The 57,671-nt window shown below is 48.7% G+C and carries 39 protein-coding genes, 1 rRNA gene and 1 pseudogene (1 of these 41 running past the window's edge); 29 read left to right on the top strand and 12 right to left on the bottom strand.

Going from position 1 to position 57,671, the window contains the following annotated elements:
- Nucleotides 1-51: 51 nt before the first annotated feature.
- Together rrf and ACU52_RS09960 are read left to right on the top strand one after the other, a co-directional pair.
- Nucleotides 52-164, top strand: a 5S ribosomal RNA gene (rrf, locus tag ACU52_RS09955).
- A gap of 532 nt (nt 165-696) precedes the next feature.
- On the top strand, nt 697-894 hold the full coding sequence (locus ACU52_RS09960) for a hypothetical protein (protein ID WP_053398680.1): 198 nt from the start codon (nt 697-699) through the stop codon (nt 892-894).
- A 170-nt stretch (nt 895-1,064) separates the two neighbouring features.
- Here the strand turns inward: ACU52_RS09960 and ACU52_RS09965 are convergent, their stop codons facing one another.
- From ACU52_RS09965 to ACU52_RS09975, 3 genes are all read right to left on the bottom strand, one after another.
- Nucleotides 1,065-1,916, bottom strand: a complete 852-nt coding sequence (locus ACU52_RS09965; protein ID WP_053398681.1) for an MBL fold metallo-hydrolase — start codon at nt 1,914-1,916, stop codon at nt 1,065-1,067.
- Between the two features lie 21 nt (nt 1,917-1,937).
- Nucleotides 1,938-3,152 carry an L-serine ammonia-lyase gene (locus tag ACU52_RS09970; protein WP_021853597.1) on the bottom strand — a complete coding sequence of 405 codons (1,215 nt, stop codon included), beginning with the start codon at nt 3,150-3,152 and terminating at the stop codon, nt 1,938-1,940.
- A gap of 512 nt (nt 3,153-3,664) precedes the next feature.
- Nucleotides 3,665-5,782, bottom strand: a complete 2,118-nt coding sequence (locus ACU52_RS09975; protein ID WP_147630834.1) for a TonB-dependent receptor — start codon at nt 5,780-5,782, stop codon at nt 3,665-3,667.
- A 1,000-nt stretch (nt 5,783-6,782) separates the two neighbouring features.
- Here ACU52_RS09975 and ACU52_RS09980 point away from each other — a divergent pair.
- From ACU52_RS09980 to priA, 10 genes and pseudogenes are all read left to right on the top strand, one after another.
- A complete protein-coding gene (locus ACU52_RS09980; RefSeq protein WP_147630835.1) occupies nt 6,783-7,430 on the top strand; it encodes a hypothetical protein in 648 nt (215 codons plus the stop codon).
- Between the two features lie 13 nt (nt 7,431-7,443).
- A complete protein-coding gene (locus ACU52_RS09985) occupies nt 7,444-8,007 on the top strand; it encodes a cob(I)yrinic acid a,c-diamide adenosyltransferase (RefSeq protein WP_021853594.1) in 564 nt (187 codons plus the stop codon).
- 51 nt (nt 8,008-8,058) lie between these two features.
- Complete coding sequence (locus ACU52_RS09990; protein WP_021853593.1) at nt 8,059-8,280, top strand: DUF2795 domain-containing protein; 222 nt, start codon at nt 8,059-8,061, stop codon at nt 8,278-8,280.
- Between the two features lie 85 nt (nt 8,281-8,365).
- Complete coding sequence (locus ACU52_RS09995) at nt 8,366-9,304, top strand: PorP/SprF family type IX secretion system membrane protein (RefSeq protein ID WP_125105622.1); 939 nt, start codon at nt 8,366-8,368, stop codon at nt 9,302-9,304.
- 3 nt (nt 9,305-9,307) lie between these two features.
- Nucleotides 9,308-10,750 (top strand): T9SS ring complex lipoprotein PorK/GldK, encoded by a 1,443-nt coding sequence (gene porK / locus ACU52_RS10000; RefSeq protein WP_021853591.1) that lies wholly within the window; start codon nt 9,308-9,310, stop codon nt 10,748-10,750.
- 3 nt (nt 10,751-10,753) lie between these two features.
- Nucleotides 10,754-11,677 carry a type IX secretion system motor protein PorL/GldL gene (gene porL / locus ACU52_RS10005; protein WP_053398684.1) on the top strand — a complete coding sequence of 308 codons (924 nt, stop codon included), beginning with the start codon at nt 10,754-10,756 and terminating at the stop codon, nt 11,675-11,677.
- 12 nt (nt 11,678-11,689) lie between these two features.
- The gene (gene porM, locus ACU52_RS10010) at nt 11,690-13,240 is read left to right on the top strand and encodes a type IX secretion system motor protein PorM/GldM (RefSeq protein WP_053398685.1); all 1,551 of its coding nucleotides are present in this window, start codon (nt 11,690-11,692) and stop codon (nt 13,238-13,240) included.
- A 124-nt stretch (nt 13,241-13,364) separates the two neighbouring features.
- Nucleotides 13,365-14,390 carry a type IX secretion system ring subunit PorN/GldN gene (gene porN / locus ACU52_RS10015; protein WP_053398704.1) on the top strand — a complete coding sequence of 342 codons (1,026 nt, stop codon included), beginning with the start codon at nt 13,365-13,367 and terminating at the stop codon, nt 14,388-14,390.
- Between the two features lie 68 nt (nt 14,391-14,458).
- Nucleotides 14,459-15,082 carry a porin family protein gene (locus ACU52_RS10020; protein ID WP_021853587.1) on the top strand — a complete coding sequence of 208 codons (624 nt, stop codon included), beginning with the start codon at nt 14,459-14,461 and terminating at the stop codon, nt 15,080-15,082.
- 171 nt (nt 15,083-15,253) lie between these two features.
- Nucleotides 15,254-17,525 (top strand): annotated as a pseudogene (priA, locus tag ACU52_RS10025) (replication restart helicase PriA).
- 414 nt (nt 17,526-17,939) lie between these two features.
- On the opposite strand, the gene ACU52_RS10030 reads toward priA, so the two are convergent.
- The gene (locus tag ACU52_RS10030; protein WP_053398686.1) at nt 17,940-19,610 is read right to left on the bottom strand and encodes a transporter; all 1,671 of its coding nucleotides are present in this window, start codon (nt 19,608-19,610) and stop codon (nt 17,940-17,942) included.
- A 222-nt stretch (nt 19,611-19,832) separates the two neighbouring features.
- Nucleotides 19,833-21,923, bottom strand: coding sequence for an HD family phosphohydrolase (locus ACU52_RS10035; protein WP_021853583.1), 2,091 nt, complete (start codon nt 21,921-21,923; stop codon nt 19,833-19,835).
- A gap of 106 nt (nt 21,924-22,029) precedes the next feature.
- On the opposite strand from ACU52_RS10035, the gene gltX reads away from it, so the two are divergent.
- Together gltX and ACU52_RS10045 are read left to right on the top strand one after the other, a co-directional pair.
- Complete coding sequence (gene gltX / locus ACU52_RS10040) at nt 22,030-23,547, top strand: glutamate--tRNA ligase (protein ID WP_021853582.1); 1,518 nt, start codon at nt 22,030-22,032, stop codon at nt 23,545-23,547.
- Between the two features lie 22 nt (nt 23,548-23,569).
- Nucleotides 23,570-24,787 (top strand): 3-deoxy-D-manno-octulosonic acid transferase, encoded by a 1,218-nt coding sequence (locus ACU52_RS10045; RefSeq protein ID WP_053398687.1) that lies wholly within the window; start codon nt 23,570-23,572, stop codon nt 24,785-24,787.
- A gap of 191 nt (nt 24,788-24,978) precedes the next feature.
- Here ACU52_RS10045 and ACU52_RS10050 read toward each other — a convergent pair whose 3' ends face one another.
- Nucleotides 24,979-25,887, bottom strand: coding sequence for a helix-turn-helix domain-containing protein (locus ACU52_RS10050; protein WP_053398688.1), 909 nt, complete (start codon nt 25,885-25,887; stop codon nt 24,979-24,981).
- A 207-nt stretch (nt 25,888-26,094) separates the two neighbouring features.
- Here ACU52_RS10050 and ACU52_RS10055 point away from each other — a divergent pair, with 207 nt between their 5' ends.
- The 10 genes from ACU52_RS10055 to ACU52_RS10095 all read left to right on the top strand — a co-directional run bounded on the left by ACU52_RS10055 (nt 26,095) and on the right by ACU52_RS10095 (nt 40,529).
- A complete protein-coding gene (locus ACU52_RS10055) occupies nt 26,095-27,120 on the top strand; it encodes an efflux RND transporter periplasmic adaptor subunit (RefSeq protein WP_021853579.1) in 1,026 nt (341 codons plus the stop codon).
- Nucleotides 27,117-30,224 (top strand): efflux RND transporter permease subunit, encoded by a 3,108-nt coding sequence (locus tag ACU52_RS10060; RefSeq protein ID WP_053398689.1) that lies wholly within the window; start codon nt 27,117-27,119, stop codon nt 30,222-30,224. Before ACU52_RS10055 ends, ACU52_RS10060 begins: the two co-directional genes overlap by 4 nt.
- Nucleotides 30,225-30,248: 24 nt before the next feature.
- Nucleotides 30,249-31,544, top strand: a complete 1,296-nt coding sequence (locus tag ACU52_RS10065; protein ID WP_021853577.1) for a TolC family protein — start codon at nt 30,249-30,251, stop codon at nt 31,542-31,544.
- Between the two features lie 161 nt (nt 31,545-31,705).
- Nucleotides 31,706-32,803, top strand: a complete 1,098-nt coding sequence (locus tag ACU52_RS10070; protein WP_193391581.1) for a metallophosphoesterase — start codon at nt 31,706-31,708, stop codon at nt 32,801-32,803.
- Between the two features lie 810 nt (nt 32,804-33,613).
- Nucleotides 33,614-35,116 carry a DNA methyltransferase gene (locus ACU52_RS10075; RefSeq protein WP_162207765.1) on the top strand — a complete coding sequence of 501 codons (1,503 nt, stop codon included), beginning with the start codon at nt 33,614-33,616 and terminating at the stop codon, nt 35,114-35,116.
- A 62-nt stretch (nt 35,117-35,178) separates the two neighbouring features.
- On the top strand, nt 35,179-36,033 hold the full coding sequence (locus tag ACU52_RS14805) for a type IIL restriction-modification enzyme MmeI (protein WP_316936654.1): 855 nt from the start codon (nt 35,179-35,181) through the stop codon (nt 36,031-36,033).
- A 67-nt stretch (nt 36,034-36,100) separates the two neighbouring features.
- A complete protein-coding gene (locus tag ACU52_RS10080) occupies nt 36,101-37,039 on the top strand; it encodes a hypothetical protein (protein ID WP_053398690.1) in 939 nt (312 codons plus the stop codon).
- Between the two features lie 85 nt (nt 37,040-37,124).
- Nucleotides 37,125-37,373, top strand: coding sequence for a hypothetical protein (locus ACU52_RS10085; RefSeq protein WP_053398691.1), 249 nt, complete (start codon nt 37,125-37,127; stop codon nt 37,371-37,373).
- The gene (locus ACU52_RS10090; RefSeq protein ID WP_204374660.1) at nt 37,360-39,339 is read left to right on the top strand and encodes a DEAD/DEAH box helicase; all 1,980 of its coding nucleotides are present in this window, start codon (nt 37,360-37,362) and stop codon (nt 39,337-39,339) included. The genes ACU52_RS10085 and ACU52_RS10090 overlap by 14 nt, the downstream gene beginning before the upstream one ends.
- Nucleotides 39,336-40,529, top strand: a complete 1,194-nt coding sequence (locus ACU52_RS10095) for a GIY-YIG nuclease family protein (RefSeq protein ID WP_053398692.1) — start codon at nt 39,336-39,338, stop codon at nt 40,527-40,529. The genes ACU52_RS10090 and ACU52_RS10095 overlap by 4 nt, the downstream gene beginning before the upstream one ends.
- 154 nt (nt 40,530-40,683) lie before the next feature.
- Here ACU52_RS10095 and ACU52_RS10100 read toward each other — a convergent pair whose 3' ends face one another.
- On the bottom strand, nt 40,684-41,055 hold the full coding sequence (locus ACU52_RS10100; RefSeq protein WP_053398707.1) for a thioesterase family protein: 372 nt from the start codon (nt 41,053-41,055) through the stop codon (nt 40,684-40,686).
- A 142-nt stretch (nt 41,056-41,197) separates the two neighbouring features.
- On the opposite strand from ACU52_RS10100, the gene ACU52_RS10105 reads away from it, so the two are divergent.
- On the top strand, nt 41,198-41,707 hold the full coding sequence (locus ACU52_RS10105; protein WP_053398693.1) for a gamma carbonic anhydrase family protein: 510 nt from the start codon (nt 41,198-41,200) through the stop codon (nt 41,705-41,707).
- Between the two features lie 173 nt (nt 41,708-41,880).
- Here the strand turns inward: ACU52_RS10105 and ACU52_RS10110 are convergent, their stop codons facing one another.
- Together ACU52_RS10110 and ACU52_RS10115 are read right to left on the bottom strand one after the other, a co-directional pair.
- The gene (locus tag ACU52_RS10110) at nt 41,881-43,398 is read right to left on the bottom strand and encodes a hypothetical protein (RefSeq protein ID WP_147630836.1); all 1,518 of its coding nucleotides are present in this window, start codon (nt 43,396-43,398) and stop codon (nt 41,881-41,883) included.
- A gap of 109 nt (nt 43,399-43,507) precedes the next feature.
- Nucleotides 43,508-46,306, bottom strand: a complete 2,799-nt coding sequence (locus tag ACU52_RS10115) for a TonB-dependent receptor (RefSeq protein WP_053398694.1) — start codon at nt 46,304-46,306, stop codon at nt 43,508-43,510.
- 202 nt (nt 46,307-46,508) lie between these two features.
- Here ACU52_RS10115 and ACU52_RS10120 point away from each other — a divergent pair, with 202 nt between their 5' ends.
- Complete coding sequence (locus ACU52_RS10120) at nt 46,509-47,540, top strand: DUF4421 family protein (protein ID WP_053398695.1); 1,032 nt, start codon at nt 46,509-46,511, stop codon at nt 47,538-47,540.
- A 679-nt stretch (nt 47,541-48,219) separates the two neighbouring features.
- Here ACU52_RS10120 and ACU52_RS15130 read toward each other — a convergent pair.
- Nucleotides 48,220-48,393, bottom strand: a complete 174-nt coding sequence (locus ACU52_RS15130; RefSeq protein WP_156316891.1) for a hypothetical protein — start codon at nt 48,391-48,393, stop codon at nt 48,220-48,222.
- 40 nt (nt 48,394-48,433) lie between these two features.
- Nucleotides 48,434-50,245 (bottom strand): chitobiase/beta-hexosaminidase C-terminal domain-containing protein, encoded by a 1,812-nt coding sequence (locus tag ACU52_RS10125; RefSeq protein ID WP_082335244.1) that lies wholly within the window; start codon nt 50,243-50,245, stop codon nt 48,434-48,436.
- 449 nt (nt 50,246-50,694) lie between these two features.
- Here ACU52_RS10125 and ACU52_RS10130 point away from each other — a divergent pair, with 449 nt between their 5' ends.
- Entirely contained in the window at nt 50,695-53,595 is a 2,901-nt protein-coding gene (locus ACU52_RS10130) for a M16 family metallopeptidase (RefSeq protein WP_053398697.1), read from the top strand.
- Nucleotides 53,596-53,798: 203 nt separating this feature from the next.
- On the opposite strand, the gene ACU52_RS10135 is transcribed toward ACU52_RS10130, so the two are convergent.
- Nucleotides 53,799-54,791 carry a malate dehydrogenase gene (locus tag ACU52_RS10135; RefSeq protein ID WP_021853564.1) on the bottom strand — a complete coding sequence of 331 codons (993 nt, stop codon included), beginning with the start codon at nt 54,789-54,791 and terminating at the stop codon, nt 53,799-53,801.
- Between the two features lie 477 nt (nt 54,792-55,268).
- Here ACU52_RS10135 and ACU52_RS10140 point away from each other — a divergent pair, with 477 nt between their 5' ends.
- Together ACU52_RS10140 and ACU52_RS10145 are read left to right on the top strand one after the other, a co-directional pair.
- Entirely contained in the window at nt 55,269-56,891 is a 1,623-nt protein-coding gene (locus ACU52_RS10140; RefSeq protein WP_125105481.1) for a transcriptional regulator, read from the top strand.
- 135 nt (nt 56,892-57,026) lie between these two features.
- Nucleotides 57,027-57,671 carry the 5' end (the start) of a hypothetical protein gene (locus ACU52_RS10145; RefSeq protein WP_147630837.1) on the top strand. It continues 3,021 nt past the right edge of the window, so the window shows 645 of its 3,666 coding nt (coding positions 1-645); the start codon lies at nt 57,027-57,029; the stop codon falls past the right edge of the window.

A 57,671-nucleotide genomic window follows, 5' to 3' on the forward strand; every position in this document is an offset into this window, starting at 1 on the left:
CTAGGTTCACTAATGTTTTGTTCTTGTGCCGAGACCGTCAAAAAGCCATATTTAGGTGGTTATTGCGGCGGGGTTCCACCTCTTCCCATTCCGAACAGAGAAGTTAAGCCCGCCTGCGCCGATGGTACTGCAATGCAATGCGGGAGAGTAGGAGGCCGCCTTTTTTTTCAGAGTTGAGTCCCTGACGTCAGTTATGATGTCAGGGACTCTTTTTTTGTTTGATTCCCACTGAGGATGAGATTAATGAGACTTATGAGACTAATAAGACTAATGTGACGGATGGGAATGATAAGTAATGGGAATTATTATTTTAACCAAAATCGCTTTCTATGTTCAAATCCAAATATTTTAACCGTCATTTTTATAATTATGCAGATATCCGATATTTAGAAATGGAAGGTTTTCTGTAGTGATATCCAATGCATGAAGTGCTGCACTTTCAGGCCATGGCAATAGGATATGCGTGAGTGCAGGTGAAATGGTGAGTCCAATGAGGTTTTATTAATGTTTCTGCCTTAGGCGGCAGATGGCTTGTTGGAATGAAATAGAAATGAGAATTGTTCAAAGATAGTTAGTTCTTGCGCTGTTTGGCGCTGATTTCGCATATAGCAAGACAACATTTGATAATTCCTTATACGAGCAAATAATTAGGCGGAAGGACGTTTGAGGTTGCATTGGCTGTGCATAAAGGAATGTATGAGTGATAAAACAACTGAAGCCGGACGAACAACTCAATATAAAGCTACAATTATCGAGGATGCTTATTGGCAGATTTTCATAAATGATTCCGCCCGCCTGACCTTATGCAGAAATGCTTTATTAGTCAGGCGGGCGGAAGCGTATTTCTTTTCTGTATTATATCTCTTGGCTTATGCTCCGAAGATTATATTTTGATATATTGCTTATTGTGGTTAGATTTATGCCTTTCCTTGGGCCTTAATCATATTTTGTTTACGGCGGATTTACTTTATTGTTTTCTCTCCGTTCTGTTATTCTGTCCGAATATTGCTGTTTGATATCCTCAATACGATAGTTTTGTTTCTTTCTGAGGCATTTTAAACGCATTACAACGGGATTATGCCAGGCAGGGGGATATGCATACCGGCAATATCTATTTTATGCTCTCTGGCGTAATTCAGAATGCGCTTGCGTGTCCTTATTGCCTTTTCTTTGTCCATATCGTATGAGGCGCAATATTCGGGATGGCTTAGCTGGAGTGCCATTCCGTGAATTATGTCGCCTGCAACCAATACTTCATTGTCTACATTGTAGATGGTGTGGCCGGGAGTGTGACCGCTGCCATCAAGCGCAATTACGTTGCCGGGAAGAGTGTCGCCAAACTCGAAAAGGTGCAAATGCTTTTCGTATGCCTTCATTGTCTTCACGACCTGAGCCTTTGCTTCATCCGGCATTTTCATCCAACTTTCATATTCTTCACGTGAAGCATAGACTTCTGCATTGGTGAACACAGGCTTGTCGCCTTTCATCATGCCGCCGATATGATCGCCGTGAAAGTGTGTGAGATAGATGAACTTGATGTCTTCAGGCTTATTGCTCAGGGCCGTAAGCAACTGGCTGTCCGACTTTCCGAGTCCGGTGTCGAACAGTATTGTTGCTTCTTCTGTCTTGACCAATATGGCATTAACAGACGACTTGATGCCGTTGCGTATGCCAAGGCTGTCAATAAGGCTTTCTGGTATGTCGCCAAAAAGACTCAGCTGCATTGTGCGCTCTGCCTTGTTGTCCCTGATACAGGTAACCGTAACTTCGTTTACCTTGACGGTTTCAGATATATTTGCTTGGTCTGCCATTTTAGGTTGACTGATAACGACATTCTCTTCTACGTTGCCACCATTTGCCACATGCGGCACAATGGCCGCCAGCAGCATGACACATAAAGCTAATGGCTTGTTCATCTCTCCGCAGTCTTTATGTTGTCACTTAACGATATTAAAGCCCTTAGCCAGTCCGCCTTCGCTTGTCTCCTTGTAAAGAGAAGGAATGTCGTGGCCGGTGTGCTTCATCACGTCTACTACTTTGTCGAACGAAACGCGGTGGATGCCGTCTGAGAATGCTGCATACAGGTTAGAGTCGAGGGCTCTTGCTGCAGCGTAGGCATTACGCTCGATGCACGGAATCTGCACAAGTCCGCACACAGGGTCGCACGTCATGCCGAGGTGATGCTCAAGACCCATCTCTGCTGCATACTCAATCTGCGACGGACTGCCGCCGAACAGCTGGCATGCTGCTCCTGATGCCATGGCGCAAGCAACGCCTACCTCTCCCTGGCAACCTACGTCGGCTCCTGAGATTGAGGCATTCTTCTTTACTATGTTGCCGATAAGTCCGGCTGTGGCAAGGGCATGAAGTATGCGGGTGTCATTGAAGTTGTGACCTCTCGAAAGATGATACAACACGGCTGGGAGCACACCGCTGGCGCCGCAGGTGGGAGCTGTTACGATGGTGCCGCCCGAAGCGTTCTCCTCGCTTACAGCCAGCGCGTAGGCATAGACCAGACCTCTCGACTGCAGCGACTGCTTGTAGCCTGAAGCCTTGACATAATAAGTGGGAGCCTTGCGGGTGAGATTGAGCGGACCGGGCAAACGTCCTTCGTGGTTAAGACCACGCTCTACTGCCTGCTGCATCATATGCCATACCTCGAGAAGATAGTCCCAGAAGCCTGAATCCTCACACTGGTCGACATATTCCCAATAGTTGCGTCCCGTCTCGTAACACCAGTTCATGATGTCGCTCATGGTGTTCATGTCGTACACCTCGGGCGTATTGAACATGTCGTCGCGGCCCTTGCCTTCAGACAGGGCGCCTCCGCCGATGCTGTAGACTGTCCACTCGTCTGCCACTTTATCTTCATCGGCATAAGCAACAAATTTCATTCCGTTGGGATGATAGGGCAGAAACACCGACGGCTGCCAGTCGATTTCTACCGGAGCCGCTGCCGACAGCACTTCTATGATGGCCGTGTCTGTCATGTGGCCTTTGCCTGTGGCTGCCAGACTGCCGTATAGAGTAACCTTAAACTGCTTGGCTGAAGGGTTCTTCTCCAAAAAAATCTTAGCTGCTTTCTGCGGCCCCATTGTATGACTGCTCGACGGGCCTTTACCTATCCTGTATAATTCCCTTAATGATTTCATATCTTTGTTTTCTTAATGTCTTTGCAAATATAATAAGAAAACACGTTAACGGCAAAGCCCTGCGGCGTTTTTATGCAACGGTCTTGACATGAATCATGACAGAGGTTAGGGCCAACCGCTATTCATGCGGTACGAAAATGTGCCCCTGCACGGCGCTTTATGCAGGTGAAAACCCGAAAACGCTGACATGCAGGGGCACTATACCTAATCCCAAATCTGTCATTCGGCCGCACATGACTTTATCTGTTTTGTGCATTCATGCTTTCAGTCAGCCTTTCTGTTTCTATTGAGCGGATTTTCGTCAGACTCTTCTTGACTTGGCCCTTTGTGCCTGCAAAATGACTGACGAAAATCCGCTCGATATAAGGCAAAAATACGGACGGAATACTAATAACGCTTCGTGCTGAACTATTTGTCCGGCAGCCGTACCGCCTTAGCTTGCCATGAACGGCATAAGCGAAATGGCGTGGCGGCGAGGGAGGCTAAAGGGTGTAAGGACACCTTGCCGGACATTATCTGATACCATTGTCGTTGTCGCTGTTGCTCAGCTTGCGCTGGTCGGCCTTATACTTGCGTCCGTGGCTGAAGTTGTACGACAGAGTGAAATAGATCATGTTGCCGTTGTCCTTTATCTGCGTAACTCCCGTGTTCTTATAATAGCGGCTTGTGGTGCTGCTCTCGTATATGTTGCCCTGCGCATAGCCTACGAGGATGCCGCCGACGCCCACCTGAAGGTTCTTGTATTTGTAGCTTACGTTAAGGTTGAAGTTGCGCTCGCCTCCCGTCATGCTCTCGCCGAAGAAACTTTTCGGAGCATTGTATATGTCGGCCGACGCGCTCCAGTTGCCCAGCATCAGATAAGCCGAAGCCCTCCAGCGCCATGCGTTGAAGTTATGCGAGTAGCTAAGTCCGCGGCTTTCGTATCTGTTATAGCTGCCATACAGCGCTATGTTGAGCACGTTCTTTATCGGGCGCAGTATCAGGTTGGCCGCAACGGTTTTCTGTGTGAAGCTCTCCTGGTTTTCAGGTCTTGCTGTTATGACGTATGTTCCGTCTTCCTGCATCACCGGGCTGTAGGTGTTCATGATGATGTCGGGCGCATAATACCAGCTGCCGGTAAGGCGGAAGTCGAAGAGGGGCATCGACCAGCTTACCATAAGGCTGTTGTTGTAAGAGTTGTATGGCGCCAGATCCCTGTTGCCGTCGTAGGCCACAGCCTCGTTCATATACTGCTTTACCTCCGTGAGCTGCGACAGCGACGGCATGTTCTGTCCCATGCTTCCGCTGTATCTGATGAATACATTCTTTATCGCACTTGTCGAGAGGCTAAGCTGCGGCCTTGCCGTCCATTTGTTGAATCCTGTCTCGCCCTGATGTATCGATGTGTAGCTGGCACCTATGCCCGCCTGATAGTTTATCACGCTGAGGTTGCCCTGCAGCTGCGCAAACATATACAGGTTGTCCGAGTTGAGGTGTGCGTCGGTCTCATTGGTGCCCGAGTAGTCGTTTTCGGTCCTGCTCACAGAGTATCTCGCCCCAGCCGTGAAGGCTGTCTTCTTCATGGTCTTGGTATACATTGCCTCGCCTATCAACGAGTATTTGCGTCCGTCGGCAATGTAGCTGTAGTCGCTCAGCGGCTCTGACTTGACCGACTGCTCAGGCGACTCGTTGAAGAGATAGTTGCTCATCAGGTATTTGTAGTCGGTGCCGATGTACGTGCCCACAAGGTTTGCCATGATGTTCTGGTTGTGCGGCAGGTTGACCGAGTAGTAGATGTCGAGCGACGGCGTGCGGTCTTTGTTCACCACCTTGTTGTAGAGATACCTGTCGGGCTGCCCCGTCTCCTGCACCAGCTGGCGCATGTCTCTGTTGGGACTGTTGTAGTTGTTGTAGAATAAGCGCACGTCGAACACATACTTGCCGGGGTCGGCCAGGCTGTAGCCCAGCTGCAGATTGTTCATCGTGTACATGAAATCAGAGTTGTAGCCTATATAGTTTACGCTCTTCTGCGTTCCGTCGGGCAGATAGTAAGTGCTGTTGTTGCTGATGCTGCGCTCGTCGTAGCCGCGGTAGCTGAATCCGTAGTTAATGCTGAACTCTGACTTCTTGTAGTTATATTTAAAGTAAGCGCTGCTGTTGTTGAATCCTGTGGCAAAGGCCTGCATCGTGCTTGCCCCGCCCACGTAGCCCGCGCTGCGCCGCTTCACCACATAGTTGATCACGGCCTTCAGTCCGCTGTCAGAGTATCTTATTCCTGGGTTGTCGATATATTCTACGCGCACCACCTCGTCGGGCCTGAGCGCCATGATGTCCTGCGTGCTGGCCACGATGTCGTTGATGCGCACCTGCACCGAGCCGCCCTCCATGCTCGACACGGTCTGCATCACGGGGTCTACCCTTATGCCGTCGAGCGTCATGAGGTTGAGCAGTTCAAATCCGTTCGACGACGCCTTCACCATCTCCTTCGTAGGTATTATCAGCTGCCGGTCAACCTTCTTTATCACTCTCATGCCCTTCACCGTTATTTCGCCCAGTGTCAGCGTTGTGTCCACCTCGAGCGAGTCGGTCTGAGCCGCGGCTGTTCCGGCCGTGCATGCCATAAGGGACAGTATTAATATTATGTTTCTCATGTTATTACGATTTTGTGGGGTTGCTTGATGTGTTGTCTGCTACGGTAAACATGTGTTGCCGCTGCCGCTTTAGTGCGGCGTCAGCTTTTGGCTGCAAGCTGAGTTTGTGTTGTCTTGCTTTCAGTCAGAGCCTTTCGCTGTTGCCATGTGTCAGCCGCCTTCATGTGGGCGTATGCCTGTGTTGCCGTCGTTCATAGTCTGCCGTTTTTTAGTTAAACCTAAATAAAATATGTCTGTATCTTTATGCCGGTAAAATACTTACATACCGCAAATATATGCAATTATTCTGAATTTGGCAAGTGATATTGCCGTTATTGTCGACATAATGTCGGATATGGTGCATTATAGGTGTCATACAGATACTTAATATCTTCAGCCTGTGTAAAAATGAAATGCTGTACGGATGCAAACAGAAAGGCCGTCACCATGCCCGGAGAGGCGCTTTTACCGGCTATGAAAACATCGTAAGCGATGCAACCGGCACGCCCTGACGGCCGTTTGGGATGACGGAAAATACTGCCGCTGTAACGCCTTGATATTCAACGCGTTGCAAAAGGTCGCCTTTTAGCGTGCAAAAGACGCCCTTTTAGAGGCTGAAAGCATACCTTTTAGGAGCCGAAAGGTGCCCTTTTGGCTGTGCCGCGCACGGCCTGATGTGCGGCATGGGCAGCCTGCGCCATGTCAGTGGCGTTACGTCGCGCAGCCGGCGGCCTTGCAGATGCTTTCAGTGACTTATGGTGAGGTCAGACGGCTGCAAAGTGATGTATTATCACAGAATGTCGCATTTTTTTGAATAAAAATGCTTTTTTCGAATAAAAATATATATATTTGCATATTACAACACGGCAATGGCGCAATATGAAAAACAACTTTGCTGTTGGGTGGCTTATGCTTTGTCAGTGTATGGCACCGGTGTCTCCGGGCATTATTGCCGGCGGAGGTTAGCGCCAATGCATGCTGTATATTATATAATGTGTCCGACTTTGGCAAAGGCGATAACATGATGACTACAGATAAGACGACATACAGTGCGGCAAGTTCATGCGGCAAGCTGCGGCGCATGCTTGTGTGGCTGAGCCGCATGCGCCATAGCCGCGGCTTTGGCGTGCAGTCGCCGTGGGCCTACCGCATGGTGCGCTATGTCATCAACGAGCATTATCCCTATTACGCCTACGACGACCTGGCGCTGAGCTATCCCGGCCTGGGCGTGGTGGAGCGCAAGATGTGCGAACTGTGCCTCAGGCTTGCCAACAGCGTGCAGCCCTCGCTCGTTGTCAACTTCGACGATGCCGGCGGCGCTTACGGCGCATATTTCGGTGCCGGATGCCGCAAGGCGCGCATCGAGAGCGTCAGTTCGGCCTTGTCGCCCGTGCGCCTTTCCGACATGATTGGCGGCTGCAGCGGCCGCTTCGTGGCAAGGCTCGTTCCGTGCAGCGGGCTTGCCGACCAGCTGGCCTCCATATGCAGTGCGGCCCGTGCCGGTTCGGCGGTGGTGGTTCACGGCATACATTCCGACAGCAATGCGCGCGGCATATGGCGGCGCATAGTGAGCGATGAGCCCGGCGTGGTTACGTTCGACCTGTATTACTGCGGACTTATGTTTTTCGACGAGAAACGTTATAAACAAAATTACATAATTAACTTTTAAATCCATTATGGCTATGAAGATGACGAAGGTATATACAAAGACCGGCGATAAAGGCACCACAAGCTTGGTGGGAGGTGTCAGAGTAGAGAAAACAAACGCACGCATTGAGGCCTACGGCACAGTCGACGAGCTCAGCGCCCATCTCGGCATGCTGGCTTCTTTCTTGAAGGATGGCGAGGACAAGGAATTTATCTACAGAATACAGCGCAACCTCTTTACCGTATGCTCGTATCTGGCCACCGACAAGACACAGACAGCCCTTGCGCCGTCGTACACGCTTAATCCGGAAGAAGTTACAGCCGTCGAGGAGGAGATTGACATCATCACGGCCAACATACCTCCGCAGACAACGTTCATCCTGCCCGGAGGATCACACGGAGCAGCCCTTGCCCACGTGTGCCGCACGGTGTGCCGCAGGGCAGAGCGCCGCATATTCAAGCTCAACGAGATGACCGAGCTCGACCCCGAGGTGCTGCAGTATGTGAACCGTTTGTCGGATTATCTTTTCGTATTGGCGAGAAAATTAAACTTTATTTACGGAGTGAGAGAAAAAATCTGGAAGAAACCTTGCAAATAAGAAAAAATATAGTACTTTTGTGGGTGATTAAAAACGTAAATTTTAAAGGTTATGTATTGGACACTTGAATTAGCTTCAAAACTCGAAGATGCACCGTGGCCCGCAACAAAAGACGAGTTAATCGACTATGCAGTCCGCTCGGGTGCTCCTCTGGAAGTGCTGGAAAATCTGCAGGAAATAGAAGACGAGGGCGATGTTTACGAGAGCATCGAGGATATATGGCCAGACTATCCTACCAAGGAGGATTTCTTGTTTAATGAAGACGAATATTGATTTAATTTGATAAAAAAGGGCAGCTCAGAGAAAAAGAGCCGCCCTTTTGCATACAATAAAATTGCATGACTTGCGTTATATTGTCGTGCGAATACGTCTTTTAACCATATTAACAGTGATGATGCTGGCCTCGGCAAGGGTCAGCGCGCAGTATGATGCGTCTTTCAGTCACTACTGGGACCTTGAGCCTTACTATAACCCGGGCTCGGTGGGCAAGGCCTCAAAGCTAAACATTGCGGCGGTGTATGCCCTAAGCTTTGCAGGATTCGAGAACAATCCGCGCTCAATGTACGTGGGCGCCGACATGCCGCTGTATTTCCTTAAGAACTATCACGGCGTGGGCCTCTCGCTCTTCAACGACCAGATAGGTCTGTTCACACACCAGCGCCTGGCGCTGCAGTATGCCTACAAGCACAAGCTCTTCGGCGGAATGATAAGTGCGGGCGTACAGCTGGGGCTGCTCAGCGAGGGCTTCGACGGCTCGAAGCTCGACATTGAAGACTCGAGCGACCCGGCCTTCACCACATCAGACGTCAACGGAAGCGCCTTCGACGTGGGCTTCGGACTTTATTACACGCACGGCCCCTGGTATGTGGGCGTGTCGGCCCAGCACCTCACCGCTCCGCTGGTTGAACTGGGCGAAACAAACGAATTGCAGATAGATCCTACATTTTATTTGACCGGCGGATACAATATTAAACTAAGAAATCCGTTTCTTACAATACATCCGTCTGTGCTGCTGCGCACCGACGGGGTGGCCTGGAGAGGCGACGTGTCGGGCCGGCTGGTCTATACAAACGACAAGAAAATGCTCTACGGGGGCGTGTCTTACAGCCCCACAAACTCGGTTACGGTGCTGGTGGGCGGCAGCTTCCACGGCATCAACATAGGCTACAGCTATGAGGTGTACACCTCGGCCATCAACATGGGCAACGGCAGCCACGAGCTTTTCATCGGATATCAGACTACACTCAACCTTTATAAAAAAGGAAAGAATAAACATAAAAGCGTGAGAATATTATAAGATATGAAAAAGATAAATACAATAATTGCCCTTGGCGTGATAGTGCTCACCACGCTCTCTGCATGCTTCGGCGGACGCTCCGCATCGGTAGGACGCGGAGGCGAGGTGGTAGGAGTAGGCGGGCGTGCCTTCACCGAGCCTACGCCTTACGGAATGACACTTATAAAGCGAGGCTTCCTCAAGATGGGTATGGAGAAAGAAGACAGCCTGTGGGGAAAGCAGACTCCGGTAAAGGAAATATCGGTTGACGGTTTCTGGATGGACGAAACCGAGGTTACAAACTCTGAGTACAAGCAGTTTGTGTTCTGGGTGCGCGACTCTATCCTCCGCACTCGTCTTGCCGACCCGTCTTATGGCGGCGACGAGAGCTACATGATAACCGAAGACAAGAACGGCGACCCCGTAACCCCGCACCTCAACTGGAAGAAACCGTTGCCGCGCAAGCCTAACGAGGACGAGCTGAGAGCCATCGAGAGTCTCTACGTTACAAATCCCGTTACAGGAGAGAAGATGCTCGACGCCAGCCAGATGAACTACCGTTATGAGGTCTACGACTATACAGCCGCTGCGCTGCGCCGCAACAGACTTAACCCTGCTGAGCGCAACCTCAACACCGACATACCGGTTAATCCCGACGAAGTGGTGATGATTTCAAAGGACACTGCTTACATCGACGACGAAGGACGCATCGTAAGACAGACCATCGACCGCCCTCTCAGCGGCCCGTGGGACTTCCTCAATACATACATCGTCAACGTATATCCTGACACAACATGCTGGGTCAACGACTTTGTCAACTCTGACAACGAGACCTATATGCGCCTTTATTTCAGCAGTCCTACATATAACGACTATCCCGTTGTGGGCGTAACATGGGAGCAGGCCAACGCGTTCTGCGCATGGCGCACCGACTATCTGCTCAAGGGTCTTGGCGGAGAGGCACGCTACATACAGCGCTATCGCCTGCCCACAGAGGCCGAGTGGGAGTATGCCGCACGTGGTAAGGAAGGCACAGAGTTCCCATGGGAGACTGTCGACGTTAAGAACGATAAGGGCTGTTTCTTTGCCAACTTCAAGCCCGACCGCGGCAACTACACCGAAGACGGCAACCTTATAACCAGCCGTGTGGGCATCTTCTCGTCTAATTCAAACGGACTGTTCGACATGGCGGGCAACGTGGCGGAGTGGACCAGCACCACATATACCGAGGCAGGTATCGACGCCATGAACGACCTTAACCCCGAACTGCGCTACAACGCGGCCAAGGAAGACCCCTACAAGCTCAAGAAGAAGAGCGTGCGCGGAGGTTCATGGAAAGATCCCGAGTCGTACATCCGTTCGGCATGGCGTACATGGGAGTATCAGAATCAGCCCCGTTGCTACATCGGTTTCCGCTGTGTCAGAAGTCTGGCAAGCACAACAAGTTCAAAACAGAAAAAGAAGTAAGACATGACAGAATACAGCAAATATAATATCATCTACCGCCTGCAGAGGTGGCTCGACAGCGTACCGGGACAAACGTTCCTGAACTACGCTTACAGTTGGGGTGCGTCTATCGTTATCCTTGGTACATTGTTCAAGCTCACTCACCTTCCCGGAGCCAACATCATGTTGTACTTCGGTATGGGCACTGAGGTTATAGTGTTCTTCATTTCGGCCTTCGACCGTCCTTTCGACAAGACAGCCATAGGCAAGGAAATACCCACTCATATTGCTGAGGAAGAGTATGGCGACGAAGAACTTGACATGGCTGATGCCGACGGATTTGACTCTCCGGCGGCTGCTCCGCGTGTTGCCGGTGGTGGCGTTCAGGGCGGAAATGTGGTTTATATCAATGGTGGCGGTGCTCAGCCGCAGCCTGCTTCGGCAGCTGTTGCTTCTTCTGACGACAGCGTTCAGCCGTCAGCCGGAGACCAGTCGTCTGCCGGTGGCGAGTTCGTTGCAGGCCAGCCATATGCCGCTGCAGCAGGAACTGCTCCGCAGGGAATGCCCGCTCAGCAGCCTTCTACAGGCTGGATAACAGCCCAGCAGCAGGTATCGCCTGAGATGGAAGAAGCCACAAGCAACTATGTTGAAGAACTCAAGAAACTTACAGACATGCTGGCCAAGGTGTCGGAGCAGAGCGCACGTCTTACACGCGACTCAGAGGAGATGGAAAATCTCAACCGCACTCTCACCGGTATATGCAAGGTTTACGAGATGCAGCTTAAGGGCGCAAGCTCTCAGATCGGCACTATCGACCAGATAAACGAGCAGTCGCGCAAGATGGCTTCACAGATAGAACAGCTTAACAAGATTTATGCCCGCATGATAGAGGCCATGACCGTAAACATGCGCGCAGCAACAAACAACGGAAACAACGCAGAAGTATAAAAACGCAAGGCAATGGCAATAAAGAAAAGACCGGTATCTCCACGCCAGAAGATGATAAACCTTATGTATGTCGTCCTCATGGCCATGCTTGCGCTTAACGTCTCGACCGAAGTGCTCGAGGGCTTCTCTATTGTGGAGGAGAGCCTTCACCGCACCACCTCAAACGTTTCGTCAGAGAACGAATCGCTTTATGGCGACTTCGAGACTCAGATGAAATCAAACCCTCAGAAAGTGAAGGCATGGTTTGAGAAGGCCACTGCCGTCAAGCAGATGAGCGACTCGCTGTTCAACTTTGCACAGCAGCTGAAGGAGGCTATTGTGAAAGAGGCTGACGGAGAAAAAGGCGACGTGCTTAATATAAAGAACAAAGAAAACCTCGAAGCTGCCAACCAGATAATGCTTTCGCCTGCTTCGGGCAAGGGCGAACAGCTCTTCAACGCCATCAACTCATTCCGTGAGCGCATCTTGAAGATGGTTACCGACGAGCGTCAGAAAGCAATCATAGCCAGCAATCTTACCACGATATTGCCCAAAAACGCGCGGACAATGGGTAAAAACTGGCAGGAATACATGTTCGAGGATATGCCTGTGGCAGCGGCTGTTACGCTTCTGACCAAGCTGCAGAGCGATGTCCGCTATGCTGAAGGCGAGGTGTTGCACACTCTTGTGGCCAATATCGACATGAAAGACATACGCGTCAACAAGCTAAGTGCTTTCGTGATACCCAATGCACAGACGATAGTGCGCGGCGACAAGTTCTCGGCTCAGATCGTTATGGCAGCGGTAGACACTACGCAGCAGCCACAGATATACATCGGCGGAAGGCAGATGAACCTGCGCAACAATACCTATGAGATTGTAACCGGACGCACCGGCGACTTTAATCTCACGGGTTATATCACAATGCGCAACGGCAGCGGCGATGTGATTCGCCGTGATTTCTCACAGAAGTACACCGTGGTAGACCCCAGCGCAACGGTTTCTGCCGACCTCATGAATGTGCTTTATGCAGGCTACAGCAATCCTATCAGCATAAGCATCCCGGGCGTTCCGCTCAACAAAGTATCGGCATCGATGAGCGGCGGCACGCTTCAGCCAGTGGGTCCGGGCAAGTATATAGCCCGTCCGACAGCCGTAGGAAAGGATGTAACGATAAACGTAATGTCGCTGCAGACAGGCAGCGCCAAGCCGGTAGGCCAGTTTACGTTCCATGTGCGCAAGCTTCCTGATCCTACACCATACATCGCCATCGGCGACAACCGTTTCCGTACGGGCGGCTTGGCGAAGGCTTCGCTCATGTCGGTAGGAGGCATCAAGGCCGCCATTGACGACGGACTGCTCGACATTCCGTTCAAGGTGCTGAGCTTTGAGACCGTGTTCTACGACAACATGGGTAACGCTGTGCCAATGGTTTCTAATGGCGATTCGTTCACGCAACGCCAGCGGGAGACCTTCCGCGGACTGTCGCGCAACAAGCGGTTCTATATCACCCGTATCACAGCCGTAGGTCCCGACGGAATTAAGCGCACGCTGCCGTCGACAATGGAAGTTATTGTGAAATAGTTCTCTTGCCCGAGGCCGGACAGCAGACCCGGGCTGAGATAAAAATAAAAACATAAATATGACAAGATTCATGTTCTTTAAGAAGATAGCAAATGGCCACAAGACGGTGGCTGGCGGACCCACCTTGCGTGTGTGCGCAGTGCTGCTTTTGCTGGCAGCATGCATGGCAGAGGCGTCTGCACAGCCGGCGGCGCGCCGCAGACAACAGCAGCAGAAAAACGAGTCGAACGCACAGACGCTTACCACCCGTGCCCGCATCTCTTATCCGACGGCAGCCCGCATGTCTGAGGATGTGGTGTGGCGCCGCGACATTTATCGTGAGATTAATCTCGAGGAGGACGCCAATGCCGGCCTTTATTATCCGGTAGAGCCTGTAGGTTCGCAGATGAACCTGTTCACATACATCTTCAAGCTGATGATGCGTGGCGACATAAAGGCATATGAGTACCGTCTGGACGGCAACGAGGTGTTCACCGATTCTGCCCGTGTAAAGCCCCTGGCCTTTCTCGACAACTATCACATATACTACGAACGCAACGGAGGCCGAGTGCGTCTGGACAACAGCGACATTCCGTCGCGCGAGGTTAAGTCGTTCTATGTAAAGGAGAGCGCATATTACGACCAGGCTTCTGCCACCTTCCATACAAAGGTCTTGGCGCTGTGTCCTATCATGTCGCGTGAGGACGACTTCGGCGACGGAGCGCAGAAGTATCCTCTTTTCTGGGTGAAATACGACGACCTGGCTCCTTATCTGAGCAAGCAGATAATAATGACGAGCAACCTCAACAATGCCGCCACGATGAGCATGGACGACTATTTTACGCGCAACATGTATAAGGGCAAGATATACAAGACCACGAACATGCTTGGCAAGACGCTCAGCCAGTATTGCCACACTGACTCTGCCATGATCAAGGAGCAGAAGCGCATTGAGGGCGAGCTTGCCGCCTTTGAGAAAAACATCTGGGGCGACCAGGCACGCAAGGACTCGCTCGACAGCATTGCAAAGGCCGAAGTGAAGGTGAAGGGCAAGAAGGTGAAGAAGAACCGCCGCTCGTCTACAACGGTGAAGAAGAGCCGTTCGTCAAGCAAGAGCTCTTCAGGCTCATCATCGGCAGCACGCGTTACGGTGCGCAGACAGAGACACTGATATAATACAAGATAACGACTGCCCCACGACGGGGCAGCCAAATTTATAAACACTTAAAATGAAAGCTTATGAAAAAGTTATTTACACTGATTGTTCTTGTAGCGGCAACCTATTTCGCCGTGCCGGCAAACGCACAGCTGAAGTTTGGTATCAAGGGTGGTCTTAACATCACAGACATGTCGCTCAGTAATGATGTATTCGAGACATCAAACCGCACCGGATTCTTCATCGGTCCGACTATCAAGTTCACACTCCCCATCGTAGGCCTTGGCATCGATGCTTCTGCGCTCTACGACCAGCGTGAAGGCGAGGTCAATGTTGAGGCTGACGACAACACTCTGGTGTCAACAAGACTGAAGCAGAAGTCAATCAATATTCCTATCAACCTCCGTTATGACATCGGTCTGGGAAGCCTTGCTGCCGTTTATCTCGCAGCCGGACCTCAGTTTGGATTCAACGTTGGCGACAAGAACCAGAGCCTGTATAAGGACGTGGCAGAATGGAGACTCAACACCTCTAACTTCAGTGTAAACGTTGGTGCAGGTGTAATGCTGTTAGGCCATCTGCAGGTTGGTGCCAACTATAACATCGTTTGCGGCAAGACAGGCGAGATAACCGTTCTCGACGGTGCTGAGAGCGTGCTGCGCGGCCGTTCAAACACATGGCAGATTTCTGCTGCCTACTATTTCTGATCCGGGCAAATTCTTTAAAAGCATAGAATAATTCCATTGGAGACATTTCTGCGTCGGCATGAAATGTCTCCTTTTTTTGTACCTCTTTATTCCGCCATTTATGGTTTTTGTGCAAACAAGCACTTTCTTCTTTTGTGCATTTGGGCATAATTCTGTATTTTTGCACAACAGATGACTTACGCAGATATCATACTTCCGCTGCCGCTTGACAGCCTGTTCACCTACTCCGTGCCCGACAGTCTTGCCGGACGCGTGGGGCAGGGCATAAGGGTGCTCGTGCCGTTTGGCAAGAGCAAGACATACGTGGGGCTGGTGGTGAGGACACACAACAACAAGCCCGACTTCAATGTTAAGGACATATCTACCGTGATGGACGACGCTCCTGTGGTAAATGCCGTGCAGCTTGAGCTGTGGCGATGGATGGCCGACTACTATCTGTCGTCTGTTGGCGACGTGATGAACGCTGCCCTGCCGTCGGGACTCAAGAGCGAGGACGGATACACGGCAAAGACCGAGACCTATGTGTCGCTTGCGCCCGAATATCACAGCGAGCGCGCCATACGTGTGGCTCTCGACGTGCTGAAGCGTGCTACGGCCCAGCTTAAGGTGTTTGAGACATTCCTCACGCTCTCTCACTGGGACACCATAAGCGGCGACACATGTGCCGAACCCGTGGCCGAGGTGAGCCGCGACGAGCTTATGAACGAGACACACTGCACTTCGGCAGTGTTCAGAAATCTTGTCGTAAGAAAATTCCTGAACACCTACGAGCGCGAGATAGGCCGGCTGAACAATGCCGGAGAGCCGCATCCCGAGCTGATAAAGCCGCTCAACGAGGCTCAGCAGACGGCCTACAACAATATAGTTTTCAGCTTTCTGAAAAAAAACCGTGGTGCTGCTTCACGGCGTAACGTCGAGCGGCAAGACCGAAATCTACATACATCTCATACGCCAGGCCATCGAGCGCGGGCAGCAGGTGCTCTATCTGCTGCCTGAGATAGCGCTCACCGTGCAGATACGCCAGCGCCTTCAGCGCGTGTTCGGCAACCGCCTCGGCATATACCATTCAAAGTATTCCGACGCCGAACGCGTGGAGATATGGAAGAAGCAGCTGTCTGCCGCGCCCTACGACGTGATACTCGGTGCGCGCTCGGCCGTGCTCCTGCCGTTCACCAATCTCGGCCTTGTCATCATCGACGAGGAGCACGAGACATCGTTCAAGCAGCAAGACCCCGCCCCGCGCTATCATGCCCGCAGCGTGGCCATAATGCTTGCGCGCAAGTTTGGCGCAAAGGTGCTGCTCGGCTCTGCCACGCCTTCGCTCGAGAGCTGGAACAACGCCCATACGGGCAAGTTTGGCCTGGTGAGCCTTATGCAGCGTTATAACGACATACGCCTGCCCGAGATTGAGGTGGTGGACATTAAAGACCTGCAGCGCCGCAAGATGATGAGTGGTCCGTTCTCGCCCCGCCTGATGGCAGCCGTGCGCAAGGCCTTGGACAACGGCGAGCAGGCCATACTGTTTCAGAACCGCCGCGGCTTCGCGCCGATGATAGAGTGTCGCGAGTGTGGATGGGTGCCACACTGCGACAAGTGCGACGTGTCGCTCACATACCATAAGAGCCTCGGACAGCTTACGTGCCACTATTGCGGCACGACATACACCGTGCCCGAGGTGTGCCCCTGCTGCGGAAGCCGCAACCTGCGTGGGCGAGGATATGGCACGGAGAAGGTGGAAGACTACGTGATGGAGCTGTTTCCCGATGCCCGCGTGGCACGCATGGACCTCGACACCACCCGCACGCGCAACGCCTATGAGAGGCTGATAAGCGACTTCTCGGCTCATAAGACCGACATTCTGATAGGTACGCAGATGGTGAGCAAGGGCCTCGACTTCGACAAGGTGAGCGTGGTAGGCATATTGAATGCCGACAGCATGCTCAACTATCCCGACTTCCGTGCCTACGAGCATGCCTTCATGATGATGGCGCAGGTGGCCGGACGCGCCGGGCGCAAGGGCAAGCAGGGTCTCGTGATACTGCAGACCAAGAGCCCGCAGCTGCCTGTCATAACGCAGGTGGTGCGCAACGACTGCGAAGGACTGTTTGCCGACCAGCTCGAGGAGCGCCAGGCGTTCTGCTATCCGCCGTTCTGCCATCTGATATATGTCTTTCTGAAGCATCGCGACGACGCCGTGGTGGCCTCCGCTTCCATGCGTCTCGGCGACATACTGCGCGGCTGGTTCGGCAGCCGTGTGCTCGGTCCCGACAAGCCTTCGGTGTCGAAGGTGAAGACGCTCAACATACGCAAGATTATGCTGAAGCTCGAAAACGGCATCGATCTTGCCAAGGTGCGCCTCTATCTGCGCAAGGCACAGGCCATGATGGGGCAGGACGCCAAGTATCGTTCTGTTCAGATTTACTTCGATGTCGACCCCCTTTAATCCCAATCAGGACATCAGACCGCACGTCGTGTTGTCTGTTTCGTGTATTCCGGCTCTCTGCCATCTTTCCGTTTTCTGTTGCCGTTTTTCCGTCCGCTTTTCTTGACATGGCGTACTATGCCTGCTAAATAACAGACGGAAATACGCTCAGAATAAAGCAAAACAACAGGCAGAATACTGATGCCGGTTTAGGTTTAACCACGTCATTCTTAACCGGCTGCAGAGCCTGCTGTTGCCGCTGAAAAAATGGTTGATTATATATGTATTTCCAATATGTGGTCTTTTGCCTTCCAAAAGGCCACATATTGCAACGTAAAAGGCCACCTTTTAGACGATAAAAGGCGGCCTTTTGCAAAAGTAAGATTATGATGCTCGTAACGCACTGATAATCAGCGGCATTACATTGCGTAGGAATTAAAAGTCGATGTCAAGTCCGATACCGAACACACGGTTAGTGCGTGTGAACGTGTCGGCGCCGTACAGCATGCTCTTTCCTGTCGACGGGTCAGGCGTGGTCAGCAGTGCCGTGGTCTTGTCTACGGCCACCTGTGCAGCCTCCGGGCCCAGCAGCTCGTTGGCCACGTTGCCGATAACCTTTCCTGCCAGTCCGGAGATGTTGTAGTAGTCGTTGGTCTCGCGCTTGTAGTCCTTGTAGAATGTCTGGAAGTAAGCCAGGTTGAGCTTCATCTTCTCGGTCAGCTTAATGCCCACGCCCAGGCCCACAGAGCAAGAGCTTACGTTGAAGCTGATGTCCTCCATGTAGCTGTCGGTGAAGTCATACTCCGTAAACTGCGCTCCGGCGCTCACCTGCACTCTCTTGTTGATGTCATACTCTGCACCGAAGAGATACTCGTTGGTGTTGCCTCCGAGCTTGTCCTGGTGGTTGTCAAACTGCTTTGCGTCTGTGTCAAAGTAGTGGTGCCATCCGGCAGAGATGCGCAACTGCTGCAGCGGCGACCACTGTGCTCCCAGCGTCAGCAGAGCCGGCGAGTCTTCAGCCACCTCAATTCCGTCGGTATAGCGGTTGAGTTGCTCCAGGTTCTTGGCGCTCTCGCTGTTGGCAGAGCGGTTCTTCAGGCGCATGCGCGTCTTGAATTCATACTTTGCTGCAAAGTTAAAGTCTCCCGTCTTATAGTCAACACCGATTATCGGCGCGATGCCCCATCCGGTCTGGTCGCAGTTTAGCGTTACGTCCTCTGTGGCAGAGCCGAGCGCACCCAGCATCACGGCCTTCACCTTATAGTCCTTTGCCAGCTGTGCATATTTGGCTGCGTTGGCCATGTCGCCTGCCTGCTGATACATGTTGGCCATCTCTGTGTATGTGCCCACAGCCACGGCAGTCTGTGCCGAAAGGTTCTTGAACGTCTCGGGCGCGCTTACCATCTCGCCGTTTATGTTGGCCTTGATGTTCTTCACGTAGCCGTAATAGTTAGAGTTGCCGTATAGCACACGTGCGCCCAGATATACCGACCAGTGGTCGTTCAGCTTGCGTGCCGCTCCGAGCGTAAAACCGTAATAGTATTGGCGTCCGCGCATGTATGTGTCCATGTCATACTGCGACACCGTGGGTAGGCCCAGCGAGCCCAGTCCGAGTTCGTTTGTCAGCACGTCGAGGTTCTGCGACAGCAGCGGCAGCAGGGCTATGTTGCCCTCAAACGACGACAGGCCGTCGTCGAACACACACTTGCCGCCTCCGCCCGTGATGGCGAAGTTAAACTGGAAGCTCCAGTTGTTTTTGTTGTATGCCGCCTGTATCGACGGTATGATTGGGGCGTTGGCCTCGCCCTTGAAAGTCTTGGTGGTGTTGCCGAAGTTCTTGGCTCCATAGGCAAACGGAGCGAACGTTGAGGTTATCTCACGCGTCTGGTGAGCGTTCTGGATGTTGAGCGACAGATGGAATCCGTTGTTCATAAATGCCACTCCGGCAGGGTTGCTGTACACACCGGCAATGCCGATCACGGCATCCTGAGCCGGATTTCGCAGGAAAGCAATGTTCTGATTGGTGTTAGTAAGAATACCGCCTGCGCTGGCCGTTGCGGCTGCTGACAGTGCAAGAGCTGCGCAGATTAATTTTGTTTTATTCATCTTTAATAACCTTAAATAAATTGGCTGCAAAGGTATCATTCTTGTTCTTTATTTCCTAAAATGCAGTCTTTTGTTTAATTTTTATTAACAAGATAGCGGCGTGTTAATGCACAAATATATAGATGTGTGCAAGTTTTTGTGTCATACACGTGCATAAATAAAAGGTCGCCTGCGCTGCATCTACAACAGCGTTGGCGACCTTTTCAGCTGTGCCGTCGGCCCTTATTGCTTTGCGGGCGGCGTGTTTTCGGTCTTGTTGTTTTTCTTTGCCAGTTCCGGATAGCTTGTGCGCGTGTGGTATATCGACTTCAGTCGCTCCGTCAGCACCTGCTTTGCCACGGCTATGTCGTGGAAGGTTATCGGGCAGTAGACAAAGTATCCCTCGCTCACCTGCTGGTCTATGAGCCTGTTCACCAGGTTGGATATGCTCTCCTCGGTGTATTCAGGCAGCGACCTCGATGCCGCCTCCACCGTGTCGGCCATCATCAGTATGGCCTGTTCGCGCGTGAACGGGTCGGGGCCCGGATATGTGAAGAGCGAGTCGTCCACGGGTTCGTCGGGGTGTTCGTTCTTGTACGATATGTAGAAATACTTTGTCTTGCCGCTTCCGTGGTGAGTGTTTATAAAGTCCTTTATTATGCTCGGCAGATTAAACTTCTCAGCCATTTTCAGTCCTTCGGTTACGTGGCTTATCACGATCTGTGCCGCCTCTATGCGCGGCATCTTGTCGAGCGGGTTGGTGCCCACCTGGTTTTCGGTGAAGAAGGCCGGGTTCTTCATCTTCCCTATGTCGTGATACATGGCTCCAGTTCTCACGAGCTGCGCCTTAGCTCCGATCTTGTTGGCTATCTCGGCGGCAAGGTTGCTCACCATGACAGAGTGCTGGAATGTGCCCGGAGCCACCTCGCTGAGCTGGCGCAGCAGGTCCTTGCTGGTGTTTGACAACTCAATGAGCGTAACGTTTGATATGAACCCGAACGCCTTCTCGATGATGAGCATCATCGGGTAGGCAAAGAGCAGCAGCACGCCGTTCACGATAAAGTATTTATACATGCTGTGGTCCATCGACGTGATGTTGTTGTCCTGCATCAGCTGCAGCGCGAAATACATGGCGCTGCTGCCTATCGTCACGAGCACGGCCGTCTTGAACAGCTGCGCCCTCTGCGACAGTTCGCGCAGCGAATAGATGGCCACGAGGCCCGCCACAAGCTGCACGATGATGAACTCATACTGATATTTCACGGCGGCGGCACATATCAGAATCATCGTTACGTGCGATATGAAGGCCGTTCGCGAGTCCATGAACACTCGTATGAATATCGGTGCTATGGTGAACGGCAGCACGTAGACGTTCAGTATGCTGTGGCTCATCATCACCGACACGAGTATCGGGAACAGCGTTATCATCGTGTAGAGCATGGTGATGCTGCGCGGCTTTTCAAAGTAGTCCTTGCGGAACAGGCCGAGATACGTGGTGAACAGCATTATGAGCGTGGCCACGAAGAGTATCTGTCCGGCTATTGTCGACGGTATGGCGCTCACCGTTGCGCTGCGCCTCTGCGTCTCCTTCTCAAACGAGTTGAGCACCCTGTACGTGTGGTCGTCCACAATTTCGCCGCGGTCTATTATCTTCTGTCCGCTGAGCACCATTCCGCTTGCCAGCGGTATCGTGCTGAGCAGGTCGGCCTTCTCGGTCTCGCTGCGCTCCTCGTCATAGTTGAGGTTAGGCTGTATATATTCGTTCAGGTTGCATTTCTGCAGTATCTGCCTCTGTTCGGCCAGCTTCTGGTCGGTGAACAGCTGTTCATAGGCCGTCATCGTCGAGTAGATGCACATTATTTCGGCGTTGGTGGCCTTCTTGCCGCTCACAATCCTTATGGTGCTTGTGGTGTCCTTGCTTATCTCTGAGTATTCGGGCGTGTCCATTATTCCTGCCTGATACAGGCGGTGAAGCCTGTCGGCAATGGTCGTAACATAGTTGTAGGGCAGTCCGGGTATGCCCTCCTTGTATTTGCTCAGAAACTTGCCGATCTGCTCCTTCTCTACAGCCGTGTTATAGTTGTAGTAAGGCTCAAATGCCTTTATTATGCTGTCTTGCTCTCCTTTAATGGCCTCGTCGGTCTTGTAGATAGGAAAGTCGAACTTGGCTATCAGCGAACTGTACATCCACGGCTTGCCTATGTCGTATCTGAACTGCGGTCCGCTGTTGCGCGGAAGGAAGCCCACGATGATGATCACGGCCGTAACCACCAGCGACACTCGTGTCAGGATGTTTCTGAAATAATGTTTGTCAGTTTTGTTGAATTTGCCCATTTCTATTCGTATTAAATGCTTTACACTGCGAAAATAATAAAAAAATACGCCACTTTGCTAAAAAAGTTGTAATTTTGCACAAAATTTATCTTATCTTCATTAATAAATGGCAGAAAGAAAAGTAAGGGTGCGCTTTGCACCAAGTCCTACCGGGGCGTTGCATATAGGCGGCGTACGTACCGCATTGTATAATTATCTTTTCGCCCGTCAGCATGGCGGCGATTTCGTTTTCAGAATAGAAGATACAGACTCAAACCGTTTTGTTCCGGGCGCAGAGGAGTATATCATAGAGTCGTTCAGATGGCTTGGCATCAAGTTTGACGAGGGTGTCAGCTTCGGCGGCGAACATGGTCCTTACCGTCAGAGCGAGCGTCGTGCGATATACAGAAAATATGTCGACCAGCTGCTCGATGCCGGCAAGGCATACATTGCCTTCGACACGCCCGAGGAGCTTGAGGCAAAACGCCAGGAGATAAAGAACTTCCAGTATGATGCCCATACGCGAATGATGATGCGCAACTCGCTCACATTGCCGGCCGAAGAGGTTGAAAGGCTGATAGCCGACGGCAACCAGTATGTGGTGCGCTTCAAGATTGAGCCGGGCGAGGACGTTCACGTTAACGACATGATACGCGGCGACGTTGTTATAAAGAGCGATATTCTTGACGACAAGGTTCTTTATAAGAGCGCCGACGAACTTCCTACATATCACCTTGCAAACATTGTTGACGACCACCTGATGGAGATTAGCCACGTTATCCGTGGCGAGGAGTGGCTGCCGAGCGCACCGCTGCACGTGCTTCTTTACAGAGCCTTTGGCTGGGAAGACACTATGCCGCGCTTTGCGCATCTGCCTCTGCTGCTCAAACCGGACGGAAAGGGCAAGCTGAGCAAGCGCGACGGCGACCGCCTGGGCTTCCCCGTGTTCCCGCTGGAGTGGCACGATCCTAAGACCGGCGAGGTTTCTAACGGCTTCCGCGAGCAGGGATATTTCCCCGAGGCTGTCATCAACTTCCTTGCACTGCTGGGCTGGAATCCGGGCACAGAGCAGGAGATGTTCACTCTCGATGAGCTTGTTGAGCAGTTCGACATAACGAAGTGCAGCAAGGCCGGAGCGCGTTTCGACTATCAGAAGGGCATCTGGTTCAATCACGAATACATCCTGCGCAAGAGCAATGAGGAAATTTCTAAGCTGTTTGCGCCTATCGTTGCAGGCAACGGCATCGACGAGTCTATGGAGCGCATAACCAAGGTTGTTTCTATGATGAAAGACCGTGTAAGCTTCGTCAAGGAGCTTTGGCCGCTCTGCTCGTTCTTCTTCATTCCTCCTACAGAGTATGACGAGAAGACCGTGCGTAAACGCTGGAAGGAAAATTCGGCTCAGGTTATGGGCGAGCTTGCCGAGGTGCTTGAGGGCATTGACGACTTCTCGCTCGAGAATCAGGAGCACATCGTCATGGCTTGGGTTGAGAGCAAGGGCTACAAGCTGGGCGACGTGATGAATGCTTTCCGTCTTACTCTTGTGGGCGAAGGCAAGGGTCCGGGCATGTTCGACATTTCTGCTTTCCTCGGCAAGGAAGAGACGCTGCGCCGTCTGCGCCGTGCAATCGAGGTGCTTAAATAGACCTAACAAACAAGCATAAGCCGTGTACGAAATTGTTATCAGCCTTTACACGCTGGGCGTGGCCGTGATGAGCCTGTTCAACGATAAGGTAAAGAAGATGTGGCGGGGCGAGCGCGAGGCCTTCAGAGTGCTAAGGAACAGCGTTGACCCCGGCTCACGCTATGTGTGGTTCCATGCGGCGTCGCTCGGAGAGTTTGAGCAGGGTCGTCCCATCATGGAGCGCCTGCGCCGCGAGCATCCCGAGCTTAAGATTCTTCTTACGTTCTTCTCGCCCTCAGGATATGAGGTCAGAAAGAACTATGAGGGAGCCGACATAATATGCTACCTGCCGCTCGACACGTATTTCAATGCGCGCAGATTCCTTAATCTGGTGCATCCCGAAGTAGCTTTTTTCATCAAGTATGAGTTCTGGTGGAACTATCTGCACATACTGAAGCGCCGCAATGTGCCTGTCTACAGCGTGAGCAGCATATTCAGGCCCAATCAGGTGTTCTTCCGCTGGTATGGCCGCACCTACAGCAATGTGCTTAAGTGCTTCACACGTTTCTTCGTTCAGAACGAAGTCAGCAGACAGCTGTTAGCCAAGCTCGGCATCACTGAGGTTGAGATTACGGGCGACACGCGTTTCGACCGTGTGCTGCAGATAAAGAGCCAGGCCAAGAGTCTGCCTATAGTTGAGGCTTTCAGACAAGACTATAAAGTGTTTGTGGCCGGAAGCAGCTGGCCTCCCGATGAGGACATCTTCATCAAATATTTCAACGTCCGCGACGACTGGAAGCTGATTATTGCCCCGCACGTTATCGGCGAGGACCATCTTCAGCAGATATTGTCTAAGCTGAAGGGCAAGGCCGTGAGGTATACCGAGGCCACTCCTGAGAGCGTTGCCGATGCAAAGATTCTCATTATCGACTGTTTCGGTCTGCTCTCCAGCATCTATGGCTACGGCCATGTGTCGTATGTTGGCGGCGGTTTCGGTGTCGGCATACACAATGTGCTCGAGGCGGCGGTATGGAATATACCGGTGATATTCGGTCCTAACAACGAGCGTTTCCAGGAAGCGCAAGACTTGCTTGCATCGGGCGGCGGCCGTCAGATTGACGGCTATCAGCAGTTTGAGAGCCTGATAAACAGCTATATAGCCGACGACAGCCTCCGCAAGGCAGACGGCGACAAGGCTGCGCAATATGTAAGCAGCAAGGCCGGAGCAACGGGAAAGATACTCTCGGCAGTTAAATTCTGATTTTTTTGTTGGCTAATGAATATAAGGACACAGCGCGCCTGCCGTTCACACGGCGACGCGCTGTTGTCTTTTTGTGTTTTTCTTTGTATGTGATGTAAGGTCTTTTATATTTTAGCCGCAGTCTTTCTGCTGCTTTGACCTGCACATTCTCCCGAGATATATGATGAAGTCAGGCGTGCAGAATCCGTTTTTCATCTTATAGGCCTTCTGTCAAACGAGTACATGTTTCTTCTGTATTCGCTTGGCGACATGCCTGTCTGCGACTTTACAAACTTGCCGAAGAATGATATGTTAGGAAAGTTCATCGTGTCCGAAATTTCCTTTATTGTCATGTTTGAGTATCTCAGTCTCTTTATTATCGCGTCAATGGTAAACTGGTGAATCCAGCTCAGCGCAGTTCTTCCGCTGACCTTTTTCGACAGCGACGAAAGATATTTGGGCGTTATGCACAGTTTTTCGGCATACGCACTCACCGATCGCTCCATGCCTCCGTTCTCGGCCAGCAGCTCCATGAAGCGCCTGAACAGCAGGTCGCCCTGTCTTATCACCCCGTTGTATATAGTATTGTCTGTGCATGATGCTATAAGTTCGGCCAGTTCATAGAACGCAAACTGAAAGAGCGAGCGCATTATTTCCCTGTGAAACAGCCCGTCCATGCTTTCCAGCTTAAACTGCAACAGACTGTAGAATCTGTTCATCAGTATCTGTTTTTCGCTGTTGAGGCTTATCACGGGGTGATGAGATGCGTATAATACGATGTTCCAAAAGTTTTTGCTGAGGTCAAGACTTCTGAAAAGAGCCTTGCTCGAGAGTCCGAGAATCTTCAGGTCGATGTCGTCTGATGTATTTATGTCGGTTACGAGCGAGTTAGGCAGACATATCATTATATTGCCTTTTTCAAGTCTGTGGTAAGAGTCGTTGATGCAGCACTCAACTCTTCCTCTGGCACAATATATAACTATCAGCAACTCAAGCTTACAGGGGTTGTCCGTGGGGATGTTCTTCAGGCTTTCCATTACCACGATGTCTCCGTCGTAATAGTCGGTCTGGGCTTCGTTGATTATTGATTCGATGTCTACTTTAAGTTCGTTATCTGTCATAAGTTGCGTCAAAATTTGTTCTTCGGGTGCAAAGATAGGTATTAACTGAAACAGTGCAACTATCTAAAAGTAGATAATAGTGTTCCTAAATTCTTTGCAGTGTTCATATTCTCCACTTTTGGATTTTTTGTTTAGGAAATAAGAACACAAGAGTAAAAGCCTTTATCCGTAATTTTGCAAAAAAATTTTTGAACAAATACAAAGGAAATGAACAAAGCAAGTTATTTAGCAATCCTTGCGCTGTCGGTGGTGCTTCTTGCATCATGCTCCGGCAAGGAAAAGGCGAGAGAGGTGATGCCGGTTAAGGTGAAGACAGAGAAGGCAGAGCCGGTACCCGTAAGTGGAAGTCAGGAATTTTCGGGCACGGTAGAGGCCTCAGACGATGCCGCTCTAAGTTTTGCTTCGGGCGGAACCGTAACAAAGGTATATGTGTCTGTGGGCGATATGGTAAAGAAAGGTGCCCTCATAGCCGAGGTTGATCCTGTCAGCGTGCGCAATGCCTACAATGCAGCCAAGGCCGTGAGAGAGCAGGCTGAGGATGCCTTCAGGCGCATGAAGCAGCTGCACGACGAAGGAAGCCTCACCGAGATGCAGTGGATAGAAGTGCAGAGCAAGCTGCGCCAGGCTGTGTCAACCGAGAACATTGCCCGCAAGAGTCTGACCGACTGCCGTCTTTATGCCCCATACAGCGGATACGTGGCCGAAAAACTTGTCGAGGCAGGGCAGAACGCCGCCCCCGGTATGCCCGTGATAAAGCTGGTAAGTATTAATAAGGTGAAGATAAAGATTGCCGTGCCCGAAGACGAGATGTCTGGCATAAAGGTTGGTCAGAGCGCCCTCGTGCGCGTGCCGGCACTGCAGAACATGAGCTGCAGCGGACGCGTGGCCGAGAAGGGTGTGGCTGCCGACCCGCTGTCGCGCTCTTATGAGGTGAAGATAGAAGTGTCTAACTCTGGCCATAAACTGCTGCCGGGCATGGTGTGCGAGGCCTATGTGGGCGACAATCTTTCAGCCACGGCCGTGGCCCTGCCTGCCAATGTGATACTGATAGACACCGACAACCGCACCTTTGTGTGGACTGCCGTAGGCGGAAAGGCTCACAAGACTTATGTGGAGGTGGGCGAGAGCGTAGGCAGCCGCGTGGTGATTAACAGCGGAATAAGCGCCGGCGACAAGGTTATTGTCGGCGGACAGCAGAAGGTCAGCGAGGGAACTAAAATAGCAGAACTATGACAAAGAAGAAAAGAAACATCGTAGAGTGGGCCATGCACTATCGCCAGATAGTGATAATGGTGGCATGCTGTCTCGTGGCCTTCGGCGTCTACGGTCTGGCTGACATGAACAAGAACGAGTTTCCCGACTTCACGGTGCGCCAGGGTGTGGTTGTAGCCGTCTATCCGGGTGTGTCGGCACAGGACGTTGAAGAACAGCTCACAAAGCCGCTCGAAAACTACATATTCTCATATAAGGAAGTAAAGAAAGAGAAGACCAAGTCGTACAGCCGCAACGGCATGGCCATAATACAGATTGAGCTTAACGACGATGTGTCGGGCACCGACAAGGACAACTTCTGGAGCAAGTTCAAGCACGGCATCAACACGTTCAAGGCTCAGCTGCCTTCAGGTGTGCTTGCGCTCATGGTTCAGGACGACTTCGGCGACACGTCGGCCCTGCTCATAACCATGGAGAGCAAGGACAAGACCTACCGCGAGCTCAACGACTATATGGACGACCTGAAAGACAGGCTGCGCCGCATTGAGAGCATCGGCCGCATGAACGTATTGGGAATGCAGAAGGAGCAAATATCAATATATCTCGACAGCGACAAGATGTCCCACTACGGCATAGGCACCAACACCATTGCCGCCAGCCTCTTTGCCAAGGGCTTCGTTACCACTGCCGGCACGCAGAAGGGCAACGGCTACGACAGTCCGATACAGGTGGAGCGCTCGCTCAACGTGGTGGGCGATGTTGAGCAACTCGTTGTCTACTCCGATCCGTCAGGCAACGTGGTACGTCTGAAGGACGTTGCCAAGATAAGGCGCGAGTATCCCCAGCCGTCGTCGTATGTAACCAACAACGGACAGAAGTGTCTTGTGCTGAGTGTGGAGATGAAGAAGGGCCGCAGCATAACGGCCATGGGAGCTGACATAGAAAAGGTGATGGACGAGTTTAAGTCGACATTGCCGTCAGACGTAACCATCTTCACCATAACGGACCAGACCAAAGTGGTAAACGACAGCGTCGTAAACTTTCTCCGTGAACTTCTCATTGCCATAGCAGCCGTCGTAATAGTGATAATGCTGTTCTTGCCGATGCGCGTCGCTCTTGTGGCGGCGTCCACCATCCCTATCTCTATTTTCATCTCATTAGGTTTGTTCTATGCGTTCGGCATAGAGCTCAACACGGTTACGCTGGCTGCTCTTATTGTTACGCTTGGCATGATTGTCGACAACTCCATCGTGATAATCGACAGCTACATGGAGATGCTTGCCGAGGGCAAGTCGCGCTGGACGGCATCTATCAGCAGTGCCACCCATTTCTTCAAGTCGATATTTTCGGCCACGCTTGCCATAAGCATCACGTTCTTCCCGTTCCTGCTTACTATGAACGGTATGTATCACGACTTTCTGCTTTATTTCCCGTGGTCCATCACCATCGTGCTGCTCATATCGCTTCTGGTGGCAGAGCTTATAGTGCCGTTCCTTCAGTTCTACTTCATACGCAAGCCTGTTGGCACAGGGGGTAAGAAGAAGTTCTCGTTCCTCGACCTCGTTCAGCGCTATTACGACTGGCTCATAGGCCGCTGCTTTGCCCATCCTTACATCACCGTTTCTGTCGGCGTGGCAAGCATAGTGATTGGTTCAGTCATGGTGTCACAGCTGCCGCAGAAGATGATGCCTACGGCCGAGCGCAACCAGTTTGCCGTTGAGATTTACCTTCCCGACGGCACGTCGCTCAAGCGCACCGCTGCCGTTGCCGACAGTCTGGAGCATATTCTGCGCAAAGACAGCCGCGTGGTGTCGGTGGCATCGTTCAAGGGCACTTCGTCGCCGCGTTTCCATGCAGCCTATGCGCCGCAGTTTGGCGGATCTAACTATACACAGTTTATCGTCAATACGAAGAGTAACCACGATACTGAGACCCTGCTGAAAGACTACCGCATGAAGTATGCCACACACTTCCCCGACGCTTATGTGAGGTTTAAGCAGCTGTCTTATTCGCAGGATGCCAATCCTGTTGAGCTAAGGCTTACGGGCGATGACTGGCAGCAGCTTAAGTCGGTTGCCGACTCCGTAACGCGCCTGTGGCGCAACAATCCTTACCTTATGCTTGTGCGCAACGACGTCAATGAGCCTCTGCTGACCACCGACGTAGTGCTCGACGAGACCAAGGCCGGCCGCATGGGCGTAACCAACGCCATGGTTGAGGCCACGCTCGCCACGCGCTATAACAGCAGCGGCATAAGTCTCGGCACGATATGGGACGGCGACTATAACTACGGAGTATGCCTTAAAGGCACTAATGCCGACTCGTCTGCTATGAAAGACGTTGCCGACGAGCTTATACCCGTCAGCGGCGGACTCTCCGTGGTGCCCTTGCGTCAGATAGCCGATATTAAGCCTGTATGGGCTGACGGACAGATAGCTCACCGCAACGGTCTGCGCACCATCACCGTGATGGCAGATGTTGTCAACGATAAGAATGTAATGGAGCTGACCACCGAACTGCAGAAAAACTTCGACACGTCGCGCCTTCCTTCTGGCGTTACGGCCGAGTGGGGCGGCGAGTATGCCGAGTCGCAGGAGTCGCTGCCGCAGATTCTGTCGGCTCTTGCCGTGGCTGTGGTCATCATCTTCTTCATTCTTGTATGGCACTTCCATCGCATCAACACCGCCGTCCTGCTGCTCGTGTCGCTTGCCATGACAATATTTGGTACGAGCTTGGGTGTTGTTATTTCAGGCGTAACGTTCAGTCTTACGTGCTTCCTCGGCATAATCAGCCTGATGGGTATATTGGTGCGCAACGCCATAATAATGTATGACTATGCCGAAGAGCTGCGCGAAAAGGAGAAACTGACCGCCCACGAGGCCATCTTCCTTTCGGCCAAGCGTCGTATGCGTCCCATCTTCCTTACCTCGGCGGCTGCCTCAATGGGTGTCATCCCGATGATTCTCGGCGGCAGCGGTCTGTGGATGCCCATGGGTTCTGTTATATGTTACGGCACGCTGGTTACGATGCTGCTCATACTCACCGTGCTGCCTGTGGCCTACTGGCTGCTGATGAGCGGATCGACAAAGCGTCGTGAGGCAGGACTGAAACTTGAAAATGAATGATAAAAGTAAAAATAAGAAAGCGTTATGAACAATGATATAAAACTAATCGGGCGCGCCCTCTGCGGTCTGCTTGCCGTTCTTAGTCCGGCAGCTGTGCAGGCTCAGACGGGCCTCACGCCCGAGATGTGCCGCAGCATGGCCGTGAGCCATAATGCCAAGATGGTCAACGCCAAGAATGCAGTGGCTGAGGCAGAGCAGACAAAGAAAGAGGCCTTCACCAACTATTTTCCCATTGTCAGTGCCACCGGCATGGGCTTCAATGCCGACAAGGGCATGGCCAAGATGCAGCTTCAGCCCGACATGGCCATGGAGATGTGCAAAAACGGACTCATGGGAGGCGTTACGGCAGTTCAGCCCCTGTTTGCCGGCGGACAGATTGTCAACGGCAACAAGCTTGCCGGACTGGGCGTTGACGTGAGCAAGCTGCAGCTCGAAAAGTCGGAAAACGACGTGGAACTTACAGCCGAACAGTATTTCTGGCAGCTCGTGGCTCTTAACGAGAAACTCAACACGCTGCACGTGGCTGACACTATGCTTACGCGCATTTATCGTGATGTGAACAACTCTGTCAACGCCGGCGTGGCGCTGAAGAACGACCTGCTGCAGGTGCAGCTCGAGAAGAACGACAACATGAGCAACCGCGTAAGCCTTGAGGGCAACATCGCGGTGGCAAGAATGCTGCTCGCACAATATCTCGGACTCGAGGACAGCAGCTTTGTCCTCGTGTCAGACATCAGGGTGGGAGAGATGCCCGAGTCGCCCGCCTCGCTGAAGAGCGACCACCGGTCGGCACTGCAGCTTACGCCCGAATACCGCCTGCTCGAAAAGAACGTTGAGGCTACGAGGCTGAAGCAGAAGCTCGACGTGGGCAAGAACATGCCTACGGTGAGCGTAGGCGCCGGATATATGTATCACGACCTGCTCGACTGCAGCCGCTCGTTTGGCGTGGTGTTTGCCACGGTCAACGTGCCGCTGTCGGCATGGTGGGGCGGAAGCCACGCCATAAAGCGCCGCAAGATGGAGGTTGCCGACGCGCAGACCGAGCTTACGGACAAGTCGCAGTTGCTCGTCATCGGCATGCAGAAGGCATGGAACGACCTCAACACGGCATACACTCAGCTGGGCATAGCCTGCAAGTCGATAGAGCAGGCTGCCGAAAACCTGAGGCTCAACAACAGCTACTATCGCGCCGGAACCGCCACCATGACCGACCTGCTGAAGGCTCAGACGCAATACACGCAGAGCCGCGACCGCTTCGTTGAAACTTATTGCAATTATAAAATACTGACTCTTCAATATCTTCAGTTAACAGGTAGATAGTATTGTTTTGACTTGCGCCCGGAGAGAATTCTTCGGGCGTGTTTTTTTTGTCTGTCTGTTGTGCATGTTTTACCGAAAATATTACCATTATCCCGTTTTTCGTGCTGCTGCCGTGCCGTAAGTGCGGCGAAAGATGTAACTTTGCAGCCATACTTAAAACAATGAAAACAATGTGGTTTGTTCTTTTCTTCGTGCTGCCGTTCGTCGGCCTTGCCTATGTTCTGTGGCATGTGTGGTACCTCCTGCCGCTGTCGGCGGGCTGGCGCTGGGCCGTGGTGAGCGTTGGTCTGGCGGCTTTTCTCACCCTGTTTCTTAACTTTTCGCGTGCCATCGACGGCCTTCCCCTCAATCTGGCTTCGGCATGTTACGAGGTGGGCAACTCCTCCATATTCATCCTTCTTTATCTCGTTATCGCCTTTCTGCTGCTCGACCTCGGGCGGCTTCTTCACATAGTGCCGCGCTCATGGCTCTATTCCAACTGCATCGTGTCCACGGTGCTGTTTGCCGTCGTAGCGCTTGTGTTCATTGCCGGCAACATTCATTATAACAACAAGGTGCGTCATACCATACAACTCACCACCGACAAGCATCTCGGACGCCCCGTCAAGGTGGTCATGATGAGCGACCTTCATCTCGGCTATCACAATCGCCGCAAGGAGCTGGCGCGCTGGGTGGACATGATTAACGCCGAGCATGCCGACCTTATTCTTATTGCCGGCGACATGATAGACATCAGCATGCGTCCGCTCATCGAGGAGAACATGGCGTCAGAGCTGCGCCGTCTCAACGCTCCGGTGTATGCCTGTCTTGGCAATCATGAGTATTACAGCGGCGAGCCGCAGGCGCAGAAGTTCTTTGCCGACGCCGGCATAACGCTGCTGCGCGACAGCATGGCATGCGTGGGGCAGCTGTGCATCATAGGCCGCGACGACCGCACCAATCCGCGCCGCCGCAGCGTGGCGGAGCTTATGCGCCGTGCCGACAAGAGCAGATACACCATTCTGCTCGACCATCAGCCCTATCATCTCGACCGCTCCGAGCGTGCCGGCGTTGACTTTCAGCTTAGCGGCCACACCCATCGCGGGCAGCTATGGCCCATATCGTGGATAACCGACCGCATCTACGAGTGCTCTTACGGACCGTGGCAGCGCGGCAACACGCAATATTATGTAAGTTCGGGCCTTGGCATCTGGGGCGGCAAGTTCCGCATAGGCACCTGTTCAGAGTATGTTGTGGCTACGATAACGGGGCGCAAATAGCCGTCGTCAGAAAAAGTCCCTGAAAATCGTAACATTTTACATAATTTTCCCTTTCAGATTAGATATTTAAGTCCTAAAATAAGCCTATCCATTAAGGAATATTTATCGATTTACTTTCGAATTGTTAGTGGCCGAGTTACGCATTGTAACTCGGCCACTTTTTATGCAAAAGTGGCCCACTTTTCAAGCCTAACTCATAGCCTTTTTTCGTGGATTCTGATGGAATAGGAGAGACGGACCATGATATTAAGAGTAAAGGAACGGTTTTTTTGTGTTATTGAATGGGAAAGCAACATGGTAAATCATTAGAAGCTATACTCATGTTGGCATATATCCGTCAATACAGAGAATATTTTTCTTGTAATACATCACGCTTATTAGTCAATAATTATTTATCTTTGCATACGTAACGGAATATGAACATTGCATTGTAAATAATCTAAGCAATAAACATTTGGACAACTTGAAATTGCTATGAAGTAAACATCTTTTTATACAAATTTCTGACAGAATGCAATTGTTTATTATTGTAGCATTATAATTAAAATAGACACAATGGCAAAAAAGACAAAGTCGTTTTCACATATAGAGGCGCAGGATGCGCTCGAGAAGTTAAATGAAAGCAGACCTTCAGGAGAAGAGCTGATATATAGTCTTCTCCGTATATTTTGTGGTTACGGTGATGGCAATATAAAACGCATCCGCGACGGAGTGGGCAATAAGGCAAAAGACGGACGAACTGTGCTTATACCAAATCTGATAGCATATCGCCCGAAAGGTGAGCTTGACTTCTATGATGAGATAAAGGATATGCAGGCAGACAAAAAGATAATAAAGCATACGCCTCGTCTTTTTGTAGTAAGCGACGGAAGTAAAATTGTGGCTCTCGACCCTAAAGAGCAAGATATATATGAAAACGAAGTAGGGTTGTTGTGGAAAGATTTTGAGTTTTTTTGCCCGCTTGCCGGTATAGAGAAAATAAGAAATGTTGAAGAAGCTGAAGCTGATATAAAGTCAGCGGAGCTTATGGCTAAGATATTTGATGAGATAAGGCGTCATAATGATATTAAGGATAAAGAAGAGATGCATAATCTTAATATCTTTATGTCGCGCCTCTTGTTCTGCTATTTTGCTGAAGACACGAACCTGTTTCCTGAACAGAATCTTTTTACAAATGCCATAATACAGTTTACTGCTGAAGACGGACACGACCTTGCAGAGTTTATCGACAGGGCTTTTTTTGCAATGTCTACCGACAATCCTGACGTACGTAATACTTTGCCTAAGCAGTTTTCTGTTTTTCCATACGTCAACGGCGGATTGTTTAAAGAACGCATACCCATACCAGTGTTGAGCCGTCGTACACGTGTGCTTATGATTAAGTGTGGTGATTTTGATTGGAAAGACATTAATCCCGACATATTCGGCTCTATGATTCAGGCTGTCGTAACTCCAGAGATGCGTGCCGGGCTGGGTATGCATTATACGTCTGTGCCTAACATTATGAAACTTATCTGTCCGTTGTTTCTCGATGATTTGCGTGATGAATTTACTGTGGCGAAAGACACAAAAGACATAAAGCGTTTGCGCAGACTGTTGGCAAGGCTTGGAAAAATAAAGTTTTTCGATCCGGCTTGTGGTAGTGGCAACTTCCTTATCGTTACATATAAGCGTATTCGTGAACTTGAAATTGAGATATGGGAAGTTTTGCGCAAACTTGGAGAATCAGAACTGCCGATGTCTAATATAAGTCTGCAACAGTTTTATGGCATCGAGATTGACGATTTTGCATGCGATACGGCTACGCTTTCTCTTTGGTTAGCTGAACATCAGATGAATAATAAGTTTTATTCTGCATTTGGTGTCCATGTTGACGCTTTACCTCTTCGTCCGAGCGGACACATTGTGTGCCAGAATGCGTGTCGTGTTGATTGGAATACAGTTTGTCCGCACACGCCAGATGAGGAAGTTTATGTTATGGGGAATCCTCCGTATTTAGGGAGTAGGCGACAAAACAAAGAACAGAAAACAGACATGGAGATTTTATTCAAGGAAAATTTTGGTGAATTAGATTATATTTCATGTTGGTTTTTTGCAGGCTCAAATTATATTAAAAACACCAAAGGTAAATATGCTTTTGTATCAACAAATTCAATATGCCAAGGATTACAGATGTCAATATTGTGGAAAAGGATTGTAGCCAATAATGAAGCTATCAATTTTGCATATACTTCATTCAAATGGTCTAATAATGCAAGATTGAATGCTGCTGTAACTGTTATTATTGTTGGTGTATGTAATGAAAAAATATAAATAAGAAAATAATTTATAATAATGGACATTTAAAATATGTAAAAAATATTTCTCCTTTATTAATTGATGCACCAACAGTTTTTGTTGAAAGTGTTTCAAAACCTCTATGTAAAGTACCTGGTATGAATTTTGGAAACATGCCTGCAGATGGGGGATTTTTATTGTTTTCATCGAATGAAAAAAATGATTTCATTCAGAAAGAACCTCAAAGTTCCGCTTATTTTCGACAAATATATGGGTCTGATGAATTTATTAATGGGAGAGAACGCTGGTGTTTGTGGTTGTATGGCAAAAAAATAGATGATTTTGAACAAATGCCTTTAATAAAAGAACGTATAGATAATGTACGTAAAATCAGATTGAGATCTTCACGCCCACATTTAGCAGAAACTCCGCATCTTTTTGCTCAGATAACGCAACCATTAGGTATTCCTTTTATTATAATTCCAAGTGTCTCTTCTGAACGACGTGAATACATTCCTATGGGGTATTTAGATAGTTCTAAGTTGGCAACTAATCTATGTATGGTAATTGGTACTAAGGATATTTTTCTTTTTGCTGTTCTTACCAGTAAGATGCATATGGTATGGGTTAAGACTGTGGGGGGAAGATTAAAGACTGATTACCGTTATTCTGCACAGCTTTGTTATAATACTTTCCCTTTTCCTGCTATCAGCGAATCGCAGAAATCGGAGTTGGAAGAATTGGCACAAGAGGTTTTGGATATTCGTGACGAACATTTTGACATGACACTTGGCGAAATGTATAACCCAGAAACAATGCCTGACGATTTAAAAGATGTACACCGTCGGCTTGACCTCGCCGTTGAGCGTTGCTACCGCCTTGAACCTTTCACCTCGGACGAAGAACGCCTTGAATGTTTGTTTAATTTGTATGTTAAAATGACGAAGAAATGAAGAATAAAGATACACTTATTTATATTGATGACATTTTTTCGGAAGAAAAAAGAAAAGCAGTTTATGCATGTTCCATGATTGTTCAAATGAATCAATTGGTTCGCATGTATTTTCTCGATCACATATCTTAAAACCAATAAGTAAAGACCTTAATATATACCAATTTAATCAAAGGCCATTAATATTCCTTAGTAATAAGCATGATGTCTTTTGTTATAAATTAGAACCTATTAGAAACGCTTTTATATTTAAAGGTTTTTGTCAAAAACATGATAATGATTTATTTAAATCTATTGAACCGCACAATGGATTTGTCGATTGGTCACAGAAAAAGTCTCAATATTTATTAAGTTATCGAACAATTTGTCGGGAAATTTATGCTAATAATGTTGTTATAAATGTTATTGATACAATTTCTAAAGATAATTATGCAAAACGGCAATCAATCAATCTTTTTAGTTTAGAAAAACAATTAATAACATTACAATATACAAGAGAAAATTTATTTTACTATAAATCTTTGTTGGAAAAAGATATTCTTAAGGAAGATTTTTCAAGTATAAGTTTTAAATATATTGAGTTACCTTTTCAATTTGACCTTTGTGTTTCTGCCCCAATCTACATTGATTATGGTAATGGTCTATGTTTTAATTCTGATTGTCAAGAATTAAATATTGTAAATATATTTCCTTATTATGGCAAAACAATTATACTTTTTGGCTATTTACAAAAGTTTAATAATCAATGGATGGATGGTATCTTGCCTAAGTTCAAATCACCATATCCACATATTGTAAGTTCTGCTTTTGTAGATATACTTTATCGGGCAGAATTTAATGCTATGTCCCCATCTTTATATGATTCTCTTGATAAAGACTTATTAAATGAATTCTTTAGAACGTGGAAAAAGGAAGTAAATAATTTTTCTGATGATATGCAAGAGGTATCACATTTATTTTATTATACTTTAAATGAGCTTATGCCAAAATCATGGAAAGATTTATAGAAATATCAATATGAAAATTGAATATATTGTTTTTACGAGAGCACAATAGTATTTATTATCAAGATACAAAGATGATGATAATTTTATGGATTTAGAAATAAACGATAAAAATTTGTATCTGTTGTTACCGGGTAAAGTTAGTAGGATGGTGCAAATTTATTCGCATGAATATAATATTCCTATCATAGAGGCTTTGAAAAGATTTTATCTTTCAGATACTTACAAAAAATTAGCAGATGAAACAACAAAATTATGGCATTATGGTGCTGTTGCTTTGTATCAAGAATTTATTGACGAACTAAAAAATAAAGAAAACGAAAATGGCAATAAATAATCTTGTAAACATCCAATATGCCCAAACTGGAGAATCGAGCGCAACCAACGAAATGGGAATGCGCGAGATGCAGGCAATGGTTTATGAACAACGTCAGCGTCAATATCTGTTGGTGAAAGCTCCGCCGGCATCAGGCAAGAGCCGCGCCATGATGTTTGTAGCACTCGACAAGTTGGCTAATCAGGGAATAAGGAAAGTGATAGTGTCGGTACCTGAAAAGTCTATCGGACGTTCGTTTAAAGACACAAAACTGAAAGATTTTGGATTTTTTGAAGATTGGAAGGTAGCACCTTATTATAATTTGTGCGATTCGCTTGGTTCGGAAACTTCAAAGCGTAAGAAGGTGCATGAGTTTTTGTTGCCGGCAACATCGGCAAAGATTCTTGTTTGCACACACAGCACATTGCGTAACGCAATGAAAGACGTGCCTAACGAGCAGCTTAATGACGTATTCTTCGGTATAGACGAATTTCATCATACTTCTGCAGATGCGAACAATAATCTCGGAGAACTTATACGCAGACTGCTTAATGAAACGTCTGCACATGTATTGGCAATGACAGGAAGCTACTTCCGTGGCGACGCCATACCTGTAATGCGTCCTGAAGATGAAGAGAAATTCCAACCCTCTATCAACTATAATTATTACCAACAGTTGAGCGGATACAAGTATCTGAAGAGCCTCGGCATTGGTTATCAGTTCTTTACAGGTAAATATATTACGGCAATTCCTGAAACGCTCGATACGACAAAGAAGACACTGATACATATACCTAACGTAAATTCAAAGACTTCGTATGCGTTGAAGTATGATGAAGTTGCAGACATAATAAAATGTATTGGTGAAATAGTAGAAGAAGATTATGAACACCATATTTACCATGTGCGAACTTCAGACGGACGCATTCTTAAAGTCGGCGACCTTGTGGAAGATGAACAGTCGCGTAGGGATGCATTGCAGGCTTATCTGCAACGTATGAATTCACGTGACGCTCTTGACATACTTATTGCTCTTGGAACAGCCAAAGAAGGTTTCGACTGGGCATGGTGCGAGTGTTGTATAACTATCGGCATACGGTCTTCTTTAACTGAAATAGTTCAGATTATTGGACGTTGCACCCGCGACTGTGAAGGAAAGACGCATGCACAGTTTATTAATCTGATACCTTGCCCGGACGCTGCACAGGATGATGTTTCTATGGCAGTAAACGATTTTCTTAAAGCTATTTCTGCTTCATTGCTTATGGAACAGGTGATGGCTCCACGCTGGACATTCAAGACGAAACGTGACGACGAGGATGAAGATAAAGAGGATAACAAAATAGGCGGTAAAAACAACAAACACACGATTGAAGTAAAAGGTCTGCCCGTTCTTTCAGAAAGGGCACAAGCAATATTGGACAACGACCTTGACACTTTGATTGCATCAGCACTTTCAGATAAGAAAATCCGTGACGCAATAATCGGTACTGAAAAGAATGAAATGATAACACAGGTGTATTTCCCTAAATTAATATCCGAGAAATATAAGTTTCTGAATCAAGAGGAAGCTGAGGACCTGTCTAAATATGCAGTTTTGACGATTGCGACACAGGGAGAGGATATAAAGACTGATGACAGTGGAAATAAGTTTATAAGACTTGCTAACCGTTTTGTTAATCTGGATGATTTGTCTATAAATCTTATTGATTCGATAAATCCGTTCCAGCGTGCATACGAAATTCTGTCAAGGTCATTGACTCCTGAGGTTCTTCGCACGATACAATATGAGATTGAATCAACCCGTGAAGATATGACAAAAGAAGAAGCTGTAATTCTGTTTAAAAAGTATTTGCCTAAATGGCGTGAAGAACATGACGGAAAAGTGCCGACAATAAATGAAGCAGACGCTAACGGCAGAAGAATAGCTTTGGCCATTGAATACATACGTAAACTTAAACAGCAGTCACTTGCAAATAAAAGATGATAAACTGGGACGAAGAACTTGAACAAATATTTGAAGATCCACTTTTTGCTGATGTTACGGCTCCAAGAAAGAAAGTGACTTCAAGCGACCGGCTTATTGCCGGATTTCAGAAAATATTAGAGTTTGTTGAAACAAACAACCGATTACCACAGAATTGTGATAATCGTGAGGAAAGAACACTATATAATCAGCTTAAAGGTATTCTTAAAGACCCTAAGAAGGTAGAGAAATGTAAGCCTTACGATACCGCCAATATATTAAGCGAACGGAACGAAGATGAAATTTCTGATTCGGAAAAGAACTGTAAAAGTGAAACGGAACTTCTTGACGAAATTTTTAATGACCCAATATTTGATGGCATAAGTTCTGATGATAATTCTTTGTTCGAACTTCCGGATTATATGAAAAAGCGTCTTGAAGAGCGTAAGGAAGCTGACTATGTTGCTCAAAGGGTGAAATGTGAAGATTTTGATAAGTTTGAGGCTGGATTTAAAGAAGTTCATGCTGGTCTGAAATCAGGTAAATATAGATTGATTAAATTCAAGGAAGCTCATATTGCACAAGGGAGATACTTCTTGGAAGATGGAATATTGGTTTATATTGCAGGGCTTGATCAAATAGAAAAGAATAGACACGGAAGGAAAGATAGCCGTACCCGATGTGTATATGAAAATGGAATGGAATCGGGAATTTACATGCAGACCTTATGTAAAAATCTTTATAGTACAGGCTATACAATACAAAACGTTTCGGATGTTGAAGAAGATTATCTGGAAAAGAAATTTTCAATAAATTCAAATGATGTGGAAAGTGGTATAATCTATGTGCTGCGTTCTTTGTCAAAAGATCCTGAAATAGCCTCAATAAAGAATCTTTATAAGATTGGTTTTACTACGACGACAGTAGATGCACGCATAGCCAATGCAAAGAATGAGCCGACATATCTTTGTGCAGACGTTGAAGTTGTTGAGATATGGAGAGTTTATAATGTAAAAAGTTCAGTCTTTGAAGCACTTATACATAAACTCTTTGATAATGTTCAGTTGCAGGTCGTTGTTGATGGGAAAAAGCCTAAAGAATGGTTTGTCGTTCCGTTCAATGTTATTGAACAAGCGGTTAAATATATTATTAGTGGAGTCCCTATTGCATACGATGAAACTGTGCAGCAAATAGTTGTTTTAAAAGAATAAAGAAAAGTGATATAATAATAAAGACTAAAACTTTCTTGTTGACCATAATCCATTGCCGTTACGCAATATGCGGTGCGCACGACATTCTTATTATTGTCAACAAAAAAGTTTTAGTCTTGTTGTTTTGTTATTTATGCCTTTCGGCTGTAGCTTCTTACAGCTTACTCATAAACTTCTCGCGGTCAACGATGAAGCGCAGGTGAGTGCCTTCGCCTATCACGGCGTCGCCCTGCATGGCTTTGACTGTGAAATACAGTTTACGGCCGTCTACCTTTGTCAGCGTGGCTTCTGCCTTGACCTCAGCTCCTAATGGCGTAGGCTTCAGGTGTGATGACTCTATGTGTCCGCCTACGGTGGTGCTTCCTTCTGGCAGTTCGGGGGCAACGGCCAACATTGCGGCGTTCTCCATCAGCGCCATCATGGCCGGCGTAGCCAACACGGGCATGTCGCCCGAACCCATGGCCTTGGCGGTGAGAGCTTCGGTCACCGTCAGGCTGCTTGTGTGTGTAAGTCCTGTTTCCAGCATAATATTTATAGATGATTTTATTTTCAATGTTCAAAAATACATAATCTTTACTTTACGTGCAAGCTATTAAGTGCCGATTTTTTGTTTTGCAATATAAAATAAACTAACTTTGCATCGTGAACATAAAAAAGATAATAACATTATGGCATTAATAAAATCAATAAAAGGTCTGACACCCAAATGGGGCAAGGACTGCTATTTCAGCGAAAACGCCACTGTTGTTGGCGAGGTTAACATGGGCGACGAATGCTCAATATGGTTCAACGCCGTTGTGCGCGGCGATGTGGCTCCCGTAACCATAGGCAACCGTGTAAACGTGCAGGACGGTGCCTGCGTGCATGTTACCAACACCACCGGTCCGGTTATTATTGAAGACGACGTGAGCATAGGCCACAACGCCACCGTGCATGCCTGCACGATACGCCGCGGAGCGCTGATAGGCATGGGCGCAACGGTGCTCGACAATGCCGAAGTGGGCGAGGGCGCAATAGTAGCTGCCGGCGCACTGGTGCTGCAGGGCACAAAGATTGGTCAGCACGAGATATGGGGCGGAGTGCCTGCCAAGTTTATCAAGAAGACACGTCCCGACCAGGCAGAGAGCTTTGCCAAGCATTATGTTGAATACTCTAAGTGGTATCTTGAGGAAGAATAATTAAGTTGTGGCTGACGGCAGACAGCCGTGTGCCGGACGATGCTCTTTCGGCATAGAGTCAGCGCGGCATGCCGGTAAGGTCATAATTGCTGTAACGCACAAAAAAAGTGACGCCCCGCAGGAATCATTCCTGCGGGGCGTCGTTGTCTTATAGGGGTCTTTAAATCTAGGAATTAATAGTCTGTGTTCTGAGGATCAAAGTTTGTCCATCCGTCGAGCCATGTGTCGCCTGCAGCGAAAGCTCCGATGTAAGAAACCTGGTCGAAACCGCTCAGCAGAGAGTTTGTGAATGCTGCAGCGCTGAGCAGCGGGCTGCCTGATGTCGGGATATATCCTGTTGTGTCGAACCAGCCTGTAGCAGCCTCATAGAACTTGTTGCCGCTCTGAGCCTTGAAGAATGTGCTTGAGAATGAAGGCTGAGATTCGTCAACCTGTTTTGTCTCGTAGTTGTAGAGGCCGTCTACATAAATCTTGTTGAAGTCAGTACCAACGGCGTTGACATTAGCCAGCCAGATGTTCTCGAGCTTCAGGTTGCCTGCTGTTGCTGCGCCCTGTGTGTCGCCCTTCTCGTTGTCGATGATGATACCGATAGGCCAGCCTATTGCAACAGAGTTGAAGCAGTTGAGGTGAGTGTCGCGGCGTATGTGCATTGCAGCCTGGAACTTGCCGAGGCTTGAGCCGTTGTTGGGATAGTAGTTGCCGCCGTTGATGTAAGAAGCGTCGTTTACGAACGAAGCGTCTGTAGCCATCGGGCCTACGAGTGTCATGTTAGAGAATACGGCAGATGTGTGAGGCTCGCTGTTAGAACCGTCGGCGTTGTTGTCGCTCTCGAAGCTGTTGCTCTGTGATACGTCGGCAATCTTAGAGTCGCGTACTGACAGACCGAACTGAACTTTTCCGCTGAATCCGTTGTCTGTGTCGAAGTCGTCGTCCCAGCCTTTGTATGCTACAAGATATTTGCAGTTTACTGTTCCGCCGAACCACTCATAAGAGTCGTCGTTGGTATATGACACCTGTACGTGGTCGATCTTTGTGCCGCTTCCTACAGAACCGAGTGTAAGACCGTTGATCTCCTGGTCGGTCTGGAAAGGATAGCCTGCAAACTCGATGCGCACGTAGCTCAGCACGCCTGAGTTGTCGGCGTCGTCGTTACCTCCGTGCTTGGTGCGCGGACCACCTTCAATCTGCATTTCGCTCTTGTTGTTCTTAGCTTTACCGCAGATGATGATGCCACCCCAGTCGCCCGGACGGCGGTTGCCTTTAGCCTCTTCTGATGTAAACACGATAGGTTCTGTTGCTGTTCCCTGTGCGATGAGCTTACCGCCGCGCTCAGCTATGAGCGAAGCCTTTGTCTGCTTGTCGCCCTTGATTACGGTTCCCGGCTCTATTGTAAGCTCGGCTCCGTCGGCTATGTAAACCCATCCTTTCAGGATATATGTGCCTTTCTTGATAGTCTGCTTTCCTGTGAAAACAAACTCCTGGTCACCGTTTCCGATCTGTGTACCGTTGTCGTTTACGTTGGCGTCGCCGTCTGCCGTGAACAGCAGGTGGTCGCAGGCCTTGATACCGCCGTTGGTGGTCCAGTTGACACCGCTCTGTGAAGTGCCAGAATTGTCGTCGTCGCTGCAAGAGCTCATTGTGAGCGCCATTGCCATGATGCCTAAGCATCCGTAAAGTTTAAACTTGTCCATTTTCATCTTTTTGTTAAACATCTTATAGTGAATAATTTTTTATTTTTCTTTTATGGGAGTAATATGACTGATGGGAGTGATGGGGCAGATGTTCCGCCTTATCCCTTTATCAGAACTTATACACGGCGCTCACTCCTATGTTGCGGCCGGGCTTGTATACTCTTGTTATCTGCTCTACCTCGCGGCTTGTTCCGTTTGAGTAGTGAACGTCGGCAAACTGCTTGTAGTAGACTTTCTGTGCCAGCAGGTCGCGTATGCTTAGCTTCACTTCCCAGTGCTTGCCGAATTTCTTCGATGCCGAGAGGTCTATCACGTCGCGGGGCATCTCGTAGCTGTCGGGCACTCTCAGAGTCTCGTTGCCGCTTGTTGTTCCTTCGCTGCGTCCTACTCCGATTATTCGTTTGCCTATGCGGTTGTATAGCAGTGCTATGTCAAGCTGCATCTTGTCGTTCTTGTAGAATATTCCGGTGTTTACGAGGTAAGGCGACTGACCCTGCATGGGGCGGTTCTCCTCCTTTGAGCCTTCTTCAAACTTCACGCGGCTCTTAATCAGCGCTCCGTTGAACGACCAGCTGAAGCCGGGCAGGCCTATGAACGAGAGATCCTTGCGTATGTCGAGCTCTATACCGTAGTTGTTGGCGCGCTTAGCGTTCATGTAAGAATACACAAGACTTGTTCCGCCCGTAACGGTGTAGGTCCACTCGATAGGTGAGTCGAAGTATTTGTAGAATGCCGCTATTGAGATAAGCTCGCCCTTAGAGGGATAGAACTCGTAGCGGAAGTCGACGTTCTGTATGTAGCATGGCTTCAGGTCGGTGTTACCCTGCACGTCTGATGCCAGGTCGAAGTCGTAGAACACTGAGGGCGACACCTCGCGGAATTCAGGACGGTTGACCGTCTTGCCGTATGACAGACGCAGCTGGTGCTTGTCGTTAATCTTGTAGGTGGTGTTCACCGAGGGGAACAGGTCGCTGTACTCATAGTTGTGGCTGAAGGGGCTCTCGGCGTTGTCGCGTGTGTTTGTTATCAGCTCCATGTGGTCATATTCGTAGCGCAGTCCGGCGTAGATGTTCAGCTTGCCGAGCGGAATGTTGGCTGCGAAATATCCTGCTCCGAGATAGTTGTTGCCCTTATAGTTGTTGCGCATGTGCTGTTCCTCGAGCAGATACAGGCGGTCGGCACCGAAGTAGCTCTCGTCGCTGAGCATCTCCGACAGGTCGTTCTGGCGGAATCCGTCGGGCAGAGTGTTGCTGGCAGCGTTCCAGTTGTAGATAAAGTCGCGTGTGGTGTACTTACGTGTGCGGTATTCGCCGTAGGCTCCAAACTTGAGCGACGGTGTGAACGATCCGAACTTGAATTCGTGCTTGTCGTTCACTGCTGCCGAAACGATGTGCTCGTCGAGCTTTGTCCATTCGCGCGATATGTCGTTGGGGCTTGTCAGCTGCATCACTCCCGGCTCCAGAGCGTCGTTTATGAGATAGCGGCGGCGGTCGGGCACGTTGCGGTTGGCATAAGAGTAGCTTGCGCTCCAGTCGAGCTCATCCAGCGCAAAGGTGTGCTTTCCGGTTATCTGTCCGTTGTATGTGGTGCGGCTGCGGTAGTAATATTCAGCCGAGTTCTCGTTGTCCGACTGTGCGCTCAGTCCCTCGCGCCATGTGTAGCGGTCGTTGCCAATCTGGTTGAAGATGTTCTTCAGCTGATACTTGCTGTTGCCGTCGGCAGAAAGTAGGGTGAAGTTGAGCATGGCTCCCAGTCGCACGTTGTGGTTATACTGGTCGTCTACAGAGTAGCGCAGATAGTTCGACTGGTCTTTGTCGGCATCATACACGCCGTAGAGGTTGTTCTGCATGTCTTCATACTTGCGGTATTCGTTGCTGTAGTTGAAGGCAGCAATCATTCCGAGCTGGCGGTCGCCCAGTTTCCAGCGGCGTCCCAGCGAGCCCGACAGCTTCAGGTCGCCCAGCGGACTCATCGTCCTTACGCGCCAGTCGTTGTTAAGACCGTTGTTCAGCAGGTCGACACCGTTGCCGGCAATGCTGTTCATCGTGGCTTTTATGCCGCCGTTGAGTCCGCGCATGCCGCTGTCGAAACCGAGGAAGTCGGTGCCCGAGCCCTTGGCATACTTGAAGTCGGAGAATGAAGAAATGTCGTTCCAATTGCCGCCGACAGACAGCTCGGCTGTGTTTTCCGCCGGAATGTCCTTTGTCGTTATGGTGATGAATCCGCCGGTGTAGTCAGCCGGATATTCGGGCGACGGCGTCTTCACAATCTGCATGTTGTCTATCTGTGAACTTGGAATAAGGTCGAACGAGAAAGCCCTTGAGTCGGCTTCCGAGCTAGGCACGGCTCCGCCGTTGATCCAAACGTTGTTGTAGCGCTGCGAGAGTCCGCGCACCATGACAAACTTGTCGTCGATGAGGCTCACGCCCGGCACTCGGCGTATCACCTCTCCTGCGTTAGTGTCCTGTGTCTTTGTTATTTCCTGTGCCGATACGTTGCTCACTATGACGGGACTGCTCTTGGTCATCTGTATTACCGCGATCTCCGTATTCTTCCTAGCCACGCCGGTAACCGTAACCTCCTTCAGCGTCTGTTCGTCGGGTGTGAGCTTTATCTCTAACACCTGTGGCTGAGCTTCAGCCCGAACCCCGTCAATTTTTTTAGTCTTGTAAGAGATGTATTTTATGGTTAAAGTATAATTTGCGTTTTCGTCGAGTCCGCTGAACGTGAACAGTCCGTCGATGTCTGTTGCAGCCGCTTTGGCCGTTCCTTCAATCTGCACGGTTGCTCCGATGAGCGCCTCGCCTGTCGTACTGTCTGTAACTTTTCCCTTAATGTCTGCCGCGTATGCTCTGAATGCTGTCAGGATGAATATCAGCGCCACGGCTAATCTTAACCTTTTAATCATACTTTGAAATGCTTTCTATCGTTTACGGCTGCAAAGTTATATGCGGCATGTTGCAATAAGGTTAACGCCATGTTATGAAAGACTGACAAACGTGTTGCAATGGCGTAACGTTTATTTTCATTGTGTGACAGCTTCTACGCGGGCATAAATCATTGACGCAGGAATGAAATAAAAACGCCCTGCCGCCGTTCTTATAATATATATGATAACACTACTGCTGGCGGTCGCACTGACGGCCGCGCCATACGACAGCACCTCGGTTGCCGCAGACGACACGATAGCGGCTAAAGACAGACTTAAGGCCGAGGCTTACCGGGCTAAGCGCGAGATAGACAAGATACTCGACATGCGCGACAGCCGGGCGCGGAGCCGTGTAGACACAAACTATATTGAGCGCACGCCGCAGCGGCTGCGCTTCAGGCTCACGCTCAACGCCTCGGGCTCTGACGTACGCACGCGGGGCGTCAACGCCGACGGCAACTTCAATACGGAGATGAAGGCGCAGAACAAATACACCGTAAGTCTCAGCGCCGCTTACCGCGGACTGTCGCTCAGCGTGGCCATGAACCCGGCACATCTTGCGGGCGAGAAGAAAGACTATGAGCTGAACATGAACGCCTACGGCAACAAGTTGGGCGCCGACGTGATATTCCATTCGGCAAAGACTTTCGAGGGCAATGTCCACACTCAGCGCGGCGACATCAGCATACCGGCCGGACTGATAAGCCAGAACATGCTGACGCTCAACGCCTATTATGCCTTCAACGGCCGCCGCTTCTCTTATCCTGCCGTGTTCAGCCAGTCGTGGATGCAGAAGCGCAGCTGCGGAAGCCTCATGCTCGGCGCCTCGTTCATGGGCGGAGTGCTCAAGGCGCGCCACGACGACGTTATAGGCAACCCAGAGTCGAGGCTAAGCATACTCTGCGTCGGCTTAGGTGCAGGCTACGGCTACAACCTTGTGCTGCGTCACGGCTGGCTCATACATCTGTCGGCGCTGCCCGAACTTGTGGTCTACAGCCGAAGCCGGCTGACAACAGGCGGCAGCCGCACCAGGATGCCCTACAGGTTTCCGAACATAATAGCCGTGGGGCGCATTGCCGTGATCAGGCATTTCGGCCGCTATTTCGCCGGGTTTACCTCTGTCGTAAACACCTCGCAGCTTGGCGACCGCGACGAGCTGCTGCTGAACATCACCAAGTGGCGCGCACGCATCTTTATAGGCATAAAGATCTGAGGCGTGCCGGCAGGATGTGAATAACTCTACACAGACGCTTTCGGCTTTTGGAACGCGTCGGCCGATGAATCTCGTATATTTTTTTGAACAGAAACTCGTCACTCGTCACATTCGTGTGTAAGACGTTGATAGTCAGTCTCTTGTAGTGTGACGAGTTGAAAATCCAACTCGTCACATAAGCGTCGCAAACCTGATGCGTGATGAGTTGAAACGGCAACTCGTCACACTGCAATGCGTTGATTGTCAGATGATTAAACCATTATGTGACGAGTGATGAGTTTTTAGGAAAAATATTTTTTCGTACAGATTTGTTATATTTACTGATTTAGGTTGACCAGCTCTCCGCCTGCTCCTGACTGAGGTAGACTCAGCCCATGCAGGCAAAAGCTATCCTTTTGTGTCGTAAAAGACCACATTCTGCAGTCTGAAAGCATACCTTTCGCAAGGCAAAAGACCGCATATTGCCAGGCAAGGTTTTCGTCAGATTTTTCTTGACATAGCCCGTTATGCCTGCGAAAAATCTGACTAAAATCCGCTAAGCAAAAATACAGACCAAATCTTTATGCCCGATTTGGGATAAAAACACCGGAGGGACATGCGTCATGCCGCATGCCCCTCCGTCAAACTGAATCATAAAAAACATGTATTAAGCCGTATGCGGCCGATGCCGCATTGGGGGTTAATCTTCACCCCAGATGCTCTTGTGCTCAGGCGCGAGCATAGGGTTGTCGCTGACTTCGTCGTTCCATCCGAGATCTGTATCTGATGTCGGGGGAATATTAGAGGCCTGCATCAGGTTGCCTTCAAACTTTACTTCTACTATTTTACATTCCGGTTTTATATACTTTTCCATAATATGTTTCTCCTTTATCTGTCTTATTTAATGTTGTTGTTTATTTCACTGCTACTTTCTTACCGCCTACGATGTATATGCCTTTGGGCAGCTTGTCGAGGCTCTTGCCTGCGTAGACGCCGGTTACGGTGTAAATCTTCTGGCTGTTGTCGTTGCCGTTCATAACGCCGTCTATGCCAGTTGTGCCGCCGTCGCCGTCGAGCGAGAAGCCTTCAGGAGCCTGCGATGCGTCTGTTATGTCGATGGCAAGGAATGCGCGGTTGGCTGTGTATTCGAATGCTGCGCCGTCGGCTGCGCCCCAGTAGAATCCGCATTTGCCGTCGTTGCCAAGTGCAAGCTTGTAGTATTTAACGTTGGTTCCCTCAACAAATGTCATTCCGTCTGCGTCAACGTTGTCTGCGCCATAGAGCATGTTGCCTGCAGGAGCCGTTTCTTCAGATGTAGTGTAGTTCACAGTGTAGTCGCCTTTCTCGCCTTTAAGCACGATAGGAGTCTTAGCAGGAACAACAGTGCCCGGCTGATAGTTGTAGCTTACGGTGAGCTGGCTTGTCTCATTGTTGGCTTTAGTTACAATTCCGCCCTGCACATTTTCCGGCATTACAAACGCCTTGTCGGTGTAGTATGTGGCGAAGCCGGCGTCGGTGATATTAAATGCAACTTTTTTATAAAGTTGTACTTTTAAAGTTCCAGAGTCAGATGTATATAATCTAAAATCATTTGTATTACTATTATAACGAATTTCACGATTACCATTAATGTTGGTAATTGAGGCATTTCCGTCTCTTGTAAATGATATATTCCAATTTGTATTTTTATTAATTGCGAATGAGGTGCTGCTTTCGTATCCAATCTGACCTTGGATAGTTTCTAAGATATAGTTGCCGTCTGTTCCTTCTGATAAAACTATTTCATATGGATTTTCATTGTTGTTTTCCGTATCAAATCTTGCAAAACCATCCTGCAAATATGTATTAGTAATGTTACCATGTCCATCTTCATCAATAAATCCAAGAGCAGTATTATTGCTTTCATTTATTATAACATACGTAGCCCCTATGCTTATTTCGTCAATTGATGTTATCTTTTTATATACAGATTTTGTAAGATTAAGTTTTGTATATGTGGCTGATACCTCACTGCTATTTTCCAATACTCCGTTAGGATCAACTGTTATGGCGCGTATTGTTGTTGTAGCATCTATAGTAAGTCCTTCGCTCGGAAATTCAGTTGAGTTGGCGTCGAGTGTAGCCTCCGGGTCTGTAGTATAAACAATCTTTCCGCCTTCAGTGGCTGTTGAGGCTGTAACGGTCAATGTGTTTGCGAACGATGTGCCTGATGCTGGATTGAATGTCGGGGCTGAACATTGAGTGGTTGAAGATTCTTTAATATATGTAATGGCTATTTTTTGTATTTCGCAAGAACTTTTAGTGTTGAATGTAACTTTCTTTTCTTTCCCTGTCCATAAATTTCCATTCGTTTCGTTAAAGTATATTTTTGAACCTTCAAAGTCAATATTAGTTATATATCCGTCTGTTGGTGCTTCGAAAGAAATAGAACCTCCATTCGTATAGCATCTTAATGTATATTTTCCTTTGCTATTCCATATTCTTGTATATTCGGAACCTTTAGTACAGCTAAATGTAATTTCTTGATATGTAAATGGGGTTGTAATGTTTACCCCCTTTCCACTTTCAGGTGGTGTAAAACCCATGTCGATAATACCCTCTTCTGTGGAGAAATCAAATGTTACAGTTTTCGTCTCTTGTCCCCATACATTTACCGAGGCCAAGCACATAAGGGTCAGCAGCCAGAGCGCCAATCCTCTTCTTTGTGTGTGTAAAAGTTTTTTCATAAAATTAGTGTTATAAATTAGTCGATTTTTTAATAGTTAATATCTTGTATTATATCTTATGCAGGTGAGATTTTGTGTGCCTCAAGAGATAATTCAGAATTGTAATATATCCAAGGTGCAAATATATGGATATAATTCCAATAAATATAAAAAATGTGAATAAATTATTGCTTTGAAACTAATTTATAATGAAAACGTAAAACTGTATATGTTACGTGCTTGTTTGTCGATTTGTTTTTGCGCCTTAATCTTATTCGTTATATGAGTTTTGCGGCATGTCGTGGCTTTATACTTTTGTAGGTAATAAAGCTAAAATGACGTTAAAGACTTTGTGTTTTGGCGTGCAGCAGGATGGCATAAATGCATATTTTATTATTTTTGTGGAAACATTAAACACCGGCGCTGTACGGGCTGTATTAGCTGCGACACGCCAAATATAATACGAGGATATGATGAAACATACTGTTTTGCTGACATTCTTTATGGCGCTGACCGGTCTTTCGGCACACGCCGCCGGCTATGACGACAAGGCCATGCAGGTGAAGGAGATAAGGCTGAGTAACGGACTGACCGTGTGGATAAACGAAGACCACTCGCTGCCTAAGGTGTTCGGCGCCGTGGTGGTGAAGGCAGGAGCTGCCGACAGCCCAAATACGGGCATTGCACACTATTTTGAGCATATGATGTTCAAGGGCACAGACAAGATTGGTACGGTGGACTATGAGAAGGAACGGCCGTGGCTCGACTCGATATCCGCCAAATACGACCAGCTGGCGCAGACCGCCGATGAGGCAACGCGCCGGCAGATACAGGCCGACATAAACCGGCTTGGGGCAAAGGCTGCCGAGTATGCCATACCCAACGAGTTCAGCAATCTTGTGTCGCGCTACGGAGGTTCGGGGCTTAACGCAGCAACGAGCCTCGACTATACCGTATATTACAACACGTTCCTGCCGCAGTATGTAGACCAGTGGGCGTCGCTCAACAGTGAACGCCTTGTCAGTCCTGTGTTCCGCCTGTTTCAGAGCGAACTCGAAACCGTGTACGAAGAGAAAAGCATGTATTCCGACAATGTGCTGATGAGCGCATACGAACGCGTGATGGAAAACTTCTTCGGCGGCACGCCTTATGCCTATCCGATAATAGGCAGCACCGAAAGCCTGAAGAATCCGCGGCTGAGCGAGATGCAAAGCTTCTACGACCGTTATTATGTGGCAGGAAACATGGCGCTGATACTTGCCGGCGATGTGTGCGCCGACTCCATAATGCCGCTTCTTGAACGCACTTTCGGACGGATAAGGGCAGGCGAGGCTCCGGTGCGCAGCGAGTTTACGCCCGTGTCGCTCGCATCGCAGCCCGAAGTAAGGCTGCGCATACCTTATCCCATAGTTAAGGGCGAGCTTATGGCATTCCGCACACCGCCGCACGGGCATGCCGACGAGGCTGCGCTCGACATAGCCGTAAGACTGCTGACAAACAACTTTGGTTCGGGCAAGTTCGACTCTATAAGCAACAACGGCGGCGCGCTTATGGCCACGGCCATGACTGCCGCGCTGAAGGATGCCGGCATAACGTTTGTGGCGGGAGTGCCGAGTCTGCCGTTCGGCTCGCGCAAGAAACTTATGCGCAGGTGCATGGAGCAGGTGGACAAAGTGAAGAATGGCGACTTCGGCGACAGCGACCTGCAGGCGCTGAAGATGGAAGCCGGACGAGAGCTGAAGCGCAAGCTGGAAGATGCCGACAAACGTGGATGGATGATGGTTGAGGCTTACGGCAACGGCGAAGAATCATGGGCGGAGTATCTTGCACGTGAGCAGGCTGTTGAGAATGTGAGCCGTGACGACGTGATGCGCGTGGCGCGCAAATATTTCAACAATGAATACATGGACTTCGTGAAGAAATACGGCAGCTATCCTTCCGACAAGGTGTCGCAGCCGGGATATAAGCCCATGCCTGCAAAGAACATAACGGCGCAATCGGCTTATGCCGCCATGCTCGACTCAATGGGGCACAAGGATGTTGAGCCGCGCATAATCGACTTCGACCGTGACGCCTCTCGCATAAGTCTCGGCCGCATGGCAGAACTTTATGCCGTAAAGAATAACGTCAACGACGTGTTCACCCTGCAACTTATCTATCACAAGGGAAAGGTGGCCGACCCGCGTCTTGGGGTGCTCGAATCGTATATCGACGCGCTCGGCACCGACTCGCTTACAAGTCAGCAGCTGCGCCGTGCCCTGCAGAACGTCGGTTCTACGCTCGGTTTCAGTGCCGGCAACAATTCGTTCACCATATCCATGCAGGGCTTTGAGCGCAACCTTGAGCCTTCGTTGAGGCTGTTGGCCCATTTCCTCTCGTCGGTTAAGCCTGACAAGAAGCAGATGTCTGAACTGAAACGTGCGTGGCGTCTTAACGACATGGCGTTTGTGAAAGACAATTCGAGCATTGCAAAGGCTGCACTGTCGAAGATAGTCTACAGCGACAAGTCGGCTTATCTCAACCGTGTGTCTGTCGGTGATGTCAAAAAGATGAAGCCCGAAGAACTTGTCAGCCTGTTTGACAGTCTGCAGAACGTGCAGTTGTCTGTCGTTTATTGCGGCAGCCGCGACGCGGCATCTGTGGGGCAGGAGGTCAGCCGTCTGTTGCCTGTTGACAAAGCTTGTGAGTCATATGCCGACACATACAAGCCGCTGATGCAGTATGACGCCCCGGCAGTGTATATATTAGACAACCCAAAGGCGCGCCAGACCGTAGTGGCCACATACACGCCGCTTGCCCCACTGTCATACCAGGGCGGGCGCACTTGTCTGCAGTTGTGGAGCCGCTATTTCGGAGGTGACATGTCGTCTGTGATGTTTCAGGATTTGCGCGAGCTGCGCTCGTTTGCCTATTACGCTTACGGCACGACCGAGTTGCCGTCGCCCGTGCTTCATGCTGACGCTCCCGTAGGCTTCACTACAATGATGGGCACTCAAGCCGACAAGACGATGGAGGCAGTGGCAACGCTCGACAGTCTGTTTGCCTGCATGCCCGTGCGTGACAAAAACATGAGCGACGCCCGCCGCTCGATGCTCAACGGCATAAACAACGGTTATCCCTCGTTCCGCAGCATAGGTCAGACCATAGCCCTGTATCGTGCGCAAGGCTATAAGGCCGATCCTGACGCCGCCCTGGCGGAGTCGTTGAAGACCGTTACAGACGAGGATGTCTACGACTATTATAATAAAAATGTGAAAGGTCGTCCCTACATCCTGATTATTGTAGGCGACAAGTCGAAACTCGACATGCAGAAACTTTCAAAATACGGAAAGATAACAGAATTGAAGTTGGAGGAAATATACAGAATGTAATTTTTTAATTCATAATTCACAATTCATAATTCATAATTGGGAACGCTGATTTTAATTCATAATTCACAATTCATAATTGGAACTGATGATTTAAACTCATTCCTAATTATAAAGTGTAATCATAATTATCCATTCTCAATTCTCCATTCTCAATTATACAAAAAAATCCCGGCTTTTGGCCGGGACTTTTTTGTATAAATTAATTACAGGTTCGGGTTAATCTTGTTCCACTCAGAGATTTCAGGAACGATGTTCAGAGTAACCAGCTCGTCGCGCATCTTGCAGAGGTGCTCGTAGCTAGCGTCGAGTTTAGCGTTCTCCTCAGCAGTTCCCTGCGGCATCTCATAGTGAGCACCGGTTGTGTCGAGAGTAGTCTTCATAGCCATCATGATGTGGTTGTATTTCTCGTTAGAAACATAAGTTCCAACAGGGAAACGGAAAGGCTCGCCACCCATCACGGCACGAATCATCTCAACAGAGAGATAAGCCGGGCTCTGGAATGAAGAACGTCCGCGGAGCTCGATAATCTTGGCACCACCCTTAGTAACGTCAACCTTCATCTGCTCCCACTCCTCGTTTGTGAACTCAGGTGTGCCGATGATTTCTGTCAGAGGTTTGCCGTCGATAGTTACGTGTGAGCCGAATACTGCCATCTGCTCTCCGTGACCGCCGTATGTAGCGCAACCTTCGATCTCGCTCTGCATAACGTTGAACTTCTTTGCCAGTGCGCTCTGCAGACGTGTAGAGTCAAGAGCTGCAAGAGTTGTAACCTGTGAAGGTTTCAGGCCAGAGTACAGCAGAGTTACAAGACCTGTAAGGTCAGCCGGGTTGAAGATGATAACAACGTGCTTAACGTCAGGGCAATATTCCTTGATGTTCTTGCCAAGTCCTTCAGCAATCTCGCAGTTGCCTTTCAGCAGGTCCTCGCGTGTCATGCCGGCCTTACGTGGAGCACCACCAGAAGAGATGATATACTTAGCGTTTGTGAAAGCTTCTTTTACATCAGTTGTAGCTGTTATCTTCACATCGCCGAAACCGCTCTGGCGCATTTCCTCAGCAACGCCTTCCGGTGAGAAAACGTCATAAAGGCAGATGTCGTTAGTCAGACCCATTGTGAGGGCTGTTTGAACCATGTTTGAACCAATCATTCCGGCTGCGCCGACGATTGTAAGTTTTTCGTTAGTTAAGAATTTCATAATAACTTGTGTTTTATTATTGTTAAGACATTCAATTGTCCTTGTTTTTTACCGTAATCGCAGGCATGGTGTGTCATACCTCTTTTTTAATAGTCCGATATGCGGCTTTACTTTTGCAAATTTAGTAAAAAGAATGGATATAAAATATTTATTAGTATTTTAGTTTGTTATTAAATTTAAAAAGACATATCTTTGTAATGTCTATTTTGCAAAATCATATAAAATATTATGTGATTTCGTCTAAAATGGGCAAGCCTGCCCTTATATAGGGTACATACTGTGTCTCCAGGCGTCCTTAATCGTCAGGAGATGTCCGGCTGTGCCGGCTTGCAGACCATAAATCGTGACGGGAGTTTCGGCTCATCCTATTTTAATATATATGGTGGTTCCGGATGTCATGGCTTGCAGCTGCACAGATGTCAGTATGGCGTGTGTTGTATTCATATTGTATGTTTTGCTTTTCTTGTCAGTAATATTATGAAAAGATTTTGCTTTTTGCTGGTGTTGTTGCTTCATGTTGTCTGCATGCATGCCTTGTATCGGGAGTTTGAAGGCAGGACTCACTATGAGGACTCTCTGCTGGAAACAGCCAAGAGACTGTCGGACAAGCGTAATTATAAAGAGTCTTTTGAGGTGCTGACAAAGCTGCGTGAGATGGCTGAACGCAAGAACGATTACGAGATGGTGTTCCATTGTCATATCAACTGGGCGTTCAATCTTGCCGAGATGCTCAATTATGACGACGCTTTAGACTATCTGTCGAAGGCATATAAGATTTCGGTGGAGAAACTCAGCAAGCGCGAGGAGATGTCAACCCTGAACAACATGGCATATCTTTACCTGAAAAGCAACAAGTATTTGCAGGCAAACGAATATTTCAAGCGCAACTATAATTATGCAAAAGAGATAAAGGATACAACCTTTCTGCGGGGATCTGCGCTCAACGTGGCCATTTCGGCGATAGATATGGGCAATCTTGAGGAGTGTAGGGTATATATGAATATAACCGAGCAGCTGGTTAAGCCCAATACAGAGGAATGGATGTCCCTGCAAGCCCTGAAGACTGACTATTTGTTTGAGACGCATCAGTATAAAGCTCTCATATCTTTTGCAAAACGTGTCATAAAGATGAACCTGTATCCGGATATAAGGCAGGACATAAGAATAAATATGTGTAAGGCCTATATCGAGATGAGAGACTATGACAGTGCAGTGGCAATGGCTAATGAAGGCATCGCTAACGAGACTGACCTTGTCAGAAAGCAGCCTTTCTATGAAATTCTCAGTGAGGCATATCTTTGCATGAAACAATATAATCTTGCGTTTGCATACAAAGACTCGTTCATCGTAGCCAAAGACTCCATGCAGGTGCGTATCGACAGGGTGGCTTTCGAAAACAGCAGTATTCAGTTTGAACTGCTTAGGAAGGAGAAAGAGATAAGTGAATATCATGCCCGGGAAACCCGCACGCAGATTCTGATTGTCTTTATCGTGGTGCTGGTTGTCGTGCTGATATGGGCCTTGTCTAACCACATGGTTAAGGTGAAGCAGCGTCAGAAGATTGTGGAGCTTCAGCTCGAACAGGAGAAGAAAAATCAGGAACTGCTGGCGAAGAAACTTGAAGAGCAGGAGGCACAGAGCATGCTTGACCAGAAAGATTTTCAGCTTCAGCTTGAGAAGAAGAACCGCGAACTGATGTCTAAGGCTCTGTTCATGGCAAACAGAAACGAGGCCGTGCTGAATATTATAGACTCTTTGTCGAAGGATGTGAACATCGAAAAGAACTCACAGCTCGATTTAAATATCCGTGAACTCAAGTCGCATCTTTCTGAAAATAAAGAATGGAGCTATTTTACAACTTATTTTGAAGAATCTAACAAAGAATTTGTCCTTCGGCTTAAAGAAAAGCATCCTAATCTTACCGCAAATGAGATAAGATTTATTTCTTTGGTGTATATCGGCCTGAATAATAAGGAAATATCCTCCCTTTTGAACATAACATCGGAGTATTGCAAAAAGAAAAAACAGAAAATTGCAAGAAAAATGGGACTTGAAGATACACATTCTATGTATCAATATCTTTTTTCTTTTAATGTGTAACCTCCTGTTTTTAGGGCAAAAAAGAGATATATCCCCATAAAAACACTACTAGGGTCCCCTTTTTATCCCCCTAATAAGCTTGAAGTTTAATCAGAATGTGCCTATCTTTGGAGCGAATTAAATTTTTTAATGCTTATGAAGAATTTGTTTACAAGCAGGGGAACTGATAACAGGTTGTTGTCTACCCTTTTGATGTTGTTGGTGGCGTTGTGGACTGTTCCACATTATAGTAATGCCATGAACGTTCAGGCTCCTGACGGAGAGGACGAGTGCGTATTGGATCTGAAAACTGCAGGAACGACAATCTCATTCAATGTTGGTACGTCTGATGCTGAGAGTGGTTCTATCAAGGTTGACTTCGGTGGTGGTAATGTAAAAGATTATGAAATAGGAAAAAAGGATACCATATTGATAGATGGGGAAGTAAGTGATGGCAGCGTTAAGGTTTATGGAAGCAAGACGCTCATAACATTTCTCTATTGCCCAATGGTTTCTTTGACGGGATTAAACGTGTCAAACTGCGAAAACCTAGAAATGCTTAGTTGCTATGGAAATGGCTTGTCTGTATTGGATTTGACAAAGAACAGCAAACTTTATTATATTGATTGTGGACACAATGTCTTGTCGGAGTTGGATTTAACACAAAATCCTGCACTTCTTTATGTTGATTGTCAAGATAACCGTCTTAAGAGTTTGGACATAACAAAGAACGAGGAACTTTTGTATCTTTATGCTCAGACAAATTTTGAAATGGGGAATATTGATTTCTCTCATAACAAG

It is taken from the genome of Xylanibacter rarus (assembly GCF_001275135.1).
GTDB lineage: Bacteria > Bacteroidota > Bacteroidia > Bacteroidales > Bacteroidaceae > Prevotella > Prevotella rara.

Coding starts and splice junctions, on each gene's coding strand:
- ACU52_RS09960 (WP_053398680.1), top strand. CDS start 697: ATGAGTGATAAAACAACTGAAGCCGGACGAACAACTCAATATAAAGCT.
- ACU52_RS09965 (WP_053398681.1), bottom strand. CDS start 1,916: ATGAACAAGCCATTAGCTTTATGTGTCATGCTGCTGGCGGCCATTGTG.
- ACU52_RS09970 (WP_021853597.1), bottom strand. CDS start 3,152: ATGAAATCATTAAGGGAATTATACAGGATAGGTAAAGGCCCGTCGAGC.
- ACU52_RS09975 (WP_147630834.1), bottom strand. CDS start 5,782: ATGAGAAACATAATATTAATACTGTCCCTTATGGCATGCACGGCCGGA.
- ACU52_RS09980 (WP_147630835.1), top strand. CDS start 6,783: ATGATGACTACAGATAAGACGACATACAGTGCGGCAAGTTCATGCGGC.
- ACU52_RS09985 (WP_021853594.1), top strand. CDS start 7,444: ATGAAGATGACGAAGGTATATACAAAGACCGGCGATAAAGGCACCACA.
- ACU52_RS09990 (WP_021853593.1), top strand. CDS start 8,059: ATGTATTGGACACTTGAATTAGCTTCAAAACTCGAAGATGCACCGTGG.
- porK (WP_021853591.1), top strand. CDS start 9,308: ATGAAAAAGATAAATACAATAATTGCCCTTGGCGTGATAGTGCTCACC.
- porL (WP_053398684.1), top strand. CDS start 10,754: ATGACAGAATACAGCAAATATAATATCATCTACCGCCTGCAGAGGTGG.
- porM (WP_053398685.1), top strand. CDS start 11,690: ATGGCAATAAAGAAAAGACCGGTATCTCCACGCCAGAAGATGATAAAC.
- ACU52_RS10020 (WP_021853587.1), top strand. CDS start 14,459: ATGAAAAAGTTATTTACACTGATTGTTCTTGTAGCGGCAACCTATTTC.
- ACU52_RS10030 (WP_053398686.1), bottom strand. CDS start 19,610: ATGAATAAAACAAAATTAATCTGCGCAGCTCTTGCACTGTCAGCAGCC.
- ACU52_RS10035 (WP_021853583.1), bottom strand. CDS start 21,923: ATGGGCAAATTCAACAAAACTGACAAACATTATTTCAGAAACATCCTG.
- gltX (WP_021853582.1), top strand. CDS start 22,030: ATGGCAGAAAGAAAAGTAAGGGTGCGCTTTGCACCAAGTCCTACCGGG.
- ACU52_RS10050 (WP_053398688.1), bottom strand. CDS start 25,887: ATGACAGATAACGAACTTAAAGTAGACATCGAATCAATAATCAACGAA.
- ACU52_RS10055 (WP_021853579.1), top strand. CDS start 26,095: ATGAACAAAGCAAGTTATTTAGCAATCCTTGCGCTGTCGGTGGTGCTT.
- ACU52_RS10060 (WP_053398689.1), top strand. CDS start 27,117: ATGACAAAGAAGAAAAGAAACATCGTAGAGTGGGCCATGCACTATCGC.
- ACU52_RS10065 (WP_021853577.1), top strand. CDS start 30,249: ATGAACAATGATATAAAACTAATCGGGCGCGCCCTCTGCGGTCTGCTT.
- ACU52_RS10070 (WP_193391581.1), top strand. CDS start 31,706: ATGAAAACAATGTGGTTTGTTCTTTTCTTCGTGCTGCCGTTCGTCGGC.
- ACU52_RS10075 (WP_162207765.1), top strand. CDS start 33,614: ATGCAGGCAGACAAAAAGATAATAAAGCATACGCCTCGTCTTTTTGTA.
- ACU52_RS10080 (WP_053398690.1), top strand. CDS start 36,101: ATGTTCCATGATTGTTCAAATGAATCAATTGGTTCGCATGTATTTTCT.
- ACU52_RS10085 (WP_053398691.1), top strand. CDS start 37,125: ATGGATTTAGAAATAAACGATAAAAATTTGTATCTGTTGTTACCGGGT.
- ACU52_RS10090 (WP_204374660.1), top strand. CDS start 37,360: ATGGCAATAAATAATCTTGTAAACATCCAATATGCCCAAACTGGAGAA.
- ACU52_RS10095 (WP_053398692.1), top strand. CDS start 39,336: ATGATAAACTGGGACGAAGAACTTGAACAAATATTTGAAGATCCACTT.
- ACU52_RS10100 (WP_053398707.1), bottom strand. CDS start 41,055: ATGCTGGAAACAGGACTTACACACACAAGCAGCCTGACGGTGACCGAA.
- ACU52_RS10105 (WP_053398693.1), top strand. CDS start 41,198: ATGGCATTAATAAAATCAATAAAAGGTCTGACACCCAAATGGGGCAAG.
- ACU52_RS10110 (WP_147630836.1), bottom strand. CDS start 43,398: ATGGACAAGTTTAAACTTTACGGATGCTTAGGCATCATGGCAATGGCG.
- ACU52_RS10115 (WP_053398694.1), bottom strand. CDS start 46,306: ATGATTAAAAGGTTAAGATTAGCCGTGGCGCTGATATTCATCCTGACA.
- ACU52_RS10120 (WP_053398695.1), top strand. CDS start 46,509: ATGATAACACTACTGCTGGCGGTCGCACTGACGGCCGCGCCATACGAC.
- ACU52_RS15130 (WP_156316891.1), bottom strand. CDS start 48,393: ATGGAAAAGTATATAAAACCGGAATGTAAAATAGTAGAAGTAAAGTTT.
- ACU52_RS10125 (WP_082335244.1), bottom strand. CDS start 50,245: ATGAAAAAACTTTTACACACACAAAGAAGAGGATTGGCGCTCTGGCTG.
- ACU52_RS10130 (WP_053398697.1), top strand. CDS start 50,695: ATGATGAAACATACTGTTTTGCTGACATTCTTTATGGCGCTGACCGGT.
- ACU52_RS10135 (WP_021853564.1), bottom strand. CDS start 54,791: ATGAAATTCTTAACTAACGAAAAACTTACAATCGTCGGCGCAGCCGGA.
- ACU52_RS10140 (WP_125105481.1), top strand. CDS start 55,269: ATGAAAAGATTTTGCTTTTTGCTGGTGTTGTTGCTTCATGTTGTCTGC.